The following is a 55,855-nucleotide window of genomic DNA, read 5'->3' as shown; positions in this document are numbered from 1 at the left end:
GCCGCATCGACGTGCTCGTGAACTGCGCCGGCATCGTGCGCAACGACGACGCGGCCGACATCGACGACGAGGACTGGCGGCGGCTGCACGAGGTCAACCTCGGCGGCACCATGCGCTGCCAGCGCGCGGTGCTGCCGGGCATGGTGGCGCAAGGCGGCGGCGCGATCGTCAACATCGCCTCGGTGGCGGCCTTCAATGCCGGCGCCGGCATGGCGAGCTATGCCGCCAGCAAGGCCGGCGTGGTCGCGCTCACGCGCTCGGCCGCGCAGGCCTACGGACCGCGCGGCGTGCGCGTCAACGCCCTGTGCCCCGGCTGGGTCGACACGCCGATGAGCCGACAGGAGATGCGCGAGCTCGCGGCCGAGCACGGCATCTCCGAGGAAGCCGCGCATGCACGCACCGTGGCGCGCATCGCGCTCGGGCGCATGGCCTCGGCCGAGGAGATGGCGGGCGCGTGCCTGTTCCTCGCGAGCGACGAGGCGTCGTTCGTGACGGGTGCGGCGCTGGTGGCGGATGGGGGGGCGCGGGTGCCGGCGTCGGCGCGGGCGGGGTAGCGCGACACGCCTATTGCGTTTTGCTATGGAGCGTATCGCCGCGGCGGTTTGACGCTGCTTTTCACGACGCTGACACTTGAATCGCACCCCCGCGGCAGCGCCGCACACCGATTCAAGGACCCCAGTATGACCGCCTATTTCGTGATCGAACTCGACGTCGAGGACGGCCCCAGCCTGGCCGAGTACGAACGCGAGGTCACCGAACACGTGGTGGCCGCCGGCGGCCGTTTTCTCGTGCGCGGCAACGACTACCGCCCGATCGAGGGCGACTGGCATCCCAAGCGGCTGATCGTGATCGAGTTCCCCGACCTCGACGCGGTGGAGCGCTACTACCACTCGGAACCGAACCAGACCCTCAAGCGCAAGCGCCTGGCCGGCACCGCCGGCAAGCCCGCCCGCGCGATCGCGATCCAGGGCGTGGCGCAGAGCGCCACCACCGGCGGCGCCACCTCGGGCGGTCCGCGCGAGATCGGCGTCGACGCCAACGGCGCGGTGATCTGGGGTGCCTGAGGCACCGAAGGACGCGCGATGAAAGCATCCGACGCCTCGTCCGAGGCGCCGCACCGGCTCACGCTGGTGCAGGCGGCTTCTCTGCTGCGCGACGGCGCGCTGCGCGCCGAGGACTACGTAACGGCGCTGCTGGCACGCTGCCATGCGGGCGCCGGGCTCAACGCCTTCAGCGCCATCGACGATCAGGCCGTGCTCGCCGCGGCGCGCGAGGCGGACCTGGCGCGCGCCGCCGGCCAGCCGCTGGGCCAGTTGCACGGCATTCCGCTGGCGCTCAAGGACAACATCGCGAGCGAGCGGCTGCCCACCACGGCCGGCACCGCGGCGCTGGCGGGCGCGCCCGCCGCGGCCGGTGCCCGCGACGCGGGCGTGGCGGAACGGCTCTATGCCGAGGGCGCGCTGCTGCTCGGCAAGAACACCATGCACGAGCTCGCGATGGGCTGGACCAGCGACAACCCGCACTTCGGCCGGGTCGGCAATCCGCACGCGCCGCAGCGCATCGCCGGCGGCAGCAGCGGTGGCAGCGCCGCGGCGGTCGCTGCGTTCATGGTGCCCGCGGCCATCGGCAGCGACACCAACGGCTCGATCCGCATTCCCGCGGCGCTGTGCGGAGTGGCCGGTTTCCGTCCTTCGGTCGGACGCTATCCCACCGAGGGCGTGGTGCCGCTGTCGCACACGCTCGACACGGTGGGCCCGATCGCACGCAATGCCGCCGACCTGGCGCTGCTCGACGCCGTGATGTCGGGCCAGCCGCCGCAGGCGCCGCCGCGCGGCCTCGCGGGCGTGCGCCTCGCGCTCTCGCCGCGCTACTACCTGTCGCGGCTCGAGCCCGAGGTCGAGCGCGCGTTCGAGAGTGCGCGGCGCCGACTCGCCGCGCACGGCGTGTGCTGGGTCGAGGCGGACGTGCCGGACCTGCATGCGCTCGCCGAAGGCATCGCGCCCACGCTGATCGGCCATGAATCGGCGCGTGCCCTGCCCGACTGGCTGGCGGCGCGCACCGGCGGCGTCTCGATGGACCGGCTGATGGCCGAGGCCGGTGCCGACCTGCACGAGGCGCTGCATGCCGCGCAGCAGGCCGTGAACAGCCCGGCCGCGCGCGACGGCTACCGGGCCGCGCTGCGGCGGCGCATGGCGCTCGGCGGCGCGCTGCAGCGCTACTTCGCGCAGCACGCCGTGCTCGCGCTCGTGCATCCGGTGGCGCGCGTGGCGGCACCGCTGGCCAGCGCGCCCGAAGCGCGCCGTTCGCCGGCGCCAGCCGTGCCGCTGGCCGCGGGCGGACTGATGACGGCACGCGAAGCCTTCGGCCAGAACGTCTCGCCCGCCAGCATCGCGGCCCTGCCCAGCGTGGTGCTGCCCGCGGGCTTCACGCGCGAGGGCCTGCCGGTGGGCATCGCCTTCGATGCGCCGCACGGCAGCGACGCGCGCCTGCTCGCGCTGGCCCAGGCACTGCAGCAGGCGCTGCAACACCCCCCAGAACAAGGCGCACCCGGTGCCATGCCGGGCAGCGCCGTGCACACCCTCGAACCACAGGCCCTGCCATGAAGAACTTCCAGCTCAGCGCGGTGCGGACCACCGGCACCGCGCCGCCACCCACGCATTCCACACCCGATTCACCACGAGCCGATGGCATCCGGCTCGCCCACGTGGCGCGGCGCTTCGGCAGCGGCGACGCCGAGCTGACCGCGCTGCGCGACATCGAGCTCGAGGTGCGCGCGGGCGAGTTCCTCGCGATCCTCGGCCCCTCGGGCTGCGGCAAGTCGACGCTGCTGCAGATCGTCGCCGGCCTGCTGGCGCCGAGCGCGGGCGAGGTGCTGTTTCGCGGCCGGCCGGTGACCGAGCCACCCGAGGGCATGGTCTACCTGTTCCAGCAGTACACCAAGTCGCTGCTGCCCTGGCGCAGCGTCGCGGGCAACGTGGCGCTGGCCTTCGAGGCCGACCGCCGCCTCGCCCGCCAGCAGGTCCATGCGCGCGCGTCCGAGTACCTGGGCCTGGTCGGTCTCGCGGGCTTCGAGAAGCACTATCCCTGGCAGCTCTCGGGCGGCATGCAGCAGCGCGTGGCGATCGCGCGCGCTCTCGCCGCCGAGCCCCGCGTGCTGCTGCTCGACGAGCCCTTCAGCGCGGTCGATGCGCTGACCCGGGTCGAACTGCAGGCGCTGGTGCTCGAGTTGCGGCGCCAGCGCGGCCTGACGGTGGTGCTGGTCACGCACGACGTCGACGAGGCCGTGTTCCTGGCCGACCGCATCGCGATCCTCTCAAAGCGGCCGACGGTGGTCGAGGAGATCGTCGAGACCCGCATCCCCCATCCGCGCGACGCCATCGAGACGCGCGAGCTGCCGCGCTTCCTCGAACTTCGGCACACGCTGATGGAACGGCTGCTGGGACGGGAGCCGCGGCCATGAGGCGCGCAGGCCTTGTCGAACGCTGGCTGCCCGGCACGCTCGCCGTCGCGGGCGTGCTCGCGGCCTGGGAACTGCTGGGCCGCAGCGGCGCGCTGAACCCGGCGCTGCTGCCGGCGCCGTCGGTGGTGCTGGCGACGCTCGTGGAGGTGGTGCGCGAAGACGCGCTGGCCCAGCCGATCGCGCGCACGCTGGCGCTGATGGCCACCGGCTACCTCATCGCCTGCGCCTGCGGCATCGCGCTCGGTGTCGCGATGGGCCGCAGCGAGGCCGTGCACGCGCTGATGGAACCGCTGGTCGAACTGGTGCGGCCGATTCCGAAGCCCGCGCTGATCCCGCCGCTGTTCCTGTTCCTCGGCATCGGCCTGCAGACCATGCTGTTCATCGTGGTGCTGGCCGCATTCTTTCCGGTGCTCATCAACACCGTGCAGGGCGTGCGCGGGGTCGACCCGGTGCTGCTGGATACCGCGCGCACGCTGCGGCTGTCGCGCCGGGCGACGGTGCTGCGGGTGGTGCTGCCGGCCGCGCTGCCGATGGTGGCCACCGGCATGCGCGTGAGCCTCGGCCTCGCGCTGACGCTGGTGGTGGTGGCCGAGATGCTGGCCGGCGAGAACGGCGTCGGCTTCCTGATCCTCGACATGCAGCGCGCGTTCCAGATCCAGAAGATGTACGCCTGGCTGGTGGTGCTGGCGCTGCTGGGCCTGCTGCTCAACGGCGCCTTCGAATGGGCCGAACGCCGCGCGCTGCCGTGGCGCGCCCACCTGTCCTGAGGTCGCCATGACCGCGTCGCACGTCTCTTCTTCCTCGCGCGCCCTGCCGCGCCTCGCGCGCACCGCCTCCGGCATCGCGCTGGTGATCGCGCTGCTGGCCCTGTGGGAAGCCTCGGCCCGCCTCGGTTGGGTCGACAGCCTCAACTGGCCGCCTTTCACCGCGGTGCTGGCCGCGCTGCGCGACGGCCTGCGGTCCGGCGAGCTGCCCGCGCTGCTGGGCAATACCCTGGGCTACATGCTCGCCGGCTATGCAGCCGGCAGCGCGGCGGGCATCGCGCTGGGCCTGCTGCTGGGCCTTTCGCCGCTGCTGATGCGCATCTTCAGCCCGCTGGTCGAGACCCTGAGGCCGATCCCGATCTCCGCGATCGTGCCGCCGCTGATCCTGTTCCTCGGCGTGGGCGATGCGCTCAAGATCTTCATCGTCGCCTTCAGCAGCTTCTTTCCGGTGCTGATCAACACCGTGGCCGGGGTGCGCGACGGCAGTCCGGTGCTGCGGCAGACAGCGCGCACCCTGCGCCTGTCGCGCGCCGCCACGCTGCGCAAGCTGGTGCTGCCCGGCGCACTGCCCGCGATCTTCGCGGGGCTGCGCACCAGCCTGGGCATCGCGCTGGTGGTGGCAATCATCGCGGAGATGGTCGCCGGCGCCAGCGGCATTGGCTACTTCATCGTGCAGGCCCAGTACGCCATGCAGCCCGCGCCCATGTACGCGGCCGTGCTGTGCCTGTCGATCGCGGGCTATGCGCTCAACCGCGCGATCCTGCGCCTCGAGAAGACCGCGCTGCCCTGGCACGGCCGCGCCTGAGAACGCGCTTCCTCTTTCCCTCACTCCGGAGATCCCCATGAAGTATGCTTTCACCGCATTGGCTTTCGCCTGCGCGTCGCTCTGCGGCGGCGCCTCGCAGGCCGCCGAGCTCGCCAAGGTCCGCGTCAACGTGCAGACCATCATCGACTGCGTTCCCGTGATCGTCGCGATCCGGCAGGGCTACTTCGCGCAGGAAGGGCTGGAGGTCGACACCAGCACCTCGGCCGGCGGCGCCGTCGGCATTCCCGGCCTGGTGGGCGGGGCCTACGACATCGCGCAGAGCAACACGGTGTCGGGCCTGCTGGCCTTCCACCAGGGGCTGGACGTGCAGGCGATCGCGCCGGGCGCCAAGATGCAGCCGCAGGCCCCCACCACGGAGATGGTGGGCCGCAAGGGCGAGACGTTCAGGAGCGGCGCCGACCTCAAGGGCAAGTCGATCGGCGTCAACAACCGCAACAGCATCGTGTGGCTCTATGCCCGTGCATGGGTCAAGGCGCGCGGCGGCGATCCCGCGAAGGTGAACTTTCGCGAGGTGCCGTTCCCGCAGATGGAGGACGCGGTGCGCCGGCGTAACGTCGACGCGGCCTTCATGGTCGAGCCCTTCAAGAGCGCGGCGGCGCGCCATGCCGAGCTGGCCGTGGTGGGCTCGCCCTTCAACGAGGTGCAGCCGGGCGCCGACGCGGGCCAGTACCTGACCACCGGCAAGTACGCCGCGCAGCATCCCGAGAACCTGCGCAAGTTCACGCGCGCGCTGCGCCGCGGCATCGACTGGTACAACGCCAACCTGCGTTCGCCCGAGGCGCTGCAGGTGGTGTCGGACTTCACGAAGCTGCCGGTGCCGGTTCTGCAGCAGATCAACCTGCCGCCGATGCCCACGCAGATCGAGGTGGCGCAGATCCGCAAGACGGCCGAGCTGATGCGCGACAACGGCATGCTCGCGAAGCTGCCCGACGTGGAGCGCTTCGTGAACGTGCCGGCGGCGGGCAATTGAAACGGGGCGGCCCGACGCCGCTTCAGGCGGCGGGGCCGGGGTCGCGGCGCTCGAGGTTGTCCGCCACCAGGGCCTGCACCTTCGCCACGTCGAGCGCATGCAGGTCGTCGCCACCGAGGAAGGCGGCCGCCGCGGCCGCGGCGCCCATTGCCATGCAGGATCCGATCACGCGGATCGCGCCGAGCGCAAAGGGCTCGGCATCGACGCAGCGGCCGGCCGCGACCAGGTTGCGCAGATCGCGGGAGACCATGGCGCCCAGCGGGATCCAGGTGATGTGCTCGTCGCCGAAGGTCTCCCAGTGCACGCCCTCCTCGCGGCCGTGGAACTCGATCGGCCAGGCGCAACGGCCGATGGCGTCGGGCAACCGTTCGCCGCTGCGCACCTGCGCGGTCGACAGCGTGCGCAGCGCCGCGATGCCGCGCGTCTGCCGCACGCCGGGCTGGCCCACCGACTGGATGCGCGCGCCGCCGAAGGCCTGCGGAAACTCGCCGCGCAGGAAGGCCATGACGCGGTCGATCTCGCCGCGCGCCTCGAGCGCCACGCGCGACATCGCCACGGCATCGAGCGGGGTCTGGAAATGCGTGAGGTTCACCAGGCACAGGTCGCGGCCCGGAAACTCGAAGACGAAGCCGTCGCGCCGCGCGAGCCCGTAGCGCGGCGCGGCCTGCTCGAGGCGCTCGATCACGGCGGCGCGCGTGGGCACGGGCCGGCCCAGCCCGGCGATCGAGAACATGCTGGTGCCATACACGGGCAGCTCGGCCTGCTGCAAGGTGGCGCCGGCCAGCGCGCCGAGCGCGGCATCGCCACTGGCATCGACGAAGCAACGCGCCGTCACCGACAGCGGCCCATGGCGGGTCCAGGCATCGATGCGCCGCAGCCGGTCGCTCTCGCGCCGCGCCTCGGCCAGCACCGCGCCGAGCACCACCTCCACGCCCGCGGCGCGCAGGTGCCTGGCATAGCTGCCGGCGAGCTCGTGCTCGTCGTACAGCCCCACGAAGCTGCGCCGGCCCGGCCGCCATGCGAGCGCGCCCGCTGCCTGCAGGTCCGCCAGCACGTCTCCCGCGAAACCGTAGCTCAGCTGGTAGGGTGCATCGCCCATCGAGAAGAAGCCGCAGAGCGTGCCGATCAAGCCGTTGACCGACTGTCCGCCGATCTGCGCGAGGCTGTCCACCAGCACCACTCGCAAGCCGAGCCGGCCCGCCTCCACCGCCGCCGAGACACCGGCGGCGCCGGCGCCGACCACGCAGAGGTCGGCCTCGAGCACGCGCCGCGCCGGCTGGCCCGGCAACGATTCGATGCGCCGCGGCTCCTTCATGCCGCCTCCTTCACGCAGCGGTTGCGCAGCACGCCGACATGGCCGATCTCGACTTCCACCTCGTCGCCTTCGGCCAGCCACAGCGGCGGTTGGCGCTTCGCGCCCACGCCGCCCGGCGTGCCCGTGACGACCACGTCGCCGGGCTGCAGCGTCATGAAGGTCGACACGTAAGCCAGCAGCCGGGGCACCGGGAAGATCATCCGGTCGGTGGACGACTGCTGCAGCGCGCGGCCATTCACGCGCGTCTCGACGGAAACGACGCGGTCGGCCGGCAGCTCGTCGAGCGTCACCAGCGCGGGACCGAAGGCGCCGGTATGCGGGAAGTTCTTGCCGGGCCCGAATTGATGCGTATGGTTCTGCCAGTCGCGCACGCTGGCGTCGTTGAAGCAGCTCACGCCGGCGACGTGCGCCCAGGCCTCGTGCTCGGCGATGCGGCGGCCGGCCTTGCCGATGACCAGCGCGAGCTCGCCCTCGTAGTCGAACTGCGAGGATTCGCGCGGAATGAGGAGCGGCGAGCCGTGCGCCTGCAGCGATTCAGCGATGCGCAGGAACACCGTCGGATGCGGCGCGACCGGACGCGCGGTCTCGGCACGGTGTTCCTCGTAGTTGAGGCCGATGCAGACGATGGTGCCCGGATCGGGCAGCACCGGCAGCAGCTCGACCTGATCGAAGCGCAGGTCGGGTGCCTCCGCACGCAGGGCGGCGGCCCGCGCGAGCGCATCGGCCGCGATCAAGGCCTTGAGCGTGGGCCATTCGGGTGCGAAGCGGCGACCGAGATCGAGCAGGCCGCCGGAAACCTCAAGGCCGTAGGAGGCACGGCCTTCGATGCTGTAGCTGAAGAGTTTCATGGAGTGCTTTCGATGGAGTTCAGGAAAAGGGGTGCCCGTGCCGATGCCGCGCCCAGTTCGCCGATGGGCACCACGCGCGACCAGTAGCGATCAGGCCGCAGCACCAGGGCCTCGGCCTGCAGCGCGTCGAGGAAGGCATCGAGCGCGCCGCTGCCGTCGCGCGCCTGCGCCAGTTCGGGGTTCGCCGCGAACGACAGGAAATCCTCGCGCGCGCGGCGCAGCGCGACCACGCGCAGCGGCACGCCGGGCGGTGCCAGCGAACGGGCCTGGGCGCGGAAGGCTGGCGAATCCCAGCCGATCACCGCGAAGCCGGTGCCGAGCAGTTCGTCGAGCCGGCACAGCGAGCGATCGGGCAGATCGACCATCGGCTGCGGCAGCAGCTCGGGACGGCAGGCCGGCCGGTCGAGCGGCTGGTGCAGTTCGAACCAGCCGTCGCGCAACCGCGGCCTGGGCTTGAAGCGCAGTTGCAGCACGTAGTCGCGCAGCGGCGGCACCAGGCAGGCGACACGCAGCAGCGTCTGCATCGCGGCCGCGCCCGCGCGGCTCTTGGGCTGCATGAAGGCACCGATGCGCAGTGCCATGCGGATCAGCGCCTGCGCATGCGGGCGGCGCTCGGTCTCGTAGCTGTCGACCAGTTCCTCGGGCAGGCCCCAGCGCGTGACGGCCGCGAGCTTCCAGGCGAGGTTGGCGGCATCGCGCAGCCCGCTGTTGAGGCCCTGGCCCGCGAACGGCGGCGTCAGGTGCGCGGCATCGCCGGCCAGCAGCACACGGCCGTGGCGCCAGCGTTCGGCCACGCGCGCATGGAAGGTATAGACCGCCTTGCGCACCAGCGGCAGCGCGCGGTCTTCGGGATGGCGCGCGGCCATCCAGCCGCGAAAACGCGCTTCGTCGAGCGCGAAGGCATCGTCCTCGCCCGGATGCAGCATGAATTCGTAGCGCAGCGTGCCGTGCGGTCCGGGCAGCCGGATCGCGGGGCGCAGCGGATCGCAGAAGGTCTGGGTATGGCGCAGGCTGCTGGTGCGCTCGGCCAGGTCGACGATGAGCCAGCGCTCGGGATGGGTGTCGCCCTGCAGCCGGATGCCGCAGAGTTCGCGCACGCGGCTGCGCGCGCCGTCGCAGCCGACCAGCCAGCGCGCCTCGACGCGCAGCTCGCCCGCGGGGCCGCGCACCCGGCAGCGCACGCCGTCGCCTTCGCCTTCGCCTTCGTCATCGAAGGACTCGAGCGCGTGGCCGAACAGCACGCGCGCGTCTTCCTCGAAGCGCGCGAGGCCCTCGCACAGCGTGCGCTCCAGCCGCGGCTGGTTGAAGGCATTGCGCTTCGGGTAGCCGTACTCCTGGCGCGTCGGCTGGATGCTCGCGAAAGGCTTGCCGCGCCAGGAGAAGTACTGCACGCCATAGCCGAGCACCAGGTCGCGCACCACCGCCTCCGCAAGGCCGGCCGACTGCAGCGTGCGCAGGCTCTCGTCGTCGAGCGTCACGGCGCGCGGCTCGCGCACGGTGGCCTGGTTGCGCTCGATCACGAGCGTGCGCACGCCGTGGCCGGCCAGCAGGTTCGCGAGCATCAGGCCCACGGGGCCGGCGCCGACGATCAGCACGTCGGCGCGCAGGGTTGGAGAATCGCTGGAAGTCCGCACGCCGCTCAGCTCCGCATGATCGCCATGCCCCAGCGGTTCAGCGTGCTCGGGTGGTGCGGCCAGAGGCCGGGCTCGTGGTCCTCGGGGCAGGACTCGAGGTCGCAGGAGATCTCGGCCAGGTTGCCGTCGGGATCGGCCACCATGAAGAAGGTGTCGTTGCCCGGCCCGTGCCGACCCACGCCCCATACCAGCGCGATGCGCTCGCCCGCCATGTGGTCGGCCCAGTCGCGCAGTCGCTCCCAGTCGCGCGTCTCGCAGGAGAAATGGTCGAAGCGCACCTGCGGCGCATGGAAGATCGCGAGCGCATGGTGCTCATGGTCGGTGCGCAGGAAGGCGGCGCGCAGCACGCCCGCGGCATCGCGCACGAAGTCGGAGACGACGAAGCCGAGTTCGTCGGCATAGAAGCGCGCAAGGCGCTCGGGGTCGGGCGTGCGCACCGCATAGTGCTGCAGCCGCGCCTCGGCGCGATCGCCTGGCGGCGGAGCCGCTGGCGGTCCGGCAATGAAGCACAGCCGCCGGCCCTCGGGATCGTCGAGCAGGAGCCGTGGTCCCGGCTCGCCCGTCTCCTCGAAGCGCGCGAAGGCGCGGCCCGCGAAGCGCCCGGAATAGGCGCGCAGCGCGGCCTCGTCGGCGAAGCGGAAGCGGCTTTGCGCGAGCTGGTTCGGCGCGCCCTCGTGCAGCGCCAGCACGCGCTGCGGCGCCACGCAGCGCAGCCCGTTCCCGCCCGCGGGCTGCGTCTCGCAGCGCAGGGCGCGCGCGTAGAAATCGGCCGCCAGCGCGGGCTGGGGCGTGGTCAGTTCGATCGCGTCGAGCACGGCACCGAGCGTCATTCGCGGTGCTCCCTCGCGGCCGATGCGGCGATGCCGAGCAGCAGGTCCGCCACCGCCCGCGGTGCCGTGAGGAAGGGCGAATGCCCGCTATCGAGTTCGTGCACGCGCGTGCGGTGGGCGGGCACGAAGGCGTCGGCGTCGGCGATGAAGCGGCGCGCGAGCGACGGCGGCACGGCGTTGTCGCGCAGGCAGAGCAGGTAGTGACGCTCGATCGCGCCCCAGCGGCGCGCGCTTAGAGCGATAGGTGTGGCCATGGGTGCGAACGGCATGTCGGGCGACAGCAGGTGCAGCGCCGCCGCCGCGTCGGCATCGGAGGCGTCGTTGTAGAAGGCCTCGCGCAAGGCGGCCCGGTAGGCGCCACCGGTGGCGAGCGGGTCGATGCGGAACGCGCCCGTGGCCGCCGGGGCGCCGAGCAGCACGGGGTTCACGCGCGCGGAGGCCGCTTCGGGCAGCCCGAAGTACGCGCCGATCGGCACGCCGGGCCCGGGCATGTTGCCGGCGATGTAGACCAGCGCCGCGATCTTCTCGCTCGCGCGCTCGCCCACCGCATGAAGCACGATGCCGCCCATGCTGTGGCCCGCGAGCACCACGCGCCGATGGCCGGCGGCGCGCAGCGCGTCGATGGTGGCGATCACGCTGTCGGCGTAGTCGTCCAGGCCGATGCCCGCGAGCGGCGACCGCTCGGCGAGAAAGGCAGCCTCCTGGCCGGGCCGGCCATGGCTGGCGGGGAAGCGCGCTGCGAGCCCGTGGCCGGGCAGGTCGCGGGCCACCGCGGCGACGCCGCCAGCCGCGAGCAGCGGCAGCACACGTTCGTAGCACCAGGCGCCGTGCCAGCCGCCGTGCACGAGGACGATGGCGGCTCTTTCGTCTCGGCGCGCGCCGGAAGCGGGGCCGCCGGCCATGGCCACGGAAGCGGCGGCCGCCTTGAACAGGTGTCGTTTGAAGATGTCGGGCATGGTGTGTCGAAGGGTTCGGGCAAGTGTTGATTTGCCCCGCCGCTGCGTCAAACCACCGGCCCGATTCCTAGAATTGCGTTTTGCAATAGGCGCGCGGCGCGCGGCGGGCAACCATCGCCGCATGCCCGAGCGCCGCATCAAGCCCCTTTCGTCCTCCGACCGATCGCACCCACCCATGTCCAAGCTCGACCTCGAATGGCTCTCGGTGTTCGACCGGGTCTACGAGACCCGCAGCGTCTCGCGCGCCGCGGAGCATCTCGGCATCGCGCAGGCGACGGCCAGCATCGCGCTGAACAAGCTGCGCGCGCATTTCGACGACAAGCTGTTCACGCGCACGCCCTCGGGCATGCAGCCCACCGCCCGCGCGAGCGAGATCCTGCCCTCGATCCGCAAGGTGCTCGAGCTGCTCGAGCAGACCCAGAGCGAGCGCATCGCCTTCGACCCGCAGGCCTCGGCGCGCGTCTTCCGCGTCGGCATGACGGACATCCGCCAGGTGGTGATGCTGCCGCTGCTGGTGAACCGGCTCAAGCAGATCGCGCCCGCGGTGCGCATCGAGGCCGAGACGATCTCGAGCGACAGCCCGCGGCTGATGGAGGAAGGCCGGCTCGAGCTCGCGATCGGCTACATGCCGCAGCTCGAGGCCGGGTTCTTCCAGCGCACGCTGCTCGACGAGGGCTTCGTCTGCCTGGTGTCCGAGCGCCATCCGCGCATCCGCAAGCGCATCGACAAGCGCGCCTTCCTCGCCGAGAGCCACATCCTCGTCACGATGTCGGGCACCGGTCCGTCGATCGTCGAGCGCACCCTGGCGGCGCTGAAGATCAAGCCCAACATCGGGTTGCGCGTGCCGAGCTTCCTCGGCGTGTCGCGCATCGTGGCCGAGACCGAGTTGCTGGTGGTGGTGCCGCGCAGCCTTGGCGAGGCCTTCGCGGAAAGCGAGAAGCTGCGCGTGCTCGAATCGCCGATCGCGTTCCCGCCCTATTCGGTGCGGCTGCACTGGCACGAGCGCCAGCATGCGGATCCGGGCAACGTGTGGCTGCGGCAGTTGGTGGCGCAGATGTTCGCGCGCGACGAGCGGCTGCCGGCGGCGGCGAACGGGAAGCAGGCCACGGGTGCGCGTTGAGGCTCAGGAGTCCATCAGCTCGTACCCCGTGCTGCGCCCACCCCCCGCCGACTTCTTCAGCACCCCCAGCGCCAGCAACTGCGTGATGTCGCGCAGCGCCGTATCCGGCGAACACTTGGCGATAGCCGCCCACTTGCTGCTGGTGAGCTTGCCTTCGAAGCCGTCGAGCAGGCGGTTGAGCAGCTTCGCCTGGCGCTCGTTCACCGGCGTGCCGGCCCAGCGCTGCCAGAAGCGCGCCTTGGTCAGCACGCCGTCGAGCGTGAGCTGCGCGCTGGCGGTGGCTCGGCCCAGCGTGTCGAGGAACCAGGCCAGCCATGCGGTGACATCGAGCGAGCCCTTTTGGGTGCGCTCGAGGATGTCGTAGTACGCCTTGCGCTCGCGCTGGATCTGCGCCGACAGGCTGTAGAAGCGCTGCCCCGTGCCATCGGCACGGGCGAGGAACAGATCGCCGACGGCGCGTGCGATGCGGCCATTGCCGTCGTCGAAGGGATGCAAGGTGACGAACCACAGGTGCGCCAGGCCCGCCTTGAGGAGGACGGGTTCGTCCGGCTCCCGGTTGGCCCAGGCCAGGAAAGCTTCCACCTGCGCGGGCAACGTGTCCGCCGGCGGTGCCTCGAAGTGGACCTTGCGCCGGTTCACGGGGCCCGAGACGACCTGCATCGGACCGGCCGCGTCGTCGCGCCAGCGGCCCACGTCGATCTTCGACAGGCCCGAATAGCCGGTCGGGAACAGCGCCGCGTGCCAACCGAAAAGGCGCTCGGCGGTGAGGGGTTCGCCACTGCGCGAGGTGGCGTCGAGCACCATCTCGACCACGCCGTCCACGTGCCGGTCCACGGGCGCCAGCGCGCCGATGTCGAGCCCGAGCCGGCGCGCGATCGACGAACGGACCAAGGCCACGTCCAACACCTCGCCCTCGATCTCGCTGGTCTTGACCACGTCGTCGGTCAGCGCCGCCAGGCTGGCCTGGTCGCGCAGCGCGAGCCCGACGTCTGCCAGCCGGCCCAGCAAGGCGCCTTGGGCGCGGCTGACATCGGCCAGGGGCTGGGCCAGGGCGGACAGGTTATAGCGCCACCCGGGCCAGTCGTCGGCTTGCCAGATATAGAGGTTTTCTCCGCTATTCATGCGGAGATTAGACGCCGTGTTCACCACAGGAGCAAACTCATTCACCGCAATATTTGCGGTGAATGGCACATTCAATCACCGCATGAAATGGCGGGAACGCCTCCGTTCCGGCCTCCTTCGGGAAGGCCCCCGAACCGTTCGTCGGCCACCCGTGGCAACCAGGCCACGCCCCCGCCCACCCACCGAAGTCCGTAGGACACAATTGCAAACTTCCTCATTCACACCGCCCGCCAGCGGCGCGCCTTCGTTCGCCCCATGTCCCTGGAATCCGCGTCCGTTCCGTCTCGCGCCTTCGCGCCAGGGTACGGGCCGGCACGCCCTCGCGCCGCGCATCGCGCGCTCTGGCAATGGCTGCTGGCGCTGCTGCTTCTCGCCGTGCTGAACCCGGCCTTCGGCGCGGCGCCGGCCGACGCGCGCCAGCCGGTGCTCTCGCTCTCGCGCCAGGCCACCGGCCTGCCCGCCGTGCAGCAGCTCCAGTTCTTCGAGGACACGACCCGCGCCCTCGGCATCGACGAGGTACGCACCCCGGCCCAGGAAGCGCGCTTCACCCTGCCCGACCAGCCGCTGCGCGGCCAGGAATCCGACCGCGTGCTGTGGTTCAAGCTGCAGATGCAGCTGCAGGACCCGGCCGACGCGGCGCGCGAATGGCTGATGCTGGTGCCCACGGTGTCGACGCGCGACATCCGCTTCTACGGCCCCTTCGACACCACGGGCCACGCGCTGGCCGAGCCGGTGGTCACCGGCATGCGCCATCCCTGGGCCACGCGGCCGGCCGCCTCCGAGCAGATGGCCTGGCGCTTCGAGCTGCCGGGGCCGGGCGTCTACACGGTGTACTTCCGCGTCGAGTCGACCTTCGCGCGCATCTACGACGTGACGCTCTGGGACCCGGCCGACTACCTGCAGTCGACGCAGGACAAGCGCATGTTCGACGGCGTCAGCTACGGCCTGCTGCTCGGGCTCATGGTCTACGGCCTGGTGCTGTTCGTGGTGTTCGGCGAGGCGCTCTACGCCTACTACATGCTGGCCTGCCTCTGCGGCCTGCTCGCGCTCGCGAGCATCAACGGCCATGCGCTGCGCTACCCGTTCGCGCACTGGCCGGCCGGCGCCGGCTTCGCCTACACGGCCGGGCCCGCGCTGTGGGCGCTGTGCAAGCTGCAGTTCGGCCGGCGGCTGCTGCGGCTGTCGCACTTCGCGCCGCTGCTCGACCGGCTGGTGCAGGCCTTCTCGGTCGCGCTGCTGCTGGCCATTCCCTACGCGCATTGGGGCGCCCATCCGCTGATCACCTTCCGGCTGGTGCAGATGTCGGTGGTGGCCTCGACGGCGGTGATGGTGATCGGCGCAATGTTCGCGATCCGCCGGCGCTACTGGCCGGCCGTGCTCTATTGCATCGGGGTCGGGCTGCTGCTGGCCGGCATCGGCGCGATCGTGTTCGCGAGCTGGGGCTGGATCGAGTGGGCGCCCGGCCAGATGAACGTCTCGCAGGCGGCGCTGGTGGTCGAGCTGGTGGTGTTCGCGGTGGCGATGGCCTCGCGGCTGCGGCTGGTGCTGCGCTCCGAGCAGGCGCTGACGGCGCGCACCCAGCAGCTGGTGGAAGCGCTCGGCACCGACGCGCTGACCGGCGCCGCCAGCCGCGCCGGCCTGGAGAGCCGCGGCGAGGAATGGCTGCGCCGCGACCAGCCCTTCGCGCTGATGCTGCTCGACCTGGACGGCTTCAAGGAAGTCAACGACGGCCACGGCCACGCGGTCGGCGACGCGGTGCTGGTGCAGACGGTGGCGCGGCTGCGCTCGCAGCTGCGCGCGAGCGACACGGTGGCGCGCCTGGGCGGCGACGAGTTCGCGATCCTGGTGCCGGGCCGGCCCTCGCGCGCGGCGCTCGCGCAGATGGCGCGCCGCATCGTCGACGCCGGCCTGCAGCCCATCGAGGCCGATGGCGCCGAGGTGTCGGTCGGCATGAGCCTGGGCATCGCCTGCAACCCCGAGGACGGACGCACGCTGGCGCAGCTGCTGCGCTGCGCCGACCAGGCGATGTACCGCGTCAAGCAGCAGCGCCAAGGACCCGGCTTCGCCTTCTTCTCGGACGCCCCGGTGGAACCGGCGCGCCCGGCGCCGGGCGCGCCCGTGGCCGACGGGAGCGGTGCCGCCTGATGCCCCGACTGTTCCACGCCCTCCTTCTCCTTCTCGCGGCGTCGTTCGCCTGCCAGGCGCAGGCACAGCCGCAGCAGGTGCCGGCACAGCGCCTGCGCATCGTCGGCGGCCTCGCCGGGGTCACCCAGTACACGCGGCACGAGGAGAACTTCTGGGCCCGAGAGCTCGCCGCGCGAACCGGCGGACGCTACAGCGCCAGCATCGTGCCCTTCGACCGCGCCGGCGTGCCGGGCCAGGAGATGCTCAGCCTGATCCAGCTCGGCGTGGTGCCCTTCGGCACCGCGCTCATGAGCCAGATGGCGGTGCAGTTCCCCGAGCTCGGCACGCCCGACATGGCCGGGCTCAATCCCGACATCGCGACGCTGCGCCGCGTGGTCGGCGCCTTCCGGCCCTACCTGGCGCGCACGCTGCGCGAGCGCTACGGCGCGGAGCTGCTGGCGATCTACACCTATCCGGCGCAGGCCGTGTTCTGCGCGCGGCCCGTGGCACGGCTGGCCGACCTCGCGAACCGGCGCGTGCGGGTGTCGAGCGCAACGCAGGCCGATTTCATGCGCGCGCTCGGGGCAACGCCCGTCTACACCGAATTCGCGGCCATCATGTCGAACATGACGACCGGCAACACCGACTGCGCGATCACCGGCACCATGTCGGGCCACACGCTGGGCCTGCACGCGGTGACGAGTTCGCTCTACACCATGCCGCTGAGCTGGGGCCTGGCGGTGTTCGCGGCCAACCGCGAGAACCTCGAGGCGCTGCCACCCGACCTGCAGGCGCTGCTGCGCACCGAACTGCCGAAGCTCGAGGCCGCGGTCTGGGACCAGTCCGAGCGCGAGACCACCGAGGGCATCGCCTGCAACACCGGCGCGGCCGGCTGCACCCGGCCCGTGAAGGGGCGGATGACGGCGGTCGCGCCCTCGCCCCAGGACGAGGCGCGCCGGCGCGAGATCTTCGCGACCCGCGTGCTGCCCGGCTGGCTGCAGCGCTGCGGCCCGGTCTGCGCGCAGGTCTGGAACGACACCGTCGGCCCCGCGGTCGGCATCCGCGCCCCGCTCGCCCGGTGACACAGCGCTTCTCCCGCCGCGTGGTGGCCGTGGTCTACGGCGTGGCCCTGCTGCTGCTGGGCACGCTGGCGGCCGTGGCGAGCAGCATCATCTGGGACGCGCGCGGCAAGGCCATCGCCAATGCGCAGACCCAGGCGACGCGCTTCGTCGGCGGCTCGGAGGCGGCGCTCAACCGCGCGCTGCTGAGCATCGACATGATGCTCGCCGGCGCGGGCGAGCAGTTGCGCGAATCCCCGCGCGACCGCATCGCCGAGGATGCCAACCGGCCCGAGGTGCGGCGGCTGGTCGGCAACCTGGTGCGGCAGAACCTGCTGGTGCGCTTCGTCGCCTTCGTCGATGCGCAGGGCGTGCCCATCGCGTCGTCGGACCGGCGCGGCGCCCAGATCCCGATGGCGCTGCCCGAGGGCTTCGCGCACGACGTGCTGGCGCAGCCGCTGTCGACCATGGCGGTGAGCGCGCCGATCTCGAGCCCGGCCACGCTGCAGCAGGTGGTGTTCTTCGCGCGCGCCGTGCCGCTGGCCGACGGCAGCCGCATCCTCGCCGTGGCCGAGGTGCAGATCTCGCTGCTGGCGCTGGTGACGATGCAGGGCGCCGTCATCCCGGGCCTGGAGGTCACGCTCGAGCGCGACGCGGGCTCGCTGCTGGTGAGCGTGCCGGCGCGCGACGACCTGCTCGGCCGGCAGCTCGAGCCACCGCTGAGCGAGCAGACCAGCGACGGCCGCCCGGTGCAGATGGCCGCGCGCCTGAGCGGCGTGCCCGCGATCCTGGTGGCGCGCCCCACGCTGCACCGCAACCTGCTGATCGTGGCGAGCATCCCGCTGGACGCGGCGCTGCACGACTGGCGCCAGGAGCGCGACCGCATCGCATGGACCGGCGTCCTGGTCGGCGCGATGATCCTCGCGATCGCGGCCTTCACCCACCTGCAGCTGCGGCGCCAATGGCAGGCGCGGCAGGAACTGGTCCGCTCCAAGGCCACGCTCGACCAGGCGCTCGAGTCGATGATCGGCGGCTTCGTGCTGCTCGACGCCGACGACCGCGTGCTGGCCTGGAACCACAGCTTCGTCGCGATGTTCCCGTGGGTGCGGCCGCTGCTCGCGCCGCAGGTGCCGTTTCGCGAGCTGGTCGCCGAGACCGCGAAGCACGTGGTGCACGAGGGCGGGCCGGGCGGCTGGCTCGACCTGAACATGCCGCAGCTCGCGCGCGAGCATTCCGAGCAGGAGGCGGTGTTCGACGACGGCCGGGTCACGCAGGCCACGCGCAGCCGCACGCCCGACGGCGGCACCGTCTGCGTCTACCAGGACATCACCGAGAAACGGCGCCACATGGCCGCCATCGTCGAGAGCAAGGCGCAGCTGCAGGCCACGCTCGAGGCGCTGCCCGACCTGCTGCTCGAGGTCGGGCTCGACGGCATCTGCCACGGCCACCATGCGCCGCGCGTACCGCTGCCGGGCATCCAGGTCGACCAGCCGGCCGGCCGGCGGCTGCAGGAGCTGCTGCCGCCGCAGGCGAGCGCGGAGGTCATGGCGGCGCTCAAGGAAGCCAACGAGACCGGGCGCTCGAGCGGGCGCCAGTTCGAGCGCCGCTACGCGCGCAGCAAGGCCTGGTTCGAGATCTCGGTCTCGCGCAAGGCCAGCGGCGCGCAGGCCGATCCGCGCTTCATCGTGATCCTGCGCAACATCACCGAGAGCAAGCGGGCGGCCGACGAGGTCGAGCAGCTGGCCTTCTACGACACGCTCACCGGCCTGCCCAACCGGCGGCTGCTGGTGGACCGGATCAAGCAGGCCATCGATGCCGCGCCGGGGCGCTCGCGCTGGAGCGCGCTGCTGTTCCTCGACCTCGACAACTTCAAGACCGTGAACGACGCGCACGGCCACGACACCGGCGACGTGATGCTCAAGCAGGTGGCCAAGCGCCTCACCGCCTGCCTGCGCCGCGGCGACACCGTGGCGCGGCTGGGCGGCGACGAGTTCGTCGTGATGCTGGCCGAGCTGCACGAACGGCGGCTGATCGCGACCTCAGAGACCGAGGCCATCGGCGCGGCCATCCTCGAGCAGCTCAACCGGCCCTACCAGCTCGGCAGCCAGCAGCACCACAGCACCTGCAGCATCGGCGTGGCGCTGTTCGACACCGCCGATGCCTCGCTCGACGAGGTGATCAAGCAGGCCGACATCGCGATGTACGACGCCAAGACCGCCGGCGGCAACGCGCTGCGTTTCTTCGAGACCCGCATGCAGACCAGCATCACCGCGCGCGCGGCGCTCGAGAACGAGCTGCACGCGGCCGTCGAGCAGCGGCAGTTCGTGCTGCACTACCAGAGCCAGGTCACGAGCGAGGATCGCGTGGTCGCCGCCGAGGTGCTGGTGCGCTGGCAGCATCCGCTGCGCGGCCTGCTGGCACCCGGCGAATTCATCGCCGCGGCCGAGGACACCGGGCTCATCATCCCGCTGGGCCTGTGGGTGCTCGAGACCGCCTGCCGCCAGCTCGCAGCCTGGAGCGAGGACCCGCGGCGCGCGCACCTGCAGCTGTCGGTCAACGTGAGCGCGCGGCAGTTCCGCACCGACGACTTCGTCAAGCAGGTCGCCCGCGTGCTCGAGCGCACCGGCGCCGATCCGCGCCAGCTCAAGCTCGAGCTGACCGAGAGCCTGCTGCAGTTCAAGGTCGCCGACACCATCGCCAAGATGAAGACCCTGGCCGGCATGGGCATCCAGTTCTCGATGGACGACTTCGGCACCGGCTTCTCGTCGCTGTCGTACATGATCCAGTTGCCGCTCAACCAGATCAAGGTCGACAAGTACTTCGTGCACGGCATCGGCCTGAACCCGAAGGTGGAGCTGGTGATCCAGACCATCATCGGCATGGCGCTCAACCTCGAGCTGCAGATCGTGGCCGAAGGCGTGGAGACGCAGGCGCAACGCGAGTTCCTCGAGCGCCACGGCTGCCACCTGTACCAGGGCTACCTGTTTGGCAAGCCCAAGGCGCTGGAAGCCTACGAGCGCGACCTCGACGCGCAGGCCTGATCGGCCCGCACAATGGCCCCCGGTGAACCGCGCGAGGCGATCGACATGAAACTGCTGCTGTTGGGTGCGACGGGTCTGGTGGGCGGTCGGGCACTGCAGCTCGCGCTCTCGGACGATGCCTTCTCCGAGGTGATCGCGCCGACGCGAACGCCACTCGCGGCCCACGCCAGGCTGGTCAACCCGGTCGCCTCGAAGCTCGAGGAGCTGGTGCCGGCCTGCATCGCGCAACGGCCCGACGCCGTGGTCTGCGCGCTAGGCACGACGCAGGCGAAAGCCGGTTCGAAAGAGGCCTTCCGCTACGTCGACCACGAGCTGCCCCTCGCCTTCGGCCGGGCCGCGCACGCCGCCGGCGTGGGCACCTTCGCGATCGTCACGGCGATGGGCGCGTCGGCCAGCTCCCTCTTCTTCTACCCGCGCACCAAGGGCGAAGTGGAGCGGGACATCCGCGCGATCGGATTCCGCTCGCTGACGATCTGCAGGCCCAGCCTGATCGGTGGCGAGCGCCATGAAGAAAGGCGCGCGGAAGGCATGGCGCTGACCTTGGCGCGGCGCCTGGGGCCGGTCCTGCCGGCGCGATGGCGCGTCAACCCGGCACAGGCCATCGCCGCGGCGCTGCTCGGCGCGGCGGTCGCCGCCAAGCCTGGCTGTCATTGGATTCGCTCCGAAGACATGCAATATATTTTTCAATAACACCCGGTCCCGGGGGCGTTTTCAGGGTCGCGGCGCGGCCGCGGAATTTCACTTCCATTGCACGGCGTATTCCCTATCGAAGGGTTTACCTGTACGGCGACGTCCCATCCAGACAGGCTCAATACTGCATGCGTGCCGGCAGTCACAGTTACGTGAATGCACTTTATTGCACGCATACACCTGGATGGAGACCCATGAAAACAAACCCACCATCGATGCTCCCGGCCGCGCTCGCGGCGCTTCTGCTCACCGCCTGCGGTGGCGGCAGCGGCAGCCACAACGCGTTCCTGCCGATCGCCACCGGCACGCCGCCACCTCCCGCGAGCGCCGCGCCGCTGGCCTGCGATGACACGCTCAAGGCGAACTTCAAGCCCGATGCGCTGACCACCGTGGTGGCGGTCAAGGCTTTCAAGAAGGGCGACGCGCTCATCCTCGGCGGCACGGCAACCGGCGCGACGCCGCTGGCCGCCAACGACGTCTGCATGGTCAAGCTCAATGTCGGGCCCGGCAACCCCGGCCCCGCGGACGCGCCCTCGACTTCGCCGGGCATCGGCATCGAGGTCTGGCTGCCCGCGAAGGCGGCCTGGAACTCGCGCGTCCACGCGCTGGGCGGCGGCGGCTGGCAGGGCGGCGCCGCGGGCAGCGCGAGCGCCATCGCCAGCACCGACGCGGCCGGCGTCGCCGGCAAGGAAGGCGCGGTCTCCTCGACCACGGACACCGGCCATGCCTCGTCCGCCGGCGGTTCGTTCGCGATGAATCCGGACGGCACCATCAACAAGACGCTGTGGACCGACTTCGCCAGCCGCGGCATCCACGAGCAGGCCGTCAAGACGAAGGCGCTGGCCGCGGCCTACTACGGCGCGGCACCCAAGTACGCCTATTGGGACGGCGGCTCCACGGGCGGTCGCCAGGGCCTGAACCTGGCGCAGAACCATCCCGCCGACTTCGACGGCATCGTCGCCAACTACCCGGCCATCCACTGGAGCCGCTTCATCACGGCGGAGCTCTATCCCCAGATCGTCTTCCAGCGCGACCTGGGCGGCGTCGCACCGACGCAGGCCCAGCAGGACCTGGTCTCCAACGCGGCCATCGCCGCCTGCGACCTGGTGGGCGGCCAGCATCTGGGCTACGTGCTCGATCCGCAGTCCTGCAGCTACGACCCGACGACGGACGCCAGCGTGCTCTGCACCGCCGATGGCGGCAGCAACGCCACCGCCGCCTGCGTGAGCAAGGCACAGGCGCGGGCCATCAACAAGATCTGGTACGGCATGACGGCCGACGGCTCGGCGCCGGCGCCCGCGGCGGACAACGGCTGGTCCGCGGCCTCGTCCTCCACGCTGCTCGGCACCGGCAACCAGCGCTGGTACGGCCTGACGCGCGGCACTTCGCTCTATGGCGCGATGTTCTCCGCCTTCGGCCTCAATGGCCTCGCAAGCCCGAACGGCGCCTTCCCCATCGCCTCGGACCAGGTCGCGCTCGAGCTGCAGAACTCCACCCTCGGCGATCCCTCGTTCCTGAACGCGACCGGCAACGGCCAGTCGCTCTGGAAGCAGCTGAGCTACGCGCAACTGAGCAATGCCTACGACCGCGGCCTCGCGCTACAAGCGGAGTTCGGGAACATCAACACCGACAACCCGGACCTCTCGGCGTTCAGGAACCGCGGCGGCAAGCTGCTGACCTGGCACGGCCTGGCGGACGAACTCATCATGCCGCAGGGCACGGTGAACTACTACAACAGCGTCGTCGCGAAGATGGGCGGACTGAGCGACGTGCAGGGCTTCTACCGGCTCTACCTGGTGCCGGGCGCCGGCCACGGCGACCCGAACGGCACCTCGAACCCGGGCGCGGCGGTTCCGTACTTCGCGCCGACCCAGTTCTACGACACGCTGACGGCCTGGGTGGAACAAGGCAAGGCGCCCGAGGCGCTGACGCTGCAGTCGCCCGGCGCGGCGCCGAAGACCCGCCCGATCTGCGTGTACCCGAAGAAGATCGCCTACACCAGCGGCGATGCGGGATCGGCCGCGAGCTACACCTGCTCGTAGCGTTCAGTCCGGTTCGAGCAGCCGCCCGGGGTCAGCAGGTTGCGGAGATCGAGCCGCCGTGGGCCGCCAGGTCGGCGCCGAGCACCTGGGTCGGCCCGAGCACGGACCGCAGATGGGCGATGAAGTCGACCGGGTTCATGCGGACTGCACCCAGCGCGTCACTCGGGCTTGATGCCGGCGGCCTTGATCAGCGGGCCCAGCCGGTCCATGTCCGCGCGCAGGGCACGCGAAAGCTGCTCGGGCGCGCCGCCGAGGATCAGCGCGCCATCGGCCTCGAGCTTGGCCTTCACGTCGGGCGTGCGCAGCGTCTCGTTGAGCTTGGCGTTCAGCACCGCGACGATCGCCGCCGGCGTTCCGGCCGGTGCCACGATGCCGTACCAGCTCACGAGCTCGAAGCCCGGGAAGCCGCTCTCCGCGATCGTCGGCACGCCCGGCAGCGCGGGCGAGCGCTGCGCCGAGGTGACGGCGATGCCGCGCACCTTGCCGCCTTCGATGAAGCCGCGCATCGTGACGCTGGTCCCGACCCAGGCGTCGAGCCGGCCGCCCAGCATGTCGGGCATGCCCTGGGCGATGCCGCGGTAGGGAATCAGGTTGAACTTCGCGCCCGACTGCTTCTGCAGCAGCTCGGTCGCCAGCAGCGGGCTCACGGTCGGATAGCCGATGCTCACCGAACCCGGGTCCTTCTTCGCCTTCGCGATGGCAGCCCCGAGATGGGCCGCGCCGCTGGCCGCGTCGACCGTGAACACATAGGGCGTGGAGGCGATCAGCCCGATCGGCTGGAAGTCCTTCACCGGGTCGAAGGGCAGCTTGTCGTAGAGCGACGGGCTCAGCGCGATGTGATCGGTGAGCGTGAGGCCGAGCGTGTAGCCGTCGGCCCTGGACTTCGCCACCGCCTGCAGCGCGATGTTGCCGTTGGCACCGCCGCGGTTGTCGATGATGACGCTGGTCTTGAGCAGCTCGCCGAGCGTGGGCGCCAACACGCGCGCCAGCTTGTCGCCGCCGCCGCCCGGCGGGAAGGGAACGATCAGGCGCACGGGCTTGTCGGGGTAGTCGGTGTCGGCGCGTGCCGGCAGGCCGAAGGTGGAGGCGAGCGCGAGGCCCAGGAGGCTCGCCGCGGCGAGGCCGCGGCGCTTCGTGTTCGGTGTGCGCTGGATGGGGTGCATGTGATGTCTCCGGTTGGTTGTTGTGTGGCAGGCGGCCGCGCCCCGGCCGCCGGCGGTCCGGCGGCAAGGTGTCCTCGCGGCAACAGAAAGATCAGCTCGTCTCGACGGCGGCTTCCGGCACGCGGGCCGGCGCCGTGTGGCGCGATCGGATCGACGCGATCGCGCACGCATGGAAGCGCTCGATGTCCTCGGGGCGCGCCACGGTCATCTCCAGGTCGTTGAGCCAGCCGTTGTGCAGCCCGTAAACCCAGCCATGCACCATCAGCGGCTGGCCGCGGCGCCAGGCGTCCTGGACCACGCCGGTGCGGCAGACGTTGAGCGTCTGCTCGACCACGTTGAGCTCGCACAGCGCGTCCAGCCGCCGTTCCTCGGGCACCTCGTCGAACCAGGCGGCATGCTTCTCGAGCACGTCGGCCACGTGGCGGATCCATGCGTCCGCGATGCCGATGCGCAGGCCCCGGAGCGCCGCGCCGACGCCGCCGCAGCCCGAGTGGTCCACCACGATCACGTGCTCGACCTTCAGCAGGTCGACCGCGTACTGCACGACCGCGAGGCAGTTGAGGTCCGAATGCGCCACCACGTTCGCGACGTTGCGGTGCACGAAGAGCTCACCGGGCCGCAGGCCCACGAGCTCGTTGGCGGGCACGCGGCTGTCGGCGCATCCGATCCACAGGTACTTGGGTGCCTGCTGGCGCAGCAGCGACGAGAAGAAGCCGGGTTCGCTCGTCTCGACCTCGCTCGCCCAGTCGCGGTTCTTCGCCAGCAGCTTGCTCAGCGCGTCCATGGTCTGCGCGGGGCCGCGGGCCTCAGACGTGCGCTTCGGCACCCAGCAGCGCGGTGCGAAAGCGGCTGCGCAGGAACGGGCCGTCGCGCGGCGGCAGCGCCGTCGGCGCGGGATCCGTCGTGACCTTGATGGTCGCGAGCACCGGGCCCTGGCCGTTGAGGATCCTGTCGACCGCCTCCTCGAGCTCCGCGGCCGTGCGCACCGTGAGCGCCTGCGGGAAGCCCGTGGCCTTGGCCACCTCGGTGATGTTGACGCCGCGGCCCGCGTGGGCCGGCTGCATGCCGGTCTCGGCGTAGTGCTCGTTGTCGATCACGACGACCGTGAGGTTCTCGGTGCGGTCGACCGCGGCGGTCGCCAGCGAGCCCAGGCCCATCATCATCTCGCCGTCGCCAACGAACACGATGACGCGCTTCTTCGGCTGCGCGCGGGCCAGACCCAGGCCCACCATCACGGCGCCCCCCATCGCGCCCCAGAGGTAGAAGTTCTGCGGACCGTCGCCCGCGGCGGCCACGTCGAAGGTCGGGTTTCCCAGGCTGGTGATGGCCAGCGCCTCGCCCCGGTCGCGAAGGATGCGCGCCACCACTTCGCGGCGATTCAGGACGGCTTGGTTCTTTGCTGTGGATGACATGGCGATGCTCACTTGTTGAAATTCTTCGTGCCGATGACGCGCTGCCCGATCAGCACCGCGACGCTGCGCCCGGTCTGGTAGGCGAACTTCGCGCCGGCGAGCACGGTGGGCGGAACCTCCTCGGGCGAATCGGCGCGGTACACGTAGACGCCCGAGTCCTCGAGCACCGCCTGCGTCGACTTGCCCATCGCGACCTGCCAGGGGTTGAACTCGCCCCATTCGCCGCGCATCGTCACGACCATGAACAGCGGCATGCGCGTCTCGTGCTGCAGCGACAGCATGTTGATGCAGTTGCCGACGCCGCTGGACTGCAGCAGCAGCACGCCGCGGTCGCCACCGAGCCAGGCACCGCCCAGCATCGCGACGCCCTCCTCCTCGGTGGTGAGCGAGACCGCGTGGATCCCGGGGTCCGCCTCGCACATGCGGATCAGCTGGCTGTGGCCCGCGTCGGGGACGTAGGCGACCTGCCGGACGCCGAGGTTCTTGAAGCCTTCGAAGATTTGCTGAGGCCAATCGATGGTGGACATGGGAGTGAGTGGAGGTGGTGAATGATGGAAAGAAGGGATCGATGCTCAGCGCATGACGAAGGGATTGGCCGTCGCCGCGCCGGTGTTGATCCAGACGCTCTTGGTCTGCAGGTATTCGTTGATCGCGTCCATGCCGTTCTCGCGGCCCAGGCCCGAATCCTTGTAGCCGCCGAACGGCGACATGAAGCTCACGGCGCGGTAGGTGTTGATCCACACCATGCCGGCCTGCAACCGCTCGGACATCCGGAACGCACGGCCCATGTCGCGCGTCCACACGCCCGAGCCGAGCCCGAAGCGCACGTCGTTGGCGATGCGCACCGCGTCGTCCTCGTCCTTGAAGCGGATGATCGAGAGCACGGGGCCGAAGACCTCTTCCTGCGCGATGCGCATGCCGTTGTCGACGTCGCCGAAGATCGTCGGCTGCACGAACCAGCCGGTGCCGCAGGCCTCGCCGGTGGCGGGACCGCCGCCGAGCAGCAGCCGGGCACCCTCGTCCTTCGCGATCCGGATGTAGCTCAGCACCTTGTCGTACTGGGGTCGCGTGGTCACCGGGCCGACCTGGGTGTCCATCGACATCGGGTCGCCCATGCGCGCGGTGCGCGCCAGTGCAAGCAGGCGCTCGACCACCTCGTCGTACACCGCGTCCTGCACCAGCAGGCGCGAGCCCGCGATGCAGGTCTGGCCGGTGGCCGCGAAGATGCCCGAGACCGCGCCGTTCACGGCGTCGTCGAGGTTCGCGTCCGCGAAGACGATGTTGGGCGACTTGCCGCCGAGCTCCAGGCTCACGTGCTTGAACTGGCGCGCGGCCGCCTCGTTGATGGCGCGGCCGGTGGCGTCGGCGCCGGTGAAGGTGATCTTCGCGACCCGCGGATGCTCGACGAGCGTGGCGCCCACCTCGCGGCCGAAGCCCGTGACCACGTTGATCACGCCGGCGGGAAAGCCCGCCTCCTCGAACAGCCGGGCGAATTCCAGGCTCGATGCCGAGGTGAACTCCGAGGGCTTGATGACCACCGTGCAGCCCGCGGCGAGCGCGGGGGCGATCTTCCACGTGGCCAGCAGCAGCGGCGAGTTCCAGGGCGTGATGGCGGCCACCACGCCGAGCGGCTCGCGGCGCGTGAAGTTGAAGTAGCCCGGCTTGTCGAGCGGCATCACGCGCCCCTCGACCTTGTCGGCCAGCCCGCCGAAGTAGTAGAACCACTGCGGGATGTAATTGAGCTGCCCCAGCATCTCGGCCAGCAGCTTGCCGTTGTCGCGCACCTCGATCTCGGCCAGCCGGCGCGCATCGCGGGCGATCAGGTCGCCGACGCGGCGCAGCAGCGCACCGCGCTCGGTGGCCGTGAGCCTGGCCCAGGGGCCCTCGGTGAAGGCCCGGTGCGCCGCCTGCACGGCGGCGTCCACGTCGGCCGCGCTGCCCGAGGCGATCTCGGCCCAGGCCTCGCCGGTGTAGGGGTTGTGTGTTTCGAACCAGGTACCGCCGAGAGGGGCGGCTTCCTGTCCGTCGATCCAGTGTGAGTAGCGTTTCATATCGGTGGACGAAGCTTCCTACATCGATGCGCGCGGCGCCATTTGCGATTCGCAAACAGGCACTTCAGGAGTGATCAAGGCGGCGCGACGAACAGGGCATGGGACGGTTGCGCGGGCCTATTCCTTGGCCACGTAGGCTTCCGCCGGCTTGTCGCTCGGATTGGCCCAGGCGTTCTTCGTGGCTTCGCCCAGCGGCAGGTTGATGGTCACGCCCACGGGCGGGATCGGCTTCAGGAACCACTTGTCGTAGAGCCTGGCGAGCTCGCCCGACCTGGCCTGGGCCTTGATGCTCTCGTCCACCGCGGCCTTGAACGCGGGGTCGTCCTTGCGGATCATGATCGCGATGGGCTCGACGGCCAGCACGTCGGGCAGCAGCCTGAAGTCCTTCGGCGACTTCGACTTCGCCGCCAGCGAGGCCAGCACCGAGGCGTCGAGCACGAAGGCATCGGCGCGGTCGGATTCGAGCAGCAGGAAGCTGTCGGAATGGTCCTTACCGTAGACCTCGGAGAAGCTCAGGTTCTCGGCGCGCTTCTGCTTGCGCAGGGTCTGCAGCGGCGTGGTGCCGGTGGTGGTGACGACCGTCTTGCCCTTGAGGTCCGCGAGCGCATGGATGCTCGAATTCGCCTTCACGAGGATCTTGGTCTCCTCGATGTAGGTGGTCACGCCGAAGGCCACGTCCTTCTGCCGCGCGGCGTTGTTGGTGGTCGAGCCGCACTCGAGGTCGACGGTGCCGTTCTGCACCAGCGGAATGCGGTTCTGCGAGGTCACGGGCTGGTACTTGACCTCGAGCTTGCGGCCGAGCGACTTCTCGAGGTCCTTGATGATGTTGGCACAGACGTCGAAGTGAAAGCCCGTGTACTGGCCGTTGCCCAGCGTGTAGGCCAGGCCCGAGGACTCGCGCACGCCCTCGGTGATGGCGCCCGAGGCCTTGACCTTGGCGAGGGTGTCGTTGGCCTGCGCGAGCGCGCTGCCGGCGGTCAGCGCGGCCGATGCCGCCAACGCGGAGACGGCCAGGATCGATGCTTGTTTCTTCTTCATGCGGGAGCTCCAGCGGAGGATGGGAAAAAAGGGAGTTCAGGCAGCGCGCGCCGCCACCAGCTGTTCGGCGGCGGCCAGCCGCACGCACAGCGCGACCACTTCGGCGGCGCGGCCCAGCTGCTCGATCGACGGCGAGGACGGCGCGATGCGCAGCGTGCGGTCCAACGGATCGATGCCGCCCGGGAACGGCGCGCCGGCCGGCGTGAGCGTGACGCCCGCGCGGCCCGCGAGCTCGACCACGCGGCGGGCCGTGCCCGGCTGCACGTCGAGCGCGATGAAGTAGCCGCCGCGCGGGCGAGTCCATTGCGCGATGCCCAGCGGGCCCAGTTCGCGCTCGAACACATCCAGCACGCGGTCGAAGCGCGGCGCCAGCAGGGCGCGGTGGCGCAGCATCAGCATCTCGAGGCCCACGCGATCGCGCAGGAAGCGCACATGGCGCAGCTGGTTGAGCTTGTCGGGACCCACGCTGCGCACCGCCGCATGGCCGAGCCACCAGCGCAGGTTCTCGGGCGAGGCGCCGAACAGCGCGACGCCGGCACCGGCGAAGGTGATCTTCGAGGTGGAGGCGAACACCAGCGGCCGGTTCGCATGGCCGTGCGCCGCGCAGCGCTCGGCGATGTTCGCGATCTGCACCTCCTCCACGCCGAGGTGGTGCAGGCCGTAGGCGTTGTCCCAGAACAGGCGGAAGTCCGGCGCGGCCGTGGGCATGGACGCGAGCGCCTCGACGACCGCATCCGAATACACGGCGCCGGTCGGGTTGCTGTACTTGGGCACGCACCACATGCCGCGCACCGACGGGTCCCGCACATGGGCGCGCACCGCCTCCATGTCGGGCCCGTCGTCGTGCAGCGGCACCGGGATCAGGCGGATGCCGAAGGCCTCGCAGATCGCGAAGTGGCGGTCGTAGCCGGGCACCGGGCAGAGGAAGGCGACGCCCGAGGGCACGGCATGCCATGGCTCGCTGCCGCCGGGCACGCCGGCGCGCCAGGCGTGCGAGACGCAGTCGTACATCATCGACAGGCTCGAGTTGCCGCCGGCGACCACCTGCTCGGGCGGCACGCCGAGCATGAAGGCGAACAGCCGGCGCGCTTCGGGCAGGCCCTGCAGGCCCATGTAGTTGCGGCAGTCGGTGCCGTCCTCGGCGAGGAAGTCCTGCGTGCCGGGCAGCGCCAGCAAACCTTCGGACAGCGCGACCTGTTCGGCCGACGGCACGCCGCGCGCCATGCTGAGCTTCAGCGGATTCGCGCAGAGCGCTTCATGGGCCTGCGCCCACTGTCGATGCAAGGTGTCGAGTGCCGCCGGTGAAGCGTGGATCAGTTCGTTCATGGGTCCGTGGTGTTGCGCACGGCGTTGCATGCCGGCGCGCGGAGCTTCCTGGATCCGTGCGCCGCGCGCTATTTGAGATTCGCAAACGGGCACTTCGCGAGCCCTCAAGGCAGGAGCGGTGCGGGGTCGATGTCGAACAGGGCCTGCTCATCCGGCCGGTGTTTGGCCACGCGAAATGGCGGCTTGTGGAAGCGCAAATTGCGCGGCCCGCGCGCGGTGGGCATTCTTCAGGGCGAACTCACTGGCGAAACCATGACACTGCCCCAACGCTCCTTCCTCTTCGTGCCCGCGAACCGTCCCGACCGCTTCGACAAGGCGCTGGCCTGCGGCGCCGATGCCGTCGTCATCGACCTCGAGGACGCGGTGCCTCCCGAGAACAAGACCGAGGCGCGCCATGCCGTGGCCGCCTGGCTGGCGGCCAACCATCGCGTGATCGTCCGCATCAACGCGGCCGACACGCCCTGGTTCAAGGACGACCTGGCGCTGGCCCGGCTGCCCGGTGTCGCGGGCATCATGCTGCCCAAGACGGAACGCATCGACGAGGTCTTCAGCGTGTCGTGCATCGGCGCGGGCACGGCGGTGTTTCCGATGATCGAGACCGCGGCCGGGCTCCACAACGTCCACACCATCGCGCGGGCGCAGGGCGTGCAGCGGCTGGTGTTCGGATCGATCGACTTCCAGCTCGACCTGGGCATCTCGGGCGACGAGCTCGAACTGCTGCCCTACCGCGCGCAGCTGGTGATGGCCTCGCGCCTGGCCCGGCTGGGCGCGCCGATCGACGGCGTCAGCACTTCCATCGACGACCAGGCCGCGCTCGCGGCCGACACGCTGCGTTCGCGGCGGCTCGGCTTCGGCGCCAAGCTGTGCATCCATCCGAAGCAGGTGGGCGTGGTGAACTCGGCCTTCTGTGCCACCGCCGAGGAACTCGCCTGGGCGCGCCGCGTGCTCGAGGCGGCCGCGCGTTCGGCGGGCGCTGCCATCGCGGTGGACGGCAGGATGGTGGACCGCCCCGTCATGATGCGTGCCCAGGCGATCGTGCAGGAAGCAGGTGAACGTGCGTTGCGACTGGCCGGCGCGGCAGCGGCGCAGTCATGAACAAGACCGACCCGGTGCTTGCGCGCTGCTCAAGCCCGGGGGTCTGAAAATCAATCGGCCTCGCCGCCCGAGGACCGTGTGGCCGACAGCGCGTCGGCCTTCAGCAGCTCGACCAGGTCGCGCGCGAAGCCCGGCAGCGCCTCGAGGCTGCGAAAGCAGATCTGCAGGTTGCGCAGGGCCCAGTCGTCCTCGAGCTGGACGACCTGGACGGCCATGTACTGCCGGTAACGCTCGGCCGAGGTGCCCGGCATGATGCTGATGCCGACGTTCGATTCGGTCATCTTGCAGCAGGCCTCGAAGTTGCCGACCTGGATGCGCGGCTTGAGCACGCGGTTCATGTCGCGGGCGATCTGGTTCAGGAACGAATGGATCGCCGTGCCCTCGTTGAGCACGACGTGCTCGTATTCGAGGGTCTCGGCGAAGGGCACCGCCGGGCGGGCCGCCAGCGCATGGCCATCGGGCACCACCAGCACCAGGCTGTCCTCGCGATAGGGCACGACCTCGAGCCCCTCGGTGCGCACGCGCCCCGAGACGATGCCGATGTCGGTGTGGCCGTCGGACACCGCGCGCACGATGTCGCCGCTGCCACGCTCGCGCAGGTCGACGTTCACGTCGGGATGGGTGATGAGGTAGCGGCTCATCACGGCCGGCAGGAAGTCGGTGATGGCCGTCGTGCTCGCGAACACGCGCAGATGGCCCTTGATGCCGCTCGCGTACTCCTGCAGGTCGTTGCGCAGGTGCTCGAGCTGGCCGACCACCAGGCGCGCGTGATAGGCCAGCGCCTGGCCCGGCGGCGAGAGGGTCACGCCCTGGCTGCTGCGGTACAGCAGCTTGGTGCCGACGCTCTCCTCGAGGTTCTTGACGCGGATGCTCGCCGCCGAGACCGACATGAACGTGGCCTCGGCGCCTCGCGTGAGGCTGTTGGCCTCGGCGATGGCCAGGAACAGCCGCAGGTCTACCAGATCGAAATGGATCATCTTGCTTTCCGACTTTTCCGCTCGCCCGCCGCCCCGGCCCGCGAGCTCATCGGGAAGCGACCGGCTCCAGCAGGATGCCGACGCGCGCCACCGACATCAGCGACCAGGCCCAGCCGATGACGCTCTGCATCTCGGCGGCCGTGGCGCCGTCGCGGTAGAGGGCCAGGCGCGTCGCCTTCTCTTCCAGTTCATGGCGCTTGAGGGTGTTGCCGGGATCGCCCTTGGGTTCGTCGACGCGGCCCTCGAGGCGGCGGCCGTCGATGGTATCAACATGCACCTTGCCGATCCATCGCGCCGGATAGGCCCGGTCCACCTCGGCATCGAGGACCATGCTCACCTTGTCGTGGAAGGCCGAGACCGCGGCATCCTTGAAGTGCCCGTCGAATTCCGACAGGCCCGCGCGGCCGTGTACGGCCACCAGGCCGAGCACGGTGCCCATCGAGAACTTCGACTGGTGCACGGTCTGCGGATCGGTGACCGGGCCGAGGACATCGATGGCCGCCTGGTGCACCTGCGCCGTCACCGCCTTCACGTCGCCGGCCGCGAGCTGGTGGCGCTGCAGAATCTGCTGCAGCGCATCGGCCGCGGGATGCGTGTGGCGGCACGAAGCGTGGAACTTGAACGAGGTCTCGGCCAGCGCCCAGCGCGTGCCGAGCCCGTCCGTGAGCCGCGCCGGATCGGCATCGCTCGACATGCCCGCGGCCATGCCCTGCGCGCCGGTCAGGATGCGCCGCGCGCCGGTGAAGTCGTCCTTGGCCAGGTAGGCCGCCGTGAGGCCGGCGCCGGCCGCATGCGCCGTGTGCAGCTGCTTGGAATCGGCGGCGTCGCGCAGGAACTCCCACAGGCCCGAGGCCTGGGTGCCCGCGGAACCGATGGCATGCGACATCTGGTCGGGCGTGAGCGCCAGCAGGTGGCCGGCCGCCACCGGGGGGGCCACGGCACCCGCGGTGCCGGTGGTGTGGAAGATCTTGTAGTGCGAGCGGCCCAGGAACTCGCCGACGCGGATGCCGACCTCGTAGCCGGCGACCGCCGCGGTCAGCAGCTGCGCGCCGCTGAGGCCATGCGCCTGGGAGATCGCGAGCGCCACCGGGAACACCACGGCGGCCGGATGGAACACGGAGCCGTTGTGCACGTCGTCCTGCTCGGCGAAGTGCGAGGCCGCGGCATTCGCCATCGCGGCCATCAGGGGGCTGGAGCGCGTGCGGTGGATCAGGATCTCGCTGCGGCCGTCGCCCGCGCCCATGGCCGAGGCGAAGCGGGTGATGCTCTCGACCGGGCGCGCGCCCTTGCCGGCCAGTGCCGAGCCGACCCAGTCGAGGAGCAGGTCCTCGGCGCGGCGCAGCACCGCCGGCGGAATGTCTTCGGCCTTCAGGTCGGCGGCAAAGCTCGCCAGGATGGACTCGGGGGTGCTCGAGGTGGTCATGTCGAATGTTCTTTCAGAGGATCTGGCTGTCGCGCAGGCGCGCGATGTCTTCGGGGCCATAGCCCAGCGCTTGCAGGATGGCGTCGGTGTGCTCGCCCAGCGCGGGAACCGGGTCCATGCGCGGCGCGAAGCGGTCGTTGTCGGCCGGCGGCTTCAGCGCCGGGATCGGCCCGACGGGCGAACCCACCTCGAGCCAGCGCTCGCGGGCGCGCAGCTGGGGATGGGCCCAGACGTCCGCGATGCCGTTGACGCTGGCGTTGCCGATGTTGGCGGCGTCGAGGCGCGCGATGCACTGGGCCGCCGTCAGCGGCTGCAGCAGCGACTCGATGCGCTGCTTGAGTTCCACCCGGTGGGCGCTGCGCTTGGCGTTGGCGTCGAAGCGTTCGTCGGTGGCCAGCTCCGGGTGCGCGAGCACCTGTTCGCAGAAGGCCTTCCACTCGCGCTCGTTCTGCAGGCCGAACAGCACGGTCTTGCCGTCGCCCGCCGTGAAGGGGCCGTAGGGATAGATGCTCGGATGGCTGGCGCCCGCGCGCGCGGCCTGCGCCTGGCCCTCGAATCCGTAGTAGAGCGGGTTGCCCATCCATTCGGCGAGGCACTCGAGCATCGACACGTCGATGTGGCTGCCCTCGCCGGTGATGCCGCGCTGGATCAGCGCGGCCAGCACCGCGCTGTAGGCATACATGCCGGCGGCGATGTCGGCCACCGAGATGCCGGCGCGCGCCATCTCCTCGGGCGACCCGGTCACCGACAGCAGGCCCGCCTCGGCCTGGATCAGCAGGTCGTAGGCCTTCTTGTCGCGGAACGGTCCCGCGCTGCCGTAGCCCGAGATGTCGCAGACGATCAGGCGCTTGTGCGTCGGGCGCAGCGCTTCCTCTGACAGGCCGAGCCGCGCCGCGGCGCCGGGCGCGAGGTTCTGCACCAGCACGTCGGCCTGGCCCAGCAGCCTGGCGAGCACCTGCCGCGCCTCGGGATGCTTGACGTCGAGGGTGATGCTTTCCTTGGACCGGTTGATCCAGACGAAATAGGAGGCCTCGCCCCGCACCCGCCGGTCGTAGGCGCGCGCGAAGTCGCCGGCGCCCGGGCGCTCGATCTTGATGACCCGCGCGCCCATGTCCGCGAGCTGGCGCGTGGCGAAGGGCGCCGCGACCGCGTGCTCGAGCGTGACGACGGTGATGCCTTCGAGCGGGCGCCTGCCGGAAGTTCGTGCCATGGCGCTCAGAAGGAACGCGGCAGGCCGAGCAGGTGCTCCGCCACGTACGCGTAGATCAGGTTGGTGGAGATCGGCGCGACCTGGTAGAGGCGTGTCTCGCGGAACTTGCGCTCGATGTCGTATTCGTTCGCGAAGCCGAAGCCGCCATGGAACTGCAGGCAGGTGTTGGCCGCTTCCCAGCTCGCCTTGGCCGCCAGGTACTTCGCCATGTTGGCCTGCGCGCCGCAGGGCTGGTGCGCATCGAACAGCTCGCAGGCCTTGAAGCGCATGAGGTTGGCGGCCTCGACCTCGATGTAGGCGTCGGCGATCGGGAACTGCACGCCCTGGTTCTGGCCGATCGGGCGGCCGAACACCACGCGCTCGTTGACGTACTTGGTGACGCGGTCGATGAACCAGTAGCCGTCGCCGATGCACTCGGCCGCGATCAGCGTGCGCTCGGCATTCAGGCCGTCGAGGATGTACTTGAAGCCCTGGCCTTCCTCGCCGATCAGGTTTTCGGCCGGGATCTCGAGGTTCTCGAAGAACAGCTCGTTGGTCTCGTGGTTCACCATGTTCGGGATCGGCCGCACCGTCATCCCGCTCTTCTCGGCCGCGCGCAGGTCGACCAGGAAGATCGACATGCCCTCGGACTTCTTCTTGACCTCGGCCAGCGGCGTGGTGCGCGCCAGCAGGATCATCCAGTCGGAGTGCTGCACGCGCGAGATCCAGACCTTCTGGCCGTTGACGACGTAGCGGTCGCCCTTCTTCACGGCCGTGGTCTTGATCTTGGTGGTGTCGGTGCCGGTCGTGGGCTCGGTCACGCCCATCGACTGCAGGCGCCATTCGCCCGAGGCGATCTTGGGCAGGTAGAGCTGCTTCTGCTGCTCGGAGCCGTGGCGCAGCAGCGTGCCCATGTTGTACATCTGGCCGTGGCAGGCGCCGGAGTTGCCGCCCGAACGGTTGATCTCCTCCATGATCACCGAGGCCTCGGTCAGGCCCAGGCCCGAGCCGCCGTACTCGGCGGGGATCAGCGCCGCGAGCCAGCCCGCCTTGGTCAGCGCATCGACGAAGGCCTCGGGATAGGCGCGCTGCTCGTCGATCTTGCGGTGGTATTCGTCGGGAAACTCGGCGCAGAGTGCGCGCACGGCATCGCGGATGTCTTGGTACTTGTCGACGGCGTTCTTCGTCATTGGATCGCTGCTTGCTTGCTGGTTAGAAAAAACTGGCGCGGGCTTCCATCGCCATCGCGCCGTCATGGTTGCGTGCCCACAGTTTCTGGGAACCGTCGGCCTCGGCCTTGCCGCACAGCTCGAAGGCGGCGGTGTCGAACAGGGGATGCACGGCGCGGAAGGCGAAGCCGCGCACGCGGCGCCGCGGCAGCTGGCGGCTCGCGAGCCCCAGCAGCAGCGTGGCCACCATCGGGCCATGGACCACCAGGCCCGGATAGCCCTCCACCTCGGTGGCGTAGGGCCGGTCGTAGTGGATGCGGTGGCTGTTGAAGGTCAGCGCGGAATAGCGGAACAGCAGCACCGGATCGGGCACGACGGTCTCGCGGTAGTCCTCGTCCGTGGCCGCCTGCTTTCCCGCCGGGGCGGGCGCGCCCACGGCCGGCATGCCGCGGTAGACGATGTCCTGCTCCTCGGTGATGGCGATGCCCCTGGCATTCGAGATCTCGTGGCGGACCTTGACGAAGACCAGCGGCCCGCTCTTGCCGTCCTTGGCATCCACGTCGAGGATGCGCGACTGGCGCGTGATCTCGTCGCCCACCTGCAGCGGATGGTGGAACTGCAGCTCGCCGCCGGCCCACATGCGGCGCGGCAGCGCGATCGGCGGCAGGAAGCCGCCGCGCAGCGGGTGGCCGTCGGCGCCGATCTGGTCCTGGCGCGCCAGCGGGATGAAATGCAGCCAGTGCCACAGCGGGGGCACGTCGCTGCCCAGGTTGAAAGCGAGGTCGTCCCGGTTGAACGTGGCGGCCAGCGCCGACAGGGGCGCGGCGCCCACGTCGTCGCCCCTGCGCTCGGTGCGGCCGATCCAGGCCCGGAGGTCGACGGAGGTCTCGGTAGTCATGCCTGCAGCATGCCGGATCCGGGAAAACGCGCAATTTGGCATTTGCAAAGTGCGCCTTGTTGAGCATTCAACGCGCCGGCACGGTCCGTTCGCGGCGCTCGCTCAGTGCCGGATGTCCTCGCGCCCCACCACCGCCATCAGCGTGGCCGTCATGGTCGCGATCAGCGACTCCTTCCCCTCGCGCAACGCATAGGCCCGGCCGTCGCTCACGCTGATCGTGCGGCCCGCCTTGGTCACGCCGGCGCGGAACACGAAGCGCTCGCCGGCCGCCGGGGCCAGCAGGTTGATCTTGAACTCGATCGTGAGCACGGCCGCCTCGGGCGGCATCAGCGAGAAGGCCGCATAGCCGCAGGCGCTGTCGAGCCCGGTGGCGACGATGCCCGCATGCAGGAAGCCGTGCTGCTGGGTCAGCCGCTCGGAGGCCGGCATCGCGAGCTCGACCTCGCCGGGCCGCACCGCGACCAGTTCGATGCCGAGCTCGCGCATCGCGTTCTGCCGCTCGAAGCTGGCCCTCACCCGTTGCGCATCGGCGGGGTCGATCGTCTCTCGCACCATGGAATCGCTCCGTTCATCACGTGGAAACCAGGATGTGTACCCGTTGTCGCAGCGCCGGGCAATGGCTGCGCATGCGCGCGAAAGCCGACCACCTCGCCCACCGCTCACGCGGCGCTCATGCGGCGCTCTGGCGCCGTGCCACCGGCGCCTCGTCGTCGACCGCATCGCCGATCGCCGCGCGCGTGAGCACCGCCTGCTGCAGCAGCCATGTGCCGAAGGCCTGGAGCTCGGGCCGGCCTTCGTTGCGCGGGCCGCTCACGAGCCAGTAGGCCATCGGCGAATCCATGCGCTGGCGCGGCAGCACCTCGACCAGGTCGCCGTTGGCCAGGCTCTCGGCGATCAGCGGGCTGCGCGCGAGCACCACGCCCTGGCCGGTCAGCGCGGCCTGCGCCATCTGGTAGTCGTAGTTGAAGTAGAGCCAGCGGCGCGGCTGGATGCGGGCCAGGCCGTTGGTCTCGAACCAGCGGCGCCAGACCAGCCACTCGACGTAGCTCGGGTGCGCGTCGCCGACCTCGATCAGCGTGAAGCGCGCGAGGTCCTCGGGCTTCTCGATCGGCGGGCTGCTCTTGATGAGCCAGGGGCTGGCCACCGGCATCAGGTGCTCGCCGAACAGCCGCACCGCGCCCCCGGGCATGTGCTCGGCGCGGCCGTAGCGCAGCGCGAGGTCGATGTCGCTGACCTCGAGGTCGATCACCGCGTCGGAGGCATCGATGCGGATGTCGATGTCGGGATGGTCGCGCTGGAAGGCCTCCAGCCGCGGGATCAGCCACATCGAGGCGAACGAGGCGAAGGTGGTCAGCGCCACGCTGCGGCGCGAGGCGCTCTGGCGGATCTGCCGGATGGTGCTGTCGATGCGCGGCAGCGCCTGCTGCACCGCGAGCAGCAGCTGGGCGCCGGCGCTCGTGAGCTCGACCGCGCGCGTGTGGCGCAGGAACAGGCGCACGCCGACCTCCTCCTCGAGCGCCTGGATCTGGCGGCTCACGGCCGGCTGCGTGAGCGCCATCTCCTCGGCCGCGGCGCGGAAGTTCAGGTGCCGCGCGACGACCTCGAAGGCGCGCAGGTGGCCGGCACCGATGGGACGCGTGCGCAAGGGGGATGGGGAGTGCTGCATGAAGGGAGTCGGCCGGCAGGCCACCGGGTCCGGCCGCGATTGTGGCGCCGCCGCGCGGCCGGCGGCAAACCGCGGCTCAGACGATGCGCCCGAACCACAGCACCGACAGCGCCGCGCCCGTGATCGCGAGCAGCGCCGACAGCAGCGCCAGCAGGCCCGAGAGCTCGTTCTCGCGCGGCTGCACCTGCACGCGCGAGCCGAGCTTCTCGTAGACGCCGTGCAGCGCCTCGGCGGTGCCGGCATGGTGGTACTCGCCGCCGGTCATGCGCGCCACCTCGCGCAGGGTGGGTTCGTCGAGCTTCATGTAGATCGCCATGCCGTCGGGCGCGGCGATGTCGCCGTCGAGCGTGCCCATGCCGATCACGTAGACGCGCACGCCGCGGTCGGCCGCCATCTTCGCGGCCTCGAGCGTGTCGATGCCGGTGGTGCGGCGGCCGTCGCTCAGCAGGATGATCGCGGCGGCGTCGTAGGAGCCGGGCGCCACCGGCGTGATCTGGCGCGGCGGCGGCTTCGCCTTGTCGTCGAGGCTGCGACCGCGCGGCGCGTTGCCGCCGAAGGTCATCTCGCCGAGGCTGATGTTGTCCTGCGGGAACAGTTCGGCCAGGCACAGCACGATCGCATCGCCGACCGCGGTGCCCATCTGCATCTGGAAGGCATCGATGCTGGCCGCGAGCGCATCGCGGTCGAGCGTGGCGCGCTGCGCGACCTGGCTGCTGCCGGCGAAGGTGACGAGGCCGACCTCGATGCGCCGCGGCAGCTCGCGCAGGAAGGACTTGGCCGCGGCCTGCGCAGCCTCGAGCCGGGTCGGCTTGACGTCGTTCACGCGCATGCTCAGCGAGACGTCCATCGCCAGCATGATCGAGGTGCGCGCCCAGGGCAGCGGCACGCGCGCCACCGGCCGCGCCGCGGCGAACAGCAGGCCGGCGCAGGCCAGCAGGAACAGCGCGGGCGGCAGGTGCCGGCGCCAGCCGCGCCGCAGCGTCGCGGCGCCCTCGGTCTGCAGCCGGCCATAGCGTTGAGCGAGCCGGCCGCGGCGCCGCAGCAGCCATGCATAGGCCAGCGGCAGCGGCGCGAGCGCCAGCAGGAACCAGAGGTAACCGGGCCACAGGAAGGACATCGGCGCTGCCTTGGAGGTGGAGGATGCGGATCGGCCGTACGCCGGCGCATCCGCAAGCATCGTGCCCATGAAGCCGCGCCCGCGCAATCGGCCGGCCGGCCAGTCCCTGCATTGATGCGGGGCTCTTATCAGTGGGGCGGCTGCATTTCATTGGACCGCGCCATGGGCGCCGGGGATCATCCTGCCCCGAAGCGCGCCGCGCCGCGGCGCCTCGCCAGGAGACCCCGATGAGCGCACGCACGCTGCTGACCTCGATGTTCCGCTACAAGGCCTGGGCCGACGAGGGCCTGTTCGCGGGCCTGCTGGCCGCACGGGGCCGGCTGCCCGACGACGACCTCGAGGCGGCCTGGGCCACCCTCGACCACGCCCATGCGGTCGACGGCATCTTCAGGGCCCACCTCGAGGGCCGGCCCCATGGCTACGGCGGCACCCACTCGCCCGAGCGGCTCGCGCCCGGACTCCTGCTGCAGGCGGTGCGCGACAACGACCGCTGGTTCCTGGCGCATGTGCAGGCGATCGGCGACGACGAGCTGGCAGCCAGCCTCGATTTCGATTTCACCGACGGCTCGGCCGGCCGCATGTCGCGCGAGGAGATGCTGGGCCACGTGATCGCGCATGGCGGCTACCACCGCGGCGAGGTCGGGCGAATCCTCACGCGCCACACGGGCTCGTCGCCGCGCGACACCTTCACGGCCTACCTGCACGAGGCCGAGCCGGCGCGCCGGTTGCGCGCGTAGCGCCCTCCCCCCGCTTTCTCTTTGCGACACCCGCGCCTGCGGGTTGGCACGGATTTGGCTTCCTGCATGGATTGTGCACAATTTCTTTTGAAGAGCGCACAATTGTTGGGCTGACTGGCGGCTGCCACGGCCTTCCATCCACCCATTTGGGGCATCGCCCCCCAAGGACATGCAGATGAATCGCTCAGCATCCGGCCTCTCGCGCCGCGCCTTCGGGCAGGGACTCCTCGCCGCTTCCACGCTGGCCGCGCCGGCCTGGGTGCGCGCCCAGGGCAAGGGCCGCGAACTCGTGGTCGGCGGCGCGGGCAGCCACAAGGCCTTCCTCGATCCGCTGATCCCGGTGTTCGAGAAGCAGACCGGCTGCAAGGTGATCTTCGAGGGCACGCGCTCGCTCGTGAACCTCGAGAAGATGGTCAACAACAAGGGCCGCCAGTACATGTCGGTGGTGCTGATGGACGACCCGGTGATGATCCCGGCCGTCAAGGAAGGCGTGCTGGAGCCGCTCACCGCCAAGGACATCCCCAGCCTCGCGAAGCTCAAGCCCGGCACGGTCCACATGGACGGCATGTGGGCCAACTACATGCAGTCGACCACCGGCGTGGCGGTCAACACGGGCAAGCTCAAGCAACTGCCCTCGTATGCGGCGCTGTGGGAGCCGGCCAACAAGGGCAAGGTCGTGATCCCCTCGCTGCAGAACACCGAGGGCCTGTCGATGTTCCTGGTGGCGGCCGCGCTCGAGACCGGCAAGCCGATGAAGGATGCGCAGTACCAGCCCGAGGCGGCGTTCCGCAAGCTCAAGGCGCTCAAGCCCAACCTGCTGACCGTCTACACCCAGCTGCCGCAGGCGCTGAACCTGCTCGAGCAGGGCGAGGCCACGGCCATCGCGGGCATGATCGGATTCAACGCCTTCGACCGCAAGGCCAAGGGCGCGCCGATCGACTTCGTGCTGCCGAAGGAAGGCGGCATGGCCATGCCGACCGGCATCGCCAAGGTCCGGGGCGGGCCGCAGGCCGACCTCGCCAATGCCTTCGTCGAGGCCATGCTCGGTGCCTGGCAGCAGCAGATCGCCGAGATCTCGCTCGCGATGCCCACCAACACCGGCGTGGCCGCGCCGGCCGGCCTGCCCAAGGGCGAGGTGTTCATTCCCGACTGGGCCTACATCGCCGAGAACCGCAAGGCCTGGGTGGAGCGCTGGGACCGCGAGATGGCGCTGTGAGGCGCACCGCATGAGCACCCTCGAACTGAGCGGGATCGTCAAGCGCTACGGCGCGCAGACGGTCGTGGACGGGCTGGACCTGCAGGTGGGGTCCGGCGAATTCGTGTCGCTGCTCGGCCCCTCGGGCTGCGGCAAGACCACGCTGCTGCGCATCGTCGCCGGGCTCGCATCGTGCGACGCCGGCACGGTGCGCGTGGGCGGCACCGACGTGACCGCGCTGCCCGCGCACCAGCGCAACATCGGCGTGGTGTTCCAGAGCTATGCGCTGTTCCCGCACCTCACGGTCAGCGAGAACATCGCCTTCGGCCTCAAGGCCCGCGGCACGCCGCGCGCCGAGCTCGCGCCGGCGGTGGACGCGGCGCTGCGCTCGGTGCGGCTCGCGGCGCTCGCGGACCGGCCGATCTCGGCGCTGTCGGGCGGCCAGCAGCAGCGCGTGGCGGTGGCGCGCGCGATCGCCACTCGGCCGCGGCTGATCCTGCTCGACGAGCCGCTGTCGGCGCTCGACCGCAAGCTGCGCGAGACCATGCAGGTCGAGCTGCGCCAGATCCTGCGCGACGCGGGCATGACGGCGATCTTCGTCACGCACGACCAGGAAGAGGCGCTGGTGATGTCCGACCGCATCGCGGTGATGAACCGCGGCGCGATCGAGCAGCTCGACGCGCCCGAACACATCTACGGCCAGCCGCGCACCGAGTTCGCGCTCAACTTCGTGGGCCTCTCTTCGCAATGGCGCGGCACGCTCGAGGGCGCGCGCGTGCGCACCGCCTGCGGCGAGATCGAGGTGCCCGCCGAGCGCGCGCGCGACGTCGGCGCGGGCGGCCTGCGCCACGAGGTGCTGGTGGGCGTGCGCCCCGAGCGGCTGCGCGCCTCGCGCGATCCGCAGCCCGCGGCCGCGGGCATGAACCGGCTGTCGCTGGTGGTGAGCCAGACGGTCTACCGCGGCGCCAACCGGCTGGTCTACTTCAGCGCGCCCGGCGGCGGCGCGACGCTGCTCGCGGAATTCCCGGCGCACGACGACCTGGCGCCGCGCCCCGGCGAGACGCTGTCGGTGCAATGGCCGGTGGCCGACACGCTGCTGTTCGCGGCCGAGGCGGCGCCATGAGCCGCGCCGTGCGCCGCGCCGAAGGATCGCCGGGCTGGCTCGCCGTGCCGGGCACGGGCTACCTCGTGCTGCTGTTCGTGCTGCCGCTGGCCGCGCTGCTGGCCACCAGCTTCCAGGGCGAACAGGGCGGCTTCTCGCTCGCGGGCTACGCGCGCTTCGCGACCGATCCCTTCAGCGCGGTCGTGGTCTGGAACACGCTGAAGATCGCGCTGCTCGTCACGCTGCTGTGCCTCTTGATCGGCTATCCGGTGGGCTTCGCGATGGCGCGCGCCTCGCTGCCGGTGCAGGGGCTGATGTTCCTCGCGCTGATCCTGCCGCTGTCGGTGGGCGTGGTGGTCAAGAGCTTCGCCTGGACCATCCTGCTGCGCAGCAACGGCCTGGTCAACCAGGTGCTGCTGGGCCTGGGGCTGGTCGACGAGCCGGCGCGGCTGCTGTTCAACGAGCGCGGGCTGGTGATCGCCGCGGTGCACGTGTTCCTGCCCTTCATGGTGCTGCCGGTGTTCACGGTGGCGCGCCAGATCGACTCGCGCCTGGCAGAGGCCGCCGCCACGCTCGGCGCGAAGCCGCTGCATGCCTTCGTGCGCGTGACCTGGCCGCTGTCGCTGCCGGGCGTGGTGGCAGGTTCGGCCTTCGTGTTCTCGATGGCGGTGTCGATGTACGTGATCCCCGCGCTGCTGGTGGGCGACCGCTACCAGACGCTGCCCGCGCTGCTGGCGCGCGCCTACCTGTTCATGCGCGACCGGCAGTCGGGTTCGACGCTGGCGGTGATCCTGCTGGCCATCGCCGTGGCGGTGGTGGTGGGCAGCACGCTGCTCACGCGCCGGCTGCAGGCGCGGGGAGCCACGACATGAGCACACGCTGGAACCGCCTCGCGGGCGGGCTGCTGATGGCGGCGACCGCGGTCTTCATGCTCGCGCCGCTGGTGGTGGTGGTGCTGGTCTCGTTCAGCCCCTCGCCGGTGTTCAACCTGCCCGAGGGCCAGTGGTCGCTGCGCTGGTACCGCGCGATGCTGGCCAAGGACGGCCTGGCCGACACCGTGCTGCTGTCGGCCGCGGTGGCCGCGGGCGCGACGCTGGCGGCGCTGGTGCTCGGCACGCTGTGCGCGATCGCGATCGAGCAGGGGCGCTTCCGCGGCCGCGAGGCGCTGCTGGCCTTCCTGGTCTCGCCGCTGATGATGCCGGGGCTGGTGATCGGCGTGGCACTGCTGCAGGCCTTCCGCGCGGTCGGGCTCGCCAACGTGTTCTGGAGCCTGCTGATCGGGCACGTGGTCATCACCCTGCCCTACGTCACGCGCACGGTGCATGCGAGCCTGGCGCTGTTCGACACCCGGCTGCTCGAAGCGGCGCAGACGCTGGGGCTGTCGCGCCCGCGCGCGCTGCTGCAGGTGATGGTGCCGGCGCTGGCGCCGGCCTTCCTGACCTCGGGGCTGTTCGCCTTCCTGGCCTCGATGGACAACTACCCGATCTCGATCTTCCTGACCGACGCGCGCAGCAAGACGCTGCCGATCGAGATCCTGCACTACCTGGAGGAGTCGCCCGACCCCACCATCGCCGCCATCTCGGCCTGCCTGATCCTGCTGGCCGCCGTGGTGCTCTTCATCGCCGAAAGGCTGGTCGGCCTGCGCCGGCTGGCCCAGTTCTGACCATGGCCGATTCATCCCCTGCTTCCACTCCACCCTCCACGCGCGACTTCATCGGCTACGGCCGCGACCTGCCCGCCGTGCGCTGGCCCGAGGAGGCGCGTGTGGCCGTCTCCTTCGTCGTCAACTTCGAGGAGGGCGCGGAGTTCTCCATGACCGACGGCGACAGCCGCAACGAGGCCATCTACGAGGTGATCGACGGCCAGCCGGTGCCCGACCGCTGCATCGACAGCCACTTCGAATACGGCACGCGCGTGGCCTACTGGCGTATCGCCGACCTGTTCGAGCGCCTCGGCGGGCACTTCACGCTCAGCGCCTGCGGCCGCGCGGTGGAGCGCTCGCCATGGCTGGCGCGGCATGCGGCGCAGGCCGGCCACGAGGTCTCGGCGCACGGCTGGCGCTGGGAGCGCGGCATCGACCTCACGCTCGACGAGGAGCGGCTGGCCATCGACCGCTGCTGCACCGCGATCGAGGCCGCCACCGGGCGCCGCCCCGTGGGCTGGCACACGCGCTCCAACCCGAGCCCGCACACGCGCCGCCTGCTGGTGGAACGCGGCTTCCTCTACGACAGCGACGCCTACAACGACGACACGCCCTACCGCGTGGCGGTCGATGGCCGGCCGCACCTCGTGCTGCCCTATGCTTTCGACACCAACGACATGCAGTTCCAGAACACCCAGCGCTTCGATACCGGCGACGCCTTCGCCGACTACGTGTGTGCCGCCTACGACTGGCTGTGGCGCGAGGGCGGCGACGCGCCGCGCATGCTGTCGGTGGGCCTGCACCTGCGCATGATCGGCCGACCGGGGCGCATCGGCGCGCTCGAGCGCATCCTGCGCCACCTCCACGACAAGGGCGGCGCCTGGGTGACCAGCCGCGAACGCATCGCCCGCCACTGGCTGGCGCACACCGACGAAGGCAGCACCGCATGAAGGAACGCGAGGACGCGGTCTACGACACGCTCTCGCGCGCGCTGCTGGCCGGCGCGCTCGCGCCCGGCGCACCGCTGCGCGAGACCGCGCTGGCCGAGGTCTTCGGCGTGAGCCGCGAGCGCATCCGCAAGATATTGCTGCGGCTGGGCACCAACCGGCTGATCGAGATGATCCCGAACCGCGGCGCCTTCGTGGCCGCGCCCTCGCTCGAGCAGGCGCGCTCGATCTACGACGCACGCCGCATCCTCGAGGGCGGCATCGTCGCCCACCTGGCGCAGAACGCGGGCGCCGAGGCGCTGCGCCGCCTCGGCGAGCACATGGAGCGCGAGCAGGCCGCGCTGGCCGAGGGCGACCGCGCCACCTCGGTGCGGCTGTCGGCCGACTTCCACATGATCCTGGCCGAGGCCACGGGCAACACCTTCATCCTGCAGCAGATGCAGGAACTGGTGAGCCGGACCTCGATGCTGGTGGCGATGTACGAGGCGCCGCATTCGGCGCAATGCGCCTGCGACGAGCACCGCGACATCTTCACATCGCTGCTCAAGGGCGACGGCGGCGGTGCCGCGCGCGCGATGCGCTCGCACCTGTCGCTGGTCGAGACCCGGCTGCGACCCGGCGCGGCCGCGCCCTCGCAGGACGTGGTGGGCGTGCTGCTGCGCATGTGGGCGGGCCAGCGCGCCGCGCAGTCCACGGACGAAGGCCGATGAGCGACGCCACGCTGCTGGTGCTCAACCCGAACACCAGCCAGGCGATGACCGAAGCCGTGGTCTCGGCCGCCCGCGCGCTGCTGCCGCCGGGCCTGCGGGCCATCGGCTGGACCGCCTCCGCCGGCCCGCCGGTGATCAAGGACCGCCGGAGCTACGACGCGGCCGTGGCCGCCATGCCCGCGCTGCTGGCCGAGGCGCCGCGCGCCGACGCCATCCTGCTGGCCTGCTTCGGCGACCCCGGGCTCGGGGTGCTGCGCGAGCGCGCCGGCGTGCCCGTGACCGGCCTGGCGGAGGCCGCCATCCTGGCCGCGCGGCAACGCGGCGAGCGCTTCGCGATCCTCACGGCGGGCGCGGCCTGGGTGCCGATCCTCACCGACTGCGTGGCGGCCGGCGGCGCGTCGCACCTGCTGGCGGGCGTGTTCGCGCTCGATGGCGACGGCGCGGCGCTGCGGGCCGATCCCGAGCGCTTCCGCGCGCAGGTGCGCGCGCTGTCGGCCCGCGCGCGAGCGGCCGGCGCAACGCGGCTGGTGCCCGGCGGGGCGGCCTTCGAAGGGCTGCGCTTCGATTGGGCCGAGGGCCTGGCGGTGGACCGGCCAGTCGAGGCGGCCGTGGCGCTGCTCGCACACGCGCGGCCCAAGCCCCCGGCCTGAGCGCCGGGCCCGGCGCGGGCGGGTTGGATTTCGATACAAATTCGTGCCCCGCTCGCTGGCCCGCGCCGCCCCTGGCGAAACGCCGTCCGGGCCACTGCCAGCGGGCCCGGCCCCGGGATTCCCCCGAGGGTCGGCGGTGTAGACTGCCGGGTTTTTCCGACTCTGGCATGGCGCACGTTCCACAGCGCACTGGTTTCAACGGTTCGGCGCTCGTCCGCTTGCTCTCCCGACTGACCGATGGCGACATCCGCGAATCCGAACAGGCTTCGGCGGACCGGCTGAGCCAATGGTTCGGCTGGACCGACGCGATCTCGCTGTCGGCCGCCCTCAACGGCACGCCGGCCAGCCTGCCGCCGGCCCCGCGGGGCTCGGTGCGCGCCGATGAAAGCGAATGCGCGCGCGTGCGCGCCGCGCTGGCCCAGGCGATCGCCGAGGACAGCAGCTTCGCGCCCGCCAAGGCACGCGCGGCCGCGGCCACCGCCGACGCCGAGACGCCGCCCGACTTCGCGCCGATGCGCCAGCGCTACCTCGCGCGGCAGCAGGCGATGGAGACGGCCATCGGCCCGCTGCGCGGCCGGCTGCGCGCGCGGCTCGCGGCCGGTTCGCACGACATGGCGCGGCTCGCCGCCGTCGACGTGGTGATGGAACAGGTGCTGGGCGCGCGCGAACGCAGCCTGCTGGCGAGCGTGCCGGCGGCGCTCGAGAAGCGCTTCGCGCGGCTGCGCAAGGCCCGCCAGGACGAAGAAACGGGCGCGGAAGACAACGCCGCCGGCGGCCATGCCGACTGGCTCGCGGTCTTCCGCAAGGACATCCAGGACGTGCTGCAGGCCGAACTGGACTTTCGATTTCAACCGGTCGACGGGCTGCTCGAAGCCCTGCGCGCCGGTCACAAGGGCTGACTGGATACACATGACCCGATTTCTCCATCACGCCGTGTTCGTCGCGGGCCTGGCCGTCGTCGGCTGGGTCGGCGCCGGCTACATCGGCACGAACACGCTGGCGCTGGCCGTCACCGGGCTCGTGGCCGCGTTCTACCTGATGGGCGGGCTCGAACTGCACCGCTTCCAGCAGGCCACGGGCTCGCTGGTGCAGGCGACGAACGCGCTGTCCGAGCCCCCGGCCAGCCTCGGCGACTGGCTTGCCTCGCTGCATCCCTCGCTGCGCAACGCCGTGCGCCTGCGCGTCGAGGGCGAACGCGTGGGCCTGCCCGGGCCGGCGCTGGCGCCCTACCTCGCGGGCCTGCTGGTGCTGCTGGGCATGCTCGGCACCTTCCTCGGCATGGTGGTCACGCTCAACGGCACCGGCGCGGCGCTGCAGGGCGCGACCGACCTCGAGGCGATCCGCGAATCGCTCTCGGCCCCGGTGCGCGGCCTCGGCCTCGCCTTCGGCACCTCGGTGGCCGGCGTGGCCGCCTCGGCGGCGCTGGGCCTGGTGTCGGCGCTGTGCCGGCGCGAGCGGCTGCAGGCCTCGCAGGCGCTCGACGCGAAGATCGCGAGCACCCTGCGCGTGCACTCGCAGGCGCACCGGCGCGACGAATCCTTCAAGCTGCTGCAGCGCCAGGCCGACCTGATGCCCGAGCTGGTCGGCCAGCTGCAGGCCATGATGGGCGCGATGGAGCGCCAGACCCAGGTGCTCAGCGAGCGCCTGATCGGCAACCAGGCCGAGTTCCACGGCAAGGCCGAGGCGGTCTACGCGGGCCTCGCGAGCTCGGTCGACCAGTCGCTCAAGCACAGCCTGATCGAGAGCGCGCGCGTGGCCGGCGCCGCGATCCAGCCGGTGGTCGAGGCCACCATGGCCGGCATCGCGCGCGAGACCGCCTCGCTGCACGGCAGCATCGCGCAGACGGTGCAGCAGCAGCTCGAGGGTCTGTCGTCGCGCTTCGAGGCCAGCACCGGCCGCGTGGCCGACACCTGGCAGGGCGCGCTCGCCGCGCACCAGCGCACCAGCGAGGCGCTGTCGAGCGACCTGCGCGGCTCACTCGAAGGCTTCGCGCAGAGCTTCGAGCAGCGCTCGACCGCGCTGGTCGATGGCGTGTCGACGCAACTCGAGACCACGGTCGGCAAGGTGTCCGACACCTGGCAACAGGCGCTTGCGCGGCATCAGGAGACGAGCGACAGGCTCTCGGGCGACGCGCAGCAGGCGCTGTCGGCCGCCGCCACGGCCTTCGAGGCGCATGCGGCCTCGCTGCTGCGCACCGTGGGCGACGCGCAGGGCGAGCTGCAGGCTGCACTGGCCGCGCGCGACGAGCAAAGGCTCGCGGCCTGGACCGAATCGCTGACCTCGATGGGCGCGGCCTTGCAGAAGGAATGGCAGCAGGCCGGCGCGCAGGCACTGATCCACCAGCAGAAGCTGCTCGACACCCAGGCCGATCTCTCGTCGCGCGACGAGGAACGGCTGTCGGCATGGACCCGCTCGCTCGCGGCGATGGCCTCGTCGCTGCAGCAGGAATGGCAACAGGCGGGCAGCCATGTGCTGGGCCATCAGCAGAAGCTGCTCGAAACGCAGGCCGACCTCGCCGCGCGCGACGAGGAGCGCCTCGCGGCCTTCACCGGCTCGCTCGAGGCCATGGCCGCCTCGCTGCAGCGTGAATGGCGGCAGGCCGGTGCGCACAGCGCCGACCAGCAGCGCCAGTTGCTCGATGCGCTGACGAAGACCGCCGGCGAGATGTCGTCGCAGAACGAGGCGCATGCCAAGCGCACCGTCACCGAGATCGCCCAACTGCTGCAAGCCGCCGCCGAAGCGCCGCGCGCCGCCGCCGAGGTGGTGTCGGAACTGCGCCAGAAGCTGTCGGACAGCATGGCGCGCGACAACGCGATGCTCGAGGAACGCAACCGCCTGCTCGAGACGCTGGGCACGCTGCTCGACGCGGTCAACCATGCGTCGACCGAACAGCGCAGCGCGGTCGACGCGCTGGTCGCGGCCTCGGCCGAGGCCATGGAGCGCGCGGGCAGCCGCTTCGCCGAACAGGTCGAAACGCAGACCGGCAAGATGGCCGAGGTGGCCGCGCAGGTCACGGGCAGCGCGGTCGAGGTCGCGAGCCTCGGCGAGACCTTCGGCTTCGCGGTGCAGCGCTTCGGCGAATCGAACGACAAGCTGGTGGCGCACCTGCAGCGCGTGGAAGGCGCGCTCGGCAAGTCGATGGCGCGCAGCGACGAACAGCTGGCCTACTACGTGGCGCAGGCGCGCGAGGTCATCGACCTCAGCATCATGTCGCAGAAGCAGATCGTCGAAGACCTGCAGCAGATCGCCAGCCGGCAGCCCGCCGCCGTGGCCAGCGAGGCGTGATGCGCCAGGACATGGACATCGACGACGCCGGCCTCGACACCAGCGTGCCGGTCTGGGCCGTCTTCGGCGACCTGATGTCGGGCCTGCTCGGCGCCTTCGTGCTGATCCTGGTCTGCGCGATCGGCATGCAGCTCGACCTCGCGGCCAGGCTCGAATCCGAGGTCAAGCAGCGCCAGGCCGAGGCGCAGCGCCGCGAGGCGCTCGAGAAGGCGCTGGCCGGGCCGCTGGCCGCGGGCCGCGTCACGCTCAACAACGGGCGCATCGGCATCAGCGGCAGCGTGCTGTTCGCCTTCAACTCCGCCGACCTGCAGCCCGAGGGCCGGCAGGTGCTGCGCAGCCTCGCGGCGCCGCTGGCCACCTACCTGCGTTCGCGCGACGAGATCCTGATGGTGAGCGGCTTCACCGACAACCGCCAGATGCGCGAGGGCGCGCGCCTGTTCGCCGACAACTGGGAGCTCTCGGCCCAGCGCGCGCTGACCGTGACGCGCACGCTGATCGAGGAAGGCGTGCCCTCGTCCGCGGTGTTCGCCGCGGCCTTCGGCGCCGAACAGGCCGTGGCCTCGAATGCCGATGCCGATGGCCGCGCGAAGAACCGGCGCGTGGAGATGGCGCCGACGCCGCGGCCGTCGTATGCGGCGAGCACCACCGGCACTGCAGCGAAGGCCCGTGAGTAACGACGCGCCCATCGACGCGAACGACGACCCGCTCGCGGTCGTCGCGGCCTGGCGCGCGCGCGGGGCCGAGCGCTTCGATCCCGTGCGGCTGCATTTCATCGAGACGCTCGCGAAACGCACCGCGGCGCAGCGTGGCGAGGCCAGGCGGCTGCTCGACGAGCGGCTGCGGCAATTGCTGAGCGCGTATGGCGAGGACTTCGAGAAGGCGGTGCCGCAGGCGCCGGCCGCGGCGGCGCGGCCATTGCCACGCAGCGCGCTCGCCGAGCTCGTCGAACACATCGCGCGCCAGTCGCCGCTGCCCGAGGAAGCACCGGCACCCAGCGGTGGTGCCGTGCCGGCTCGCGCCACTTCAGCGAGCCCCGCCTCGTCCGTCGCCGCCGCGCCCGCCGAACTCAAGACCATGCGCTACTTCCGCGGCACCTGGTCGCGCCTGAGCGCCGATCGCCGGCTCACGCAGTCGCTCGCGAAGATGCCCGAGAACGCGGGTCCGCTCAATTCGCACCATCTCGTGCACCGCGCGCTGATCCTCATGCGCGACCTTTCGCCCGAGTACCTCAACCGCTTCATGACCTACGTCGACACCTTGCTGTGGGTGGAGCAGTTGCAGGCCAGCCAGGCTTCGGCACCCACGGCGCGGGCCGAGGGCGCCAGGAAATCCGGTCGCGGCAAGACGCCCTGAGCGGGCACTCCCCCCTCGAGCCCACGCGGCTCTCCAGCCTCATCGACCCGCTTCGTGACTTCGGGCGCATGCGCGTGCCCCGGGTTTACCCCAGATAGTGACGCGTGCATCAATGCATACATTAATAAATGCATGAGCACCCCACCCCCTGACATCCCGCGCCTCTCCCCCGCCGGCGCCGCCAGGACCGGCACCGGCCTGCACCGCCCCGAATGCGTGCTGGCCACGCGCGCCGGCGATCTCTACTGCGCCGACTGGCGCGGCGGCGTGACGCGCATCCATCCCGACGGCACCCAGACCGCCTACCTCGGCCACGAGATCGACGGCGAGGTCCTCAAGCCCAACGGCATCGCGCTGCGCGCCGACGGCAGCTTCCTGATCGCCCACCTGGGCGCGCAGACCGGCGGCGTGTTCGCGCTCGAGCGCGACGGCCGGGTGCAACCGCTGCTGCGCACGGTCGACGGCCTCGACCTGCCGCCGACCAACTTCGTGCTGCCCGATGCACGGGGCCGGCTCTGGATCACGGTCAGCACGCGGCAGACGCCGCGCGCGCTCGGCTATCGCCACGATGTGGCGGATGGCTTCGTGGTGCTGATCGACGCGCGCGGCGCACGCATCGTGGCCGACGGCCTGGGCTACACCAACGAGTGCCTGGTCGACCGCGACGGCGCCTTTCTCTACGTCAACGAGACCTTCGGCCGCCGGCTCTCTCGCTTCGCGATCCGGCCCGATGGTTCGCTGGGCGCTCGCGAGACCGTGGCCCGCTTCGGCGCCGGCACCTTTCCCGACGGCCTGGCGCAGGACGTCGACGGCGACTTCTGGATCACGAGCATCGTGAGCAACCGCCTGATCCGCGTCGGCCGCGACGGCGCGCAGTCGGTGCTGCTCGAAGACGCCGACCCGGCGCGCCTCGACGCGGTGGAAGACGCCTTCCAGCAGCACCGCATGGGCCGCGAGCATCTCGACACCGTGCACGGCCACACGCTGCGCAACATCTCCAGCCTCGCCTTCGGCGGGCCCGACCTGCGCACCGGCTACCTGGGCTGCCTGCTCGGCGACACGCTGGCCACCGTGCGCATGCCGGTCGCCGGCCTGCCGCCCCTTCACTGGAACCACGCATGAACACCAAGCCCTCCACCACCGCCGCGGGCGCCGACACCACCACGCTCGTCGATGGCGCCTACCAGGCGATACGCCGCCGCATCCTCGACAACGTCTGGGCGCCCGGCTACCAGGCGATGGAGCAGGAGATCGCGCTGCAGCTCGGCATGAGCCGCACGCCGGTGCACGAAGCGCTGATGCGGCTGCATGGCGAAGGCCTGATCGAGGTGATCCCGCGCCGCGGCATGCGCGTGCTGCCGGTGTCGCCGACGGCCATGCGCGAGATCTACGAGATCCTCGGCGCGCTCGAGAGCGCCGCCGCCGAGAGCCTGGCGCGCAGGAAGCCCGACGCGGCCGAGCTGCAGCCGCTGGTCGAGGCCACCGAGACCATGGCCGCCGCGCTGCAGGCCAACGACCTCGACGCCTGGGCGCGGGCCGACGAGTCCTTCCATGCGCAGCTCGTGACCATGGCCGGCAACAAGCTGCTGGCCGACGCGGTCTTCAACCACTGGGATCGCGCGCACCGCGCGCGCATGGTCTCGCTGCGGCTGCGGCCCGTGCCCCACAACTCGACGCAGGAACACATGGAACTGGTCGAGCGCATCCGCGAGGGCGACGCCGAAGGCGCCGCCCGCGTGAACCTCGAGCACCGCCGGCGCGCGAGCCGCGAGCTGCTGGCCATCTTCGAGCACTACCGCTTCCAGCATCTCTGATGCACCCCGGGGGCGCCATGCAGGGCCCCATCCAAAAATCGACAGGAGACAGACTTGAAACGCAGGACTTTCATCCGTGCGGGCGCCGCCGCGCCCCTGGCCGCGACACTGGGGCCGCGAGCCTTCGCGCAGAACGACTATCCCTCGCGCCCGGTGCGCATCGTCGTGGGCTTCTCGGCCGGCGGCGGTGTCGACCTGGTGGCGCGCCCGCTCGCGCAGCGGCTCGGCGAGGCGCTGGGCCAGGCCACGATCGTGGAGAACAAGGCCGGCGCCAACGGCAACCTGGCCGCGATGTACGTCGCCACCGGCGTGCCGGCCGACGGCTACACGCTGCTGCAGATGAACTCGGCGATGGCGACCAACAACCCGTTCCTCTACAAGTCGGGCGTGCCCAACTACCTCGAGGAGTTCACGCCGATCACAGGCATCACCGAGACGCCGCAGGCGGTCATCGTGCCGGCCTCGCTGGGCGTGAAGACGCTCAAGGAATTCGTGGCGCTGGCGCGCGCGCCCAAGACCGAGATGAACTTCGCCTCGGGCGGCGTCGGCACGCTGGCCCACATCGTGTTCGAGCTCTTCAAGAAGGAAGAGTCGCTGCAGATGGTGCACGTGCCCTACAAGGGCACGGGGCCGGCGATCCAGGACATGCTCGCGGGCCGCATGCACCTGATGATCGACAACGTGAGCCAGGTCAAGGGCCAGGTCGAGAGCGGCAAGCTGCGCGTGCTGGCCGTCACGGGACCGCAGCGCGTGTCCTACCTGCCCGATGTGCCGACCACCGCCGAGGCCGGTTTCCCCAAGCTGCTGGCCATCGGCTGGCAGGCGCTGCTGGCACCGGCCAGGACGCCGCCGCAGGTGCTGCAGAAGCTGCGCACCGCCGCCAGGAGCGTGGTCGACAAGAAGGACTGGACCGACTTCATGGCCGAGCGCGGCGCCGTCGCCAAGTGGGCCTCGCCCGAGACCGTCACGCAGCGCATCAAGGACGAGAGCGCCGTCTGGGGCGACGTCATCCGAACCGCGGGCATCACCGCAGACTGAAAGAGAGCATGAGCGACACCACCGTTTCGATCCAGGGCGACCAGATCCTCATCAATGGCCGGCCGACCTACGAAGGCCGCCACTGGAAGGACCAGAAGATCCAGGGCCTGCTGTTCAACAGCCGCATGGCCAACGCCATCGCCGACGACAAGAACCCGAGCACGCGCGGCGTCTGGGCCTACCGCGACGGTCCGTGGGACGCCGATCGCAACACGCGCGAATTCTGCGAGGCGCTGCCCGAGTACCGTGCGCACGGCCTGCTGGGCGTGTGCCTCAACCTGCAGGGCGGCAGCCCGCACGGCTACTCGCAGATCCAGCCCTGGACCATCAGTGCCTTCGAGGCCGACGGCACGCTCAAGGCCGCGTGGGCCGAGCGGCTGCGACGCGTGCTCGAGGCCACCGACCGGCTCGGCATGGTGGTGGTGCTCGGCCTGTTCTACGGCCCCGCCACGCGCCACCTGGCCGACGAACAGGCGGTGCGCCGCGCGGTCGACCAGAGCGTGGACTGGCTGGTGGCGCAAGGTGCGCGCAACGTGCTGCTGGAGATCGGCAACGAGATCGACCACACCGTCTACCACCACCGCATCATCGAGGCGCCGCGCTGCCACGAGCTGATCGAACAGGCACAGCGGCGCTCCGAAGGGCGGCTCGACACGCCGGCCGGCCGGCTGCTGGTGGGCGCGAGCCTCTTGAAGCCGCGCACCGACGCGCACAACATCATCGGCGCGAGCGACTTCCTGCTGCCGCACGGCAACCACGTCAACGGCCTCGCGGGACGCGAGCAGTCGAACCCCGACGGCATCCGGCTGCAGCTGCTGCGCCTGCGCAACTCGCCCGCCTACCGCGGCCAGCCGATCTTCTACAACGAGGACGACCACTTCGATTTCGAGCACGAGGACAACCACCTGCTCGCGGCCGTCGAGGGCTATGCGGGCTGGGGCTACTTCGACTACCGGCGCTCGCGCGAGAAGCTCGAGGACGGCTTCCAGTCGCTGCCGGTGGACTGGCGCATCGGCTCGGCGCGCAAGAAGGCCTTCTTCGGCAAGCTCAAGGAAATCACCGGGGGTGCGGCATGAAGACCAGCTACCATATCGCCGTGCTGCCCGGCGACGGCATCGGCCGCGAAGTCATGGACGCGGCGGCCCAGGTGCTGCATGCGGCGGGCGCCAGGGCCGGCATCGGCTTCGAGCTCGACACCCGCCCCGCGGGCGCCCAGCACTACCTCGACAGCGGCGTCGCGCTGCCCGACGAGACCCTGGCCGTGTGCGAGCGCGCCGACGCGATCCTGTTCGGCGCCATGGGCCTGCCGCACGTGCGCGGCAGCGACGGCACCGAGATCATTCCGCAGCTCGACCTGCGCTTCCACTTCGACCTCTATGCAGGCGTGCGGCCGATCCGCACCTTCCGCGGGTTGCGCACGCCGCTGTCGGACCCGCGCGCGCAGCAGATCGACCTGGTGCTGGTGCGCGAGAACACCGAGGGCCTGTTCTATGCGCGCGGGCGCGGCGATGCGCGCCGCGATGCGCAAGGCCGCACCGTCGAGGTCTTCGACACCATGCGCATCACGCGCCACGGCACCGACCGCATCTGCGCGTTCGCCTTCGAGCTCGCGCAGCGGCGCGCCGAGCGGCTGGGCCGCGCGGGCCGGGTCACCAACGTCGACAAGGCCAATGTCTTCGAGTCGATGGCCTTCTTCCGCGAGGTGTTCGAGGACGTCGCGTCGCGGCACCCGGCGATCGGCGCCGACAGCGCCTATGTCGATGCGATGGCGCTGAACCTCGTGCTCAAGCCGTGGAGCTACGACGTGCTGGTGACCGAGAACATGTTCGGCGACATCCTCTCGGACCTGATCGCCGCGCTGGTGGGCGGCATGGGCATGGCGCCCTCGGCCGACCTCGGCGAGCGGCATGGGTTGTTCCAGCCCGCGCACGGCACCGCGCCCGACATCGCGGGCCAGGGCAAGGCCAATCCCACGGCCATGATCCTGTCGGCCGCGATGATGCTCGACTGGCTGGCCGAACGGCATGGCGACACGCGCCTGGGCGATGCGGCACGCGG

The 55,855-nt window shown here is 71.0% G+C and carries 52 protein-coding genes (2 of these 52 running past the window's edge); 31 read left to right on the top strand and 21 right to left on the bottom strand.

The annotated features are described in order from the left end of the window. The 7 genes from ACEN9J_RS31690 to ACEN9J_RS31660 all read left to right on the top strand — a co-directional run. Positions 1 to 554 carry the 3' portion of an SDR family NAD(P)-dependent oxidoreductase gene (locus tag ACEN9J_RS31690; protein ID WP_413765265.1) on the top strand. It extends 220 nt beyond the left edge of the window, so 554 of the gene's 774 nt are visible here — the last part of the coding sequence; its start codon lies off the left edge, out of view; it ends in the stop codon at positions 552 to 554. 126 nt (positions 555 to 680) lie between these two features. After that, positions 681 to 1,064 (top strand): DUF1330 domain-containing protein, encoded by a 384-nt coding sequence (locus tag ACEN9J_RS31685; RefSeq protein ID WP_208512796.1) that lies wholly within the window; start codon positions 681 to 683, stop codon positions 1,062 to 1,064. An 18-nt stretch (positions 1,065 to 1,082) separates the two neighbouring features. Further along, positions 1,083 to 2,603: an amidase family protein gene (locus tag ACEN9J_RS31680; RefSeq protein WP_413765264.1), complete on the top strand. Its 1,521-nt coding sequence runs from the start codon at positions 1,083 to 1,085 to the stop codon at positions 2,601 to 2,603. Further along, positions 2,600 to 3,460 carry an ABC transporter ATP-binding protein gene (locus tag ACEN9J_RS31675; RefSeq protein ID WP_413765263.1) on the top strand — a complete coding sequence of 287 codons (861 nt, stop codon included), beginning with the start codon at positions 2,600 to 2,602 and terminating at the stop codon, positions 3,458 to 3,460. The genes ACEN9J_RS31680 and ACEN9J_RS31675 overlap by 4 nt, the downstream gene beginning before the upstream one ends. Continuing rightward, a complete protein-coding gene (locus tag ACEN9J_RS31670; protein WP_413765262.1) occupies positions 3,457 to 4,227 on the top strand; it encodes an ABC transporter permease in 771 nt (256 codons plus the stop codon). Before ACEN9J_RS31675 ends, ACEN9J_RS31670 begins: the two co-directional genes overlap by 4 nt. Before the next feature lie 7 nt (positions 4,228 to 4,234). Next, on the top strand, positions 4,235 to 5,029 hold the full coding sequence (locus tag ACEN9J_RS31665) for an ABC transporter permease (protein ID WP_413765261.1): 795 nt from the start codon (positions 4,235 to 4,237) through the stop codon (positions 5,027 to 5,029). Between the two features lie 37 nt (positions 5,030 to 5,066). Next, positions 5,067 to 6,020: an ABC transporter substrate-binding protein gene (locus tag ACEN9J_RS31660; RefSeq protein ID WP_413765260.1), complete on the top strand. Its 954-nt coding sequence runs from the start codon at positions 5,067 to 5,069 to the stop codon at positions 6,018 to 6,020. A 22-nt stretch (positions 6,021 to 6,042) separates the two neighbouring features. Here the strand turns inward: ACEN9J_RS31660 and ACEN9J_RS31655 are convergent, their stop codons facing one another. Genes ACEN9J_RS31655 through ACEN9J_RS31635 form a run of 5 tightly spaced genes read right to left on the bottom strand, consistent with a single transcriptional unit; the run spans position 6,043 to position 11,603 of the window. After that, complete coding sequence (locus ACEN9J_RS31655; protein WP_413765259.1) at positions 6,043 to 7,335, bottom strand: FAD-dependent oxidoreductase; 1,293 nt, start codon at positions 7,333 to 7,335, stop codon at positions 6,043 to 6,045. Then, positions 7,332 to 8,183, bottom strand: a complete 852-nt coding sequence (locus tag ACEN9J_RS31650) for a fumarylacetoacetate hydrolase family protein (RefSeq protein ID WP_413765258.1) — start codon at positions 8,181 to 8,183, stop codon at positions 7,332 to 7,334. The genes ACEN9J_RS31655 and ACEN9J_RS31650 overlap by 4 nt, the downstream gene beginning before the upstream one ends. Then, positions 8,180 to 9,817 carry a bifunctional 3-(3-hydroxy-phenyl)propionate/3-hydroxycinnamic acid hydroxylase gene (locus tag ACEN9J_RS31645; protein ID WP_413765257.1) on the bottom strand — a complete coding sequence of 546 codons (1,638 nt, stop codon included), beginning with the start codon at positions 9,815 to 9,817 and terminating at the stop codon, positions 8,180 to 8,182. Before ACEN9J_RS31645 ends, ACEN9J_RS31650 begins: the two co-directional genes overlap by 4 nt. A gap of 5 nt (positions 9,818 to 9,822) precedes the next feature. Then, entirely contained in the window at positions 9,823 to 10,647 is an 825-nt protein-coding gene (locus ACEN9J_RS31640; RefSeq protein WP_413765256.1) for a VOC family protein, read from the bottom strand. Continuing rightward, on the bottom strand, positions 10,644 to 11,603 hold the full coding sequence (locus ACEN9J_RS31635; RefSeq protein ID WP_413765255.1) for an alpha/beta fold hydrolase: 960 nt from the start codon (positions 11,601 to 11,603) through the stop codon (positions 10,644 to 10,646). The genes ACEN9J_RS31640 and ACEN9J_RS31635 overlap by 4 nt, the downstream gene beginning before the upstream one ends. Before the next feature lie 175 nt (positions 11,604 to 11,778). On the opposite strand from ACEN9J_RS31635, the gene ACEN9J_RS31630 reads away from it, so the two are divergent. Next, positions 11,779 to 12,723 (top strand): LysR family transcriptional regulator, encoded by a 945-nt coding sequence (locus ACEN9J_RS31630; RefSeq protein WP_296723223.1) that lies wholly within the window; start codon positions 11,779 to 11,781, stop codon positions 12,721 to 12,723. A gap of 3 nt (positions 12,724 to 12,726) precedes the next feature. Here ACEN9J_RS31630 and ACEN9J_RS31625 read toward each other — a convergent pair whose 3' ends face one another. After that, positions 12,727 to 13,845 carry a Fic family protein gene (locus ACEN9J_RS31625; RefSeq protein WP_296723221.1) on the bottom strand — a complete coding sequence of 373 codons (1,119 nt, stop codon included), beginning with the start codon at positions 13,843 to 13,845 and terminating at the stop codon, positions 12,727 to 12,729. A gap of 255 nt (positions 13,846 to 14,100) precedes the next feature. Here ACEN9J_RS31625 and ACEN9J_RS31620 point away from each other — a divergent pair, with 255 nt between their 5' ends. From ACEN9J_RS31620 to ACEN9J_RS31600, 5 genes are all read left to right on the top strand, one after another. Then, a complete protein-coding gene (locus ACEN9J_RS31620) occupies positions 14,101 to 15,990 on the top strand; it encodes a diguanylate cyclase (RefSeq protein WP_261214659.1) in 1,890 nt (629 codons plus the stop codon). Next, complete coding sequence (locus ACEN9J_RS31615; RefSeq protein WP_261214669.1) at positions 15,990 to 17,051, top strand: TRAP transporter substrate-binding protein; 1,062 nt, start codon at positions 15,990 to 15,992, stop codon at positions 17,049 to 17,051. The genes ACEN9J_RS31620 and ACEN9J_RS31615 overlap by 1 nt, the downstream gene beginning before the upstream one ends. Beyond that, positions 17,048 to 20,068, top strand: coding sequence for an EAL domain-containing protein (locus ACEN9J_RS31610; protein ID WP_413765254.1), 3,021 nt, complete (start codon positions 17,048 to 17,050; stop codon positions 20,066 to 20,068). The genes ACEN9J_RS31615 and ACEN9J_RS31610 overlap by 4 nt, the downstream gene beginning before the upstream one ends. A gap of 45 nt (positions 20,069 to 20,113) precedes the next feature. Further along, a complete protein-coding gene (locus ACEN9J_RS31605; protein ID WP_296742245.1) occupies positions 20,114 to 20,758 on the top strand; it encodes an NAD(P)H-binding protein in 645 nt (214 codons plus the stop codon). 194 nt (positions 20,759 to 20,952) lie between these two features. After that, the gene (locus ACEN9J_RS31600) at positions 20,953 to 22,800 is read left to right on the top strand and encodes a tannase/feruloyl esterase family alpha/beta hydrolase (protein WP_296742242.1); all 1,848 of its coding nucleotides are present in this window, start codon (positions 20,953 to 20,955) and stop codon (positions 22,798 to 22,800) included. Positions 22,801 to 22,958: 158 nt separating this feature from the next. On the opposite strand, the gene ACEN9J_RS31595 is transcribed toward ACEN9J_RS31600, so the two are convergent. From ACEN9J_RS31595 to ACEN9J_RS31565, 7 genes are all read right to left on the bottom strand, one after another. Next, complete coding sequence (locus ACEN9J_RS31595; RefSeq protein ID WP_413765253.1) at positions 22,959 to 23,963, bottom strand: Bug family tripartite tricarboxylate transporter substrate binding protein; 1,005 nt, start codon at positions 23,961 to 23,963, stop codon at positions 22,959 to 22,961. 91 nt (positions 23,964 to 24,054) lie between these two features. Continuing rightward, positions 24,055 to 24,747, bottom strand: a complete 693-nt coding sequence (can, locus tag ACEN9J_RS31590; RefSeq protein WP_413765252.1) for a carbonate dehydratase — start codon at positions 24,745 to 24,747, stop codon at positions 24,055 to 24,057. A 22-nt stretch (positions 24,748 to 24,769) separates the two neighbouring features. Then, positions 24,770 to 25,375: a thiamine pyrophosphate-dependent enzyme gene (locus tag ACEN9J_RS31585; protein WP_203207635.1), complete on the bottom strand. Its 606-nt coding sequence runs from the start codon at positions 25,373 to 25,375 to the stop codon at positions 24,770 to 24,772. 8 nt (positions 25,376 to 25,383) lie between these two features. Then, a complete protein-coding gene (locus ACEN9J_RS31580; protein ID WP_296742232.1) occupies positions 25,384 to 25,902 on the bottom strand; it encodes a thiamine pyrophosphate-binding protein in 519 nt (172 codons plus the stop codon). Between the two features lie 45 nt (positions 25,903 to 25,947). Beyond that, positions 25,948 to 27,426 carry an aldehyde dehydrogenase gene (locus ACEN9J_RS31575; protein WP_057590122.1) on the bottom strand — a complete coding sequence of 493 codons (1,479 nt, stop codon included), beginning with the start codon at positions 27,424 to 27,426 and terminating at the stop codon, positions 25,948 to 25,950. A gap of 117 nt (positions 27,427 to 27,543) precedes the next feature. Then, the gene (locus ACEN9J_RS31570) at positions 27,544 to 28,464 is read right to left on the bottom strand and encodes an amino acid ABC transporter substrate-binding protein (RefSeq protein WP_296736177.1); all 921 of its coding nucleotides are present in this window, start codon (positions 28,462 to 28,464) and stop codon (positions 27,544 to 27,546) included. A gap of 36 nt (positions 28,465 to 28,500) precedes the next feature. After that, positions 28,501 to 29,790, bottom strand: a complete 1,290-nt coding sequence (locus ACEN9J_RS31565) for an aminotransferase class I/II-fold pyridoxal phosphate-dependent enzyme (protein ID WP_413765251.1) — start codon at positions 29,788 to 29,790, stop codon at positions 28,501 to 28,503. A 252-nt stretch (positions 29,791 to 30,042) separates the two neighbouring features. On the opposite strand from ACEN9J_RS31565, the gene ACEN9J_RS31560 reads away from it, so the two are divergent. After that, positions 30,043 to 30,885, top strand: coding sequence for an HpcH/HpaI aldolase/citrate lyase family protein (locus ACEN9J_RS31560; RefSeq protein WP_413765250.1), 843 nt, complete (start codon positions 30,043 to 30,045; stop codon positions 30,883 to 30,885). Between the two features lie 50 nt (positions 30,886 to 30,935). On the opposite strand, the gene ACEN9J_RS31555 is transcribed toward ACEN9J_RS31560, so the two are convergent. The 8 genes from ACEN9J_RS31555 to ACEN9J_RS31520 all read right to left on the bottom strand — a co-directional run bounded on the left by ACEN9J_RS31555 (position 30,936) and on the right by ACEN9J_RS31520 (position 39,324). Beyond that, positions 30,936 to 31,862, bottom strand: a complete 927-nt coding sequence (locus tag ACEN9J_RS31555; RefSeq protein ID WP_413765249.1) for a LysR substrate-binding domain-containing protein — start codon at positions 31,860 to 31,862, stop codon at positions 30,936 to 30,938. Between the two features lie 46 nt (positions 31,863 to 31,908). Next, complete coding sequence (locus ACEN9J_RS31550; RefSeq protein WP_413765248.1) at positions 31,909 to 33,285, bottom strand: MmgE/PrpD family protein; 1,377 nt, start codon at positions 33,283 to 33,285, stop codon at positions 31,909 to 31,911. Between the two features lie 13 nt (positions 33,286 to 33,298). Further along, positions 33,299 to 34,495: a CaiB/BaiF CoA transferase family protein gene (locus ACEN9J_RS31545; RefSeq protein WP_413765247.1), complete on the bottom strand. Its 1,197-nt coding sequence runs from the start codon at positions 34,493 to 34,495 to the stop codon at positions 33,299 to 33,301. A gap of 5 nt (positions 34,496 to 34,500) precedes the next feature. Next, positions 34,501 to 35,664, bottom strand: a complete 1,164-nt coding sequence (locus ACEN9J_RS31540) for an acyl-CoA dehydrogenase family protein (RefSeq protein WP_057590129.1) — start codon at positions 35,662 to 35,664, stop codon at positions 34,501 to 34,503. A 22-nt stretch (positions 35,665 to 35,686) separates the two neighbouring features. Beyond that, on the bottom strand, positions 35,687 to 36,541 hold the full coding sequence (locus ACEN9J_RS31535) for a MaoC family dehydratase N-terminal domain-containing protein (RefSeq protein ID WP_413765246.1): 855 nt from the start codon (positions 36,539 to 36,541) through the stop codon (positions 35,687 to 35,689). A gap of 102 nt (positions 36,542 to 36,643) precedes the next feature. Further along, positions 36,644 to 37,096: a PaaI family thioesterase gene (locus tag ACEN9J_RS31530; protein WP_413765245.1), complete on the bottom strand. Its 453-nt coding sequence runs from the start codon at positions 37,094 to 37,096 to the stop codon at positions 36,644 to 36,646. 115 nt (positions 37,097 to 37,211) lie between these two features. Further along, a complete protein-coding gene (locus ACEN9J_RS31525; protein ID WP_413765244.1) occupies positions 37,212 to 38,207 on the bottom strand; it encodes a LysR substrate-binding domain-containing protein in 996 nt (331 codons plus the stop codon). A 76-nt stretch (positions 38,208 to 38,283) separates the two neighbouring features. Continuing rightward, positions 38,284 to 39,324: a VWA domain-containing protein gene (locus ACEN9J_RS31520; RefSeq protein WP_261216763.1), complete on the bottom strand. Its 1,041-nt coding sequence runs from the start codon at positions 39,322 to 39,324 to the stop codon at positions 38,284 to 38,286. A 227-nt stretch (positions 39,325 to 39,551) separates the two neighbouring features. Here ACEN9J_RS31520 and ACEN9J_RS31515 point away from each other — a divergent pair, with 227 nt between their 5' ends. From ACEN9J_RS31515 to ACEN9J_RS31435, 17 genes are all read left to right on the top strand, one after another. After that, positions 39,552 to 40,061 (top strand): DinB family protein, encoded by a 510-nt coding sequence (locus ACEN9J_RS31515; RefSeq protein WP_413765243.1) that lies wholly within the window; start codon positions 39,552 to 39,554, stop codon positions 40,059 to 40,061. 175 nt (positions 40,062 to 40,236) lie between these two features. Continuing rightward, a complete protein-coding gene (locus ACEN9J_RS31510; RefSeq protein WP_413765242.1) occupies positions 40,237 to 41,277 on the top strand; it encodes an ABC transporter substrate-binding protein in 1,041 nt (346 codons plus the stop codon). 10 nt (positions 41,278 to 41,287) lie between these two features. Beyond that, complete coding sequence (locus ACEN9J_RS31505) at positions 41,288 to 42,379, top strand: ABC transporter ATP-binding protein (RefSeq protein ID WP_413765241.1); 1,092 nt, start codon at positions 41,288 to 41,290, stop codon at positions 42,377 to 42,379. After that, entirely contained in the window at positions 42,376 to 43,230 is an 855-nt protein-coding gene (locus tag ACEN9J_RS31500; RefSeq protein WP_413765240.1) for an ABC transporter permease, read from the top strand. The genes ACEN9J_RS31505 and ACEN9J_RS31500 overlap by 4 nt, the downstream gene beginning before the upstream one ends. Further along, positions 43,227 to 44,021 (top strand): ABC transporter permease, encoded by a 795-nt coding sequence (locus tag ACEN9J_RS31495; protein ID WP_413765239.1) that lies wholly within the window; start codon positions 43,227 to 43,229, stop codon positions 44,019 to 44,021. The genes ACEN9J_RS31500 and ACEN9J_RS31495 overlap by 4 nt, the downstream gene beginning before the upstream one ends. A gap of 2 nt (positions 44,022 to 44,023) precedes the next feature. After that, on the top strand, positions 44,024 to 44,950 hold the full coding sequence (locus tag ACEN9J_RS31490; protein WP_413765238.1) for a polysaccharide deacetylase family protein: 927 nt from the start codon (positions 44,024 to 44,026) through the stop codon (positions 44,948 to 44,950). After that, positions 44,947 to 45,657, top strand: a complete 711-nt coding sequence (locus tag ACEN9J_RS31485) for a GntR family transcriptional regulator (protein ID WP_057590138.1) — start codon at positions 44,947 to 44,949, stop codon at positions 45,655 to 45,657. Before ACEN9J_RS31490 ends, ACEN9J_RS31485 begins: the two co-directional genes overlap by 4 nt. Further along, entirely contained in the window at positions 45,654 to 46,307 is a 654-nt protein-coding gene (locus ACEN9J_RS31480; RefSeq protein ID WP_413765237.1) for an aspartate/glutamate racemase family protein, read from the top strand. The genes ACEN9J_RS31485 and ACEN9J_RS31480 overlap by 4 nt, the downstream gene beginning before the upstream one ends. A gap of 167 nt (positions 46,308 to 46,474) precedes the next feature. Next, positions 46,475 to 47,206 carry a DUF3348 domain-containing protein gene (locus ACEN9J_RS31475; RefSeq protein WP_296736100.1) on the top strand — a complete coding sequence of 244 codons (732 nt, stop codon included), beginning with the start codon at positions 46,475 to 46,477 and terminating at the stop codon, positions 47,204 to 47,206. 10 nt (positions 47,207 to 47,216) lie between these two features. Continuing rightward, on the top strand, positions 47,217 to 49,592 hold the full coding sequence (locus ACEN9J_RS31470; protein WP_413765236.1) for a DUF802 domain-containing protein: 2,376 nt from the start codon (positions 47,217 to 47,219) through the stop codon (positions 49,590 to 49,592). After that, positions 49,592 to 50,266, top strand: a complete 675-nt coding sequence (locus ACEN9J_RS31465) for an OmpA family protein (protein ID WP_413765235.1) — start codon at positions 49,592 to 49,594, stop codon at positions 50,264 to 50,266. Before ACEN9J_RS31470 ends, ACEN9J_RS31465 begins: the two co-directional genes overlap by 1 nt. After that, on the top strand, positions 50,259 to 50,945 hold the full coding sequence (locus ACEN9J_RS31460) for a DUF2894 domain-containing protein (protein WP_413765234.1): 687 nt from the start codon (positions 50,259 to 50,261) through the stop codon (positions 50,943 to 50,945). Before ACEN9J_RS31465 ends, ACEN9J_RS31460 begins: the two co-directional genes overlap by 8 nt. A gap of 132 nt (positions 50,946 to 51,077) precedes the next feature. Then, positions 51,078 to 52,067, top strand: coding sequence for an SMP-30/gluconolactonase/LRE family protein (locus ACEN9J_RS31455; RefSeq protein ID WP_413765233.1), 990 nt, complete (start codon positions 51,078 to 51,080; stop codon positions 52,065 to 52,067). Further along, positions 52,064 to 52,759 (top strand): GntR family transcriptional regulator, encoded by a 696-nt coding sequence (locus ACEN9J_RS31450; protein WP_296783744.1) that lies wholly within the window; start codon positions 52,064 to 52,066, stop codon positions 52,757 to 52,759. The genes ACEN9J_RS31455 and ACEN9J_RS31450 overlap by 4 nt, the downstream gene beginning before the upstream one ends. 54 nt (positions 52,760 to 52,813) lie before the next feature. Continuing rightward, the gene (locus ACEN9J_RS31445) at positions 52,814 to 53,797 is read left to right on the top strand and encodes a Bug family tripartite tricarboxylate transporter substrate binding protein (RefSeq protein ID WP_261216790.1); all 984 of its coding nucleotides are present in this window, start codon (positions 52,814 to 52,816) and stop codon (positions 53,795 to 53,797) included. Positions 53,798 to 53,805: 8 nt separating this feature from the next. Further along, positions 53,806 to 54,873, top strand: coding sequence for a hypothetical protein (locus ACEN9J_RS31440; RefSeq protein WP_413765232.1), 1,068 nt, complete (start codon positions 53,806 to 53,808; stop codon positions 54,871 to 54,873). Next, positions 54,870 to 55,855: the 5' portion of an isocitrate/isopropylmalate dehydrogenase family protein gene (locus ACEN9J_RS31435; RefSeq protein ID WP_413765231.1), read on the top strand. It continues 121 nt past the right edge of the window; 986 of the gene's 1,107 nt are visible here — the first part of the coding sequence; the start codon lies at positions 54,870 to 54,872; its stop codon lies beyond the right edge, outside the window. Before ACEN9J_RS31440 ends, ACEN9J_RS31435 begins: the two co-directional genes overlap by 4 nt.

The organism is Variovorax sp. Varisp41 (genome assembly GCF_047325085.1).
GTDB lineage: Bacteria > Pseudomonadota > Gammaproteobacteria > Burkholderiales > Burkholderiaceae_C > Variovorax.
This window is presented reverse-complemented; position numbering and strand designations above follow the sequence as displayed.

Coding starts and splice junctions, on each gene's coding strand:
- ACEN9J_RS31595 (WP_413765253.1), bottom strand. CDS start 23,963: ATGCACCCCATCCAGCGCACACCGAACACGAAGCGCCGCGGCCTCGCC.
- ACEN9J_RS31560 (WP_413765250.1), top strand. CDS start 30,043: ATGACACTGCCCCAACGCTCCTTCCTCTTCGTGCCCGCGAACCGTCCC.
- ACEN9J_RS31520 (WP_261216763.1), bottom strand. CDS start 39,324: ATGTCCTTCCTGTGGCCCGGTTACCTCTGGTTCCTGCTGGCGCTCGCG.
- ACEN9J_RS31500 (WP_413765240.1), top strand. CDS start 42,376: ATGAGCCGCGCCGTGCGCCGCGCCGAAGGATCGCCGGGCTGGCTCGCC.
- ACEN9J_RS31670 (WP_413765262.1), top strand. CDS start 3,457: ATGAGGCGCGCAGGCCTTGTCGAACGCTGGCTGCCCGGCACGCTCGCC.
- ACEN9J_RS31510 (WP_413765242.1), top strand. CDS start 40,237: ATGAATCGCTCAGCATCCGGCCTCTCGCGCCGCGCCTTCGGGCAGGGA.
- ACEN9J_RS31575 (WP_057590122.1), bottom strand. CDS start 27,426: ATGAAACGCTACTCACACTGGATCGACGGACAGGAAGCCGCCCCTCTC.
- ACEN9J_RS31530 (WP_413765245.1), bottom strand. CDS start 37,096: ATGGTGCGAGAGACGATCGACCCCGCCGATGCGCAACGGGTGAGGGCC.
- ACEN9J_RS31470 (WP_413765236.1), top strand. CDS start 47,217: ATGACCCGATTTCTCCATCACGCCGTGTTCGTCGCGGGCCTGGCCGTC.
- ACEN9J_RS31480 (WP_413765237.1), top strand. CDS start 45,654: ATGAGCGACGCCACGCTGCTGGTGCTCAACCCGAACACCAGCCAGGCG.
- ACEN9J_RS31495 (WP_413765239.1), top strand. CDS start 43,227: ATGAGCACACGCTGGAACCGCCTCGCGGGCGGGCTGCTGATGGCGGCG.
- ACEN9J_RS31635 (WP_413765255.1), bottom strand. CDS start 11,603: ATGCCCGACATCTTCAAACGACACCTGTTCAAGGCGGCCGCCGCTTCC.
- ACEN9J_RS31620 (WP_261214659.1), top strand. CDS start 14,101: ATGTCCCTGGAATCCGCGTCCGTTCCGTCTCGCGCCTTCGCGCCAGGG.
- ACEN9J_RS31685 (WP_208512796.1), top strand. CDS start 681: ATGACCGCCTATTTCGTGATCGAACTCGACGTCGAGGACGGCCCCAGC.
- ACEN9J_RS31455 (WP_413765233.1), top strand. CDS start 51,078: ATGAGCACCCCACCCCCTGACATCCCGCGCCTCTCCCCCGCCGGCGCC.
- ACEN9J_RS31605 (WP_296742245.1), top strand. CDS start 20,114: ATGAAACTGCTGCTGTTGGGTGCGACGGGTCTGGTGGGCGGTCGGGCA.
- ACEN9J_RS31550 (WP_413765248.1), bottom strand. CDS start 33,285: ATGACCACCTCGAGCACCCCCGAGTCCATCCTGGCGAGCTTTGCCGCC.
- ACEN9J_RS31585 (WP_203207635.1), bottom strand. CDS start 25,375: ATGTCATCCACAGCAAAGAACCAAGCCGTCCTGAATCGCCGCGAAGTG.
- ACEN9J_RS31665 (WP_413765261.1), top strand. CDS start 4,235: ATGACCGCGTCGCACGTCTCTTCTTCCTCGCGCGCCCTGCCGCGCCTC.
- ACEN9J_RS31485 (WP_057590138.1), top strand. CDS start 44,947: ATGAAGGAACGCGAGGACGCGGTCTACGACACGCTCTCGCGCGCGCTG.
- ACEN9J_RS31525 (WP_413765244.1), bottom strand. CDS start 38,207: ATGCAGCACTCCCCATCCCCCTTGCGCACGCGTCCCATCGGTGCCGGC.
- ACEN9J_RS31565 (WP_413765251.1), bottom strand. CDS start 29,790: ATGAACGAACTGATCCACGCTTCACCGGCGGCACTCGACACCTTGCAT.
- can (WP_413765252.1), bottom strand. CDS start 24,747: ATGGACGCGCTGAGCAAGCTGCTGGCGAAGAACCGCGACTGGGCGAGC.
- ACEN9J_RS31545 (WP_413765247.1), bottom strand. CDS start 34,495: ATGGCACGAACTTCCGGCAGGCGCCCGCTCGAAGGCATCACCGTCGTC.
- ACEN9J_RS31615 (WP_261214669.1), top strand. CDS start 15,990: ATGCCCCGACTGTTCCACGCCCTCCTTCTCCTTCTCGCGGCGTCGTTC.
- ACEN9J_RS31660 (WP_413765260.1), top strand. CDS start 5,067: ATGAAGTATGCTTTCACCGCATTGGCTTTCGCCTGCGCGTCGCTCTGC.
- ACEN9J_RS31475 (WP_296736100.1), top strand. CDS start 46,475: ATGGCGCACGTTCCACAGCGCACTGGTTTCAACGGTTCGGCGCTCGTC.
- ACEN9J_RS31650 (WP_413765258.1), bottom strand. CDS start 8,183: ATGAAACTCTTCAGCTACAGCATCGAAGGCCGTGCCTCCTACGGCCTT.
- ACEN9J_RS31625 (WP_296723221.1), bottom strand. CDS start 13,845: ATGAATAGCGGAGAAAACCTCTATATCTGGCAAGCCGACGACTGGCCC.
- ACEN9J_RS31680 (WP_413765264.1), top strand. CDS start 1,083: ATGAAAGCATCCGACGCCTCGTCCGAGGCGCCGCACCGGCTCACGCTG.
- ACEN9J_RS31640 (WP_413765256.1), bottom strand. CDS start 10,647: ATGACGCTCGGTGCCGTGCTCGACGCGATCGAACTGACCACGCCCCAG.
- ACEN9J_RS31600 (WP_296742242.1), top strand. CDS start 20,953: ATGAAAACAAACCCACCATCGATGCTCCCGGCCGCGCTCGCGGCGCTT.
- ACEN9J_RS31555 (WP_413765249.1), bottom strand. CDS start 31,862: ATGATCCATTTCGATCTGGTAGACCTGCGGCTGTTCCTGGCCATCGCC.
- ACEN9J_RS31535 (WP_413765246.1), bottom strand. CDS start 36,541: ATGACTACCGAGACCTCCGTCGACCTCCGGGCCTGGATCGGCCGCACC.
- ACEN9J_RS31540 (WP_057590129.1), bottom strand. CDS start 35,664: ATGACGAAGAACGCCGTCGACAAGTACCAAGACATCCGCGATGCCGTG.
- ACEN9J_RS31465 (WP_413765235.1), top strand. CDS start 49,592: ATGCGCCAGGACATGGACATCGACGACGCCGGCCTCGACACCAGCGTG.
- ACEN9J_RS31505 (WP_413765241.1), top strand. CDS start 41,288: ATGAGCACCCTCGAACTGAGCGGGATCGTCAAGCGCTACGGCGCGCAG.
- ACEN9J_RS31515 (WP_413765243.1), top strand. CDS start 39,552: ATGAGCGCACGCACGCTGCTGACCTCGATGTTCCGCTACAAGGCCTGG.
- ACEN9J_RS31490 (WP_413765238.1), top strand. CDS start 44,024: ATGGCCGATTCATCCCCTGCTTCCACTCCACCCTCCACGCGCGACTTC.
- ACEN9J_RS31675 (WP_413765263.1), top strand. CDS start 2,600: ATGAAGAACTTCCAGCTCAGCGCGGTGCGGACCACCGGCACCGCGCCG.
- ACEN9J_RS31630 (WP_296723223.1), top strand. CDS start 11,779: ATGTCCAAGCTCGACCTCGAATGGCTCTCGGTGTTCGACCGGGTCTAC.
- ACEN9J_RS31450 (WP_296783744.1), top strand. CDS start 52,064: ATGAACACCAAGCCCTCCACCACCGCCGCGGGCGCCGACACCACCACG.
- ACEN9J_RS31655 (WP_413765259.1), bottom strand. CDS start 7,335: ATGAAGGAGCCGCGGCGCATCGAATCGTTGCCGGGCCAGCCGGCGCGG.
- ACEN9J_RS31580 (WP_296742232.1), bottom strand. CDS start 25,902: ATGTCCACCATCGATTGGCCTCAGCAAATCTTCGAAGGCTTCAAGAAC.
- ACEN9J_RS31440 (WP_413765232.1), top strand. CDS start 53,806: ATGAGCGACACCACCGTTTCGATCCAGGGCGACCAGATCCTCATCAAT.
- ACEN9J_RS31570 (WP_296736177.1), bottom strand. CDS start 28,464: ATGAAGAAGAAACAAGCATCGATCCTGGCCGTCTCCGCGTTGGCGGCA.